The sequence below is a fragment of the Streptomyces sp. NPDC043812 genome (assembly GCF_056436245.1).
On the sequence record NZ_JBWKCY010000010.1, the window covers coordinates 1 to 57,671 of the forward strand.

Consider the following 57,671-nt stretch of genomic DNA (forward strand, 5'->3'; position numbering starts at 1 on the left):
TCTCCGCAGGCCCGATGCACCGTCTTGCTCCCACACCCGCCGCCAACGCCGCACACTCTCGGCACACACCCCCACCGCCCTCGCGATCCCCGCATTCGAGACGCCGCCCTCGAACAACTCGACTGCCCGAACACGACGCGCCTCCGCCAACTGAGGCCGCGACAAAGGAGAAAGGGAGGACCCGGCAACCGAAGGGGAAGGTTGATATGCCACCCCGACAGCCTCCCACCCACACGGCCACCACACCCACCAAACTTACGAAAAGATCAGTAGGGCGTGTTTCGAAAGTAGCGCCGTCCGCCCGAAGGGCGGGGCCTGCGGCGTCTGGTGCGTGCAATCGCAAGGCGGTGGGGGCCCCACCCGGCCGCCGGGCTGGGGGAGATCATCCTCGTACTGGACGTACTTGGACGACTCCGACAACGCAGCGTCGGGGCATCTCCCGTGCCCGAAGGGCTGCGGGGGAGTGCGTGCCAGACGCCGCTGGCCAGGCGGGACTTTCGAAACACGCCCCAGCGGCGGCCCTCCCGCTTCGATCGCCCGTGCACCACGACCGGGGTCACCGCCCCAGGAACGTGCCGATCCGGTCCCGCAGCCCGCGGGCGTCCAGTCCGTGGGCTTCCAGGTGCTCGTCGATCCCGCCGTACCTGCGCAGCTCGCGCCGTGCCACGCCCAGTCCCAGGATCCGGTGCGGCACGTGCGCGAGGGCATCGGTGGCCGCCGTCGTCGACGTACCCACCAGATACGGCTCGACGACCACCACATCTGCCGCCCGCTGCGCCCCGGCCGCCGCCCGCAGGGCCGGGGCGTCGAAGGGGCGCACGGTCGTGGCGTACAGAACGGTGACATCGAGGCCCTCGGTGGCCGCCAGCACGTTGTCGAGCATCGGGCCGACCGCGATCACCACTGCGTCGGCACCCTCTCGCACCCTCAGGAACCCTGCGCCGGTCACCGGCCGCGGTGCGGTGTTGGACTGCAGGGACAGACGTACGTACACCCGGTCGTCCCCTGTCGCGGCCGCGCGCAGCAGGGCCTCCGCCTCGTCCGGGTGGCCCGGCACATGGACCGTCCACCCGTCGAGAGTGTCCAGGAGCGCGACATCGCCCGGCGACATATGGGTGAAGCCCCCGGCGGGCCAGTCGTACGAGGCCCCGGCGCTGACCAGTACGCCTCCCACGCCTTGATGTCCGAAGTCCAGCTTCACCTGCTCGAACGGACGCTCGACCAGGAAGCTCGCGAAGGTGTGCATGATCGGCCGCATGCCCGTGAGCGCGATGCCGCCGCCGGCGCCGATCAGCAGCTGCTCCCGGATGCCGAGGTTGATCACCCGGTCAGGGTGGCGCCGCTGGGCGGTGTCGAAGCCGTCCCTGCTGATCTCGGCGAGGACGAGGGCGAGCCGCGGGTCCTCGTCCAGGAGTCGCGTGGTGGTGGAGATGAAGCGGTCGCGCATCGTGTCCATGGTGTCCGGTTCTCCTCGTGAAAGACGTGGGGCTGCGAGCCGGTCTGCCTGCTCAAGGCGGCTCAGGGGGCAGGGGATCAGGCGTTCTTGGGTGCGACCCGGGCGACAACCGCCCTCGGCCGGCCGGGATGGCGCGCGGTGAACGCCGCGTACAGGGCTTCGTGGTCGTGTCCGTCAACGGTCTCGGCCGACCAGCCCGCCGCCTCGAACCTGGACGCGATGCCGCCGGGCCAGCCGTAGGTCGCGGACGAGTTGTCGATCACCAGCGTGTGCAACTGGTCGAGCCCCACCGGGCCCGCGTACGCGATCGCCTCGTGGTTGCTGCCCTCGTCGAGTTCGGCGTCCCCGATGAGCACCCACACCCGGGGATCGGCGAGCCCCTGCGCCCTCAGCCCCAGCACCGTGCCGACGGCCAGCGGGAGCCCGTGCCCCAGCGAGCCGCTGCCGATCTCGGCGCCCGGCACGAGCAGCCTGTCGGGGTGGTGCCCGAGCGGGGAGTCGTACGAGCCGAAGCCGGGCAGCCACTCGGCCGGCACGAAGCCCTTTGCCGCGAGCACGGCGTAGTACGCCATCGGCCCGTGGCCCTTGGAGAGCAGGAAGCGGTCCCGGCCGGGGGCGTCGGCCGTCTGGGGGGACACCCGCAGCACCCGGTCGTACAGGACCCAGAGCGCGTCGAGGGTGGAGGTCGCGGCGGGTCCGTGCTTCTCGTCGCCGGTCATCAGGCCCATCAGCCGGCCCAGGTCGTGGTAGCCGGCCGGTGAGGTGATCTCTGTGGTCGTCATGCGATCCACCGTGCAACCTCAACTTTGGTCGAGGTCAAGCGCTCCGTGTCGGAGGAATACGGGTTCGTGACCACCGGTCCGAGTGCGGTATTGTTCTCATGCGCGTTCGGCCAGGGGAAACCCCAGGTCACACGGGCATCGGGACGTGGCGCAGCTTGGTAGCGCACTTGACTGGGGGTCAAGGGGTCGCAGGTTCAAATCCTGTCGTCCCGACTCTGCTTCGAGCAGGTCGGAGGCCGTTCTCTCACATGTGGGAGGGCGGCCTTTCTCGTTGCCCGCAACTCAGCCGCCGGCGGATGTCAGCGAAATCTCGGCCCAGACCTGCTTGCCGCCACTGAGCGGCACCGAACCCCACGCCGCGGTGGTCGCCTCGACGATCAGCAGGCCACGGCCTCCCGTGGCCTCCCAGTCCACGTTGGAGGGCTTGACCGGGCTGCGCGGCGACGCGTCGTTCACCGCGATCCGCAGCCGGTCCGCCGACAGCGTCAGATTCAGCCGCACCTCGCCGCGCGTGTGCGCGATGGCATTGGTGACCAGCTCGGACACCACCAGCAGCGCCACGTCCACCTCCTCCCTCGCGTCCCAGGCGCGCAGCGTCCGTGCGGTGAAGCGCCGGGCGTGCATCACCGCGTCCGGCAGCCGCCACACGGTCCAGTGGGTCCGCCGGGGCCTCACGCGTGTGCCGTCGTAGCGCATGAGGAGCACCGCCACGTCGTCGTCACGGCCGTTCGCGCTGCCCAGCAGCTCGTCGGCGACCCGCCCCGTGTCGGCGGGGTCGGCGGCGGCGAGAACGTCACAGACCCGGCGCATCCCGTCCTCGAGCGTGAGGCGCGCCGACTCGACCAGCCCGTCCGTCAGCAACGTCATGAGCGTGCCGGGGACCAAACCGGCCTCGGTCATGGGGAATTCGGCATCCGCGAGAACGCCGAGCGGCGGCCCGCCCTCGACCGCGAGCTCGTGCGTACTGCCGTCCGGATGGCGCAGCACGGGCGGCAGATGACCGGCCCGCACGAATCTGGCAATGCCCTCCTCCATGTCCAGGTCCGCATAGAGGCAGGTGGCGAACAGATCCGTCTCCATCCCCACGAGCAGCCGGTTCGCGCGGGCGAGCACCACGTCGGGCGGGTGCCCCTCCACCGCGTAGGCCCGCACCGCCGTGCGCATCTGTCCCATGATCGTGGCCGCGCCGGCGCTGTGGCCCTGCACATCACCGATCACCAGCGCGACATGCCCGTCCTCGAGGGGGATCACGTCGTACCAGTCGCCGCCCACCTCCAGCCCCGCCGTCGCAGGCAGATAGCGGGCCACGGCCACCCCTCCGGGCAACGCCGGAAGCTTCCGTGGCAGCAGACTGCGCTGGAGCATCGTCGCCAGTTCGTGCCCGGCGTCCAGGGCATGGGCACGCGTCAGCGCCTGGCCCACCAGGCCGGCCACCGCGGTCAGCAGCGACCTCTCCTCCGGGCCGAACACATGCTCCTCGTCCCAGCCCACCAGGCACACGCCCGCCATCCGGCCGTTGGCCGGCAACGGCAGCACCGCCAGTCCGCCGGGCCCGATACCGGCCAGGCCGTCCTCCAGGTCGGCATGCGGGGGCCACAGACTCACGTGGCCGTCCCGCAGCGCGCTCTGCAGCGTCGGCAGCGCATGGCACGAGGCGTCGGGCCATTCCGACCGCCATTCGGACTGCCACACGTCCGGCCAGAGGTGGTGGTCCGGCGGGTCGAGGACCGTGACGAACAGCCGGTCCGCCTCCAGCTCCGCGACCGCGATCCGCCGCGCGTCGAGCGGACCCCGCAGCGCCGAGACCACCAGCCGGCTGACCTCCCGCACGGTGGAGGCGCTCGCCAGTTTCGCGGACAGCTCCTGCACCACGGCCACCTCGTCGGCGGTGGGGCGCAGGTAGGAGGCATCGGCGACCACGCCGAGCAGCCGCTCCGGCGTCCCGTCGGCACCGCTGCGCAGCCGGAAGCGCAGGCCCAGCCAGCGCAGCGCGCCGCCGGGCTGCCGGACACGGAAGGCAAGCTGACCTCCGGTCTCCGAGAGCCGCCCCGGCTCCACGATCTCCATCAGCGAAGGAATGTCGTCCGGCATCGCACACGCGAGCAGCGTCTCCACCCGGCCGTCGAAGTCCCCGGGCGCCACCCCCAGCAACGCCAGCATCTGCGCATCGGCACTCATCGAGCCGCTGCGCAGCTCCAGCGTGAAGGCGCCCCCCTGCCGCGGCACCAAGGAAGGGCCCTGGTGCGTGCTGCCCACCTCGTGCCGGCCGGTGGCACGCGCGGCGGCCGATTCGAGACCGGCCGCGACCTGATCGGCGTAGAGCTCCAGCAGGCTGCGGCAGTCGTCACCGAACCCGGGCCCGACCTCGCCGGCGACGAGGAGGCAGCCCAGCTCCGCGGCGCCCTTGCCCAGCGGCAGCGCGCCCAGGGAGTACGTGGCGGGCCAGGAACCGGAAACGTGGCGGAAGGCGTCGCCGCCCGCATCCGTGGCACCCCCGTACCCCTCGTATGCGGCGAGCTCCCCGGCATCCAGCCACACGGGCCGGCCCGTGCGGAACGCCGCGGTGGCGGGGGAGCGGCCCGACAGAGCGACCACGGCCGGCAGTCCGTACGCCCCGGCACGGTCTCCCGCGACCTCGGCCAGGCGCAGCTCGTCGCTGCCCTCCGAGAGCACGTAGACAGCCGCCAGCCCGGCACCGCAGAACGCAAAGTCTTGCCTTGTCAAAGTCTGTACCGCCTCCACGCGCGCACACGTGTCGTCTTTACCCCATGCTGCCGTTCACCAGAGGTTCGCAGCTAGTCAGGAGCAGAGACTGAATGATGCCCGTGGAAGCCGCCGACGGCAGCCGCCTTGCGAAACGCGTGCGAAGTGTGGGCCTATGGCGGGAATCGCGAATGGCGGAGTCCAGGTGTCGAACGGACGCGCTCAGGGAGCGGCGGGCACCCTCAGACGTTCTCTGCCGGGCGGTACCAGACGCATGGTCCGCTCCAACCAGGCGGTCAGGGCCACGGCGGGCGCCCGCAGCACCGCGTTGCCATCAGGTGTGGTGAGCGCGAGGCAGACCGTGCTGCGGCTCCCGTACACCTGGGTGGGCCAGATACGCACATCGCCGTCCCCGCTCGGCCGGAAGACGCCGTCGATGAGCAGATCCCGCCCGAACGTCCAGTTGATCGGGGCGGGCGTGTCGATGTGGAACGAGATGTGCACTGCGTACGGGTCACTGACGCGATAGGTCAGACGCGTCGGTACGGACACCGGGGTGCGTGCGGCCGGCTGCGCGGCGAGAACGAGTTCGAACTCCAGCTCACGCTCCACGACCGATCGCTCATCCGGAACATCATCCCGGAACTGGGCGCTGCGTGCAGGCACTTTTGCGGGGCTCCTCACCCATGAGTGCGGTCTTCTGACGAGGAATCAACGGACGGGGGCGTGCCGTGGATAGCGTCCGTCGGCGGCAGGGTCGCTTAGACCGCTTAAACCGCAACGGAGGCCGTGTGCGCCCCAAGAACGAGCGACTGGCGCGGGCCGTGCGCGAGTCCGGATACAGCTACGCCGAACTCGCCCGGCAGATACGGGCCGTCGCAGCAGAGAACGGAAGCACCGCCCGCACCAACTCCTCAGCCGTCGCACACTGGATCGCCGGCACCAGACCCGCCCCCACCACCGCGGCCCTCATCGCCGAGGCGCTGTCCCGGCGACTGCCCCTGCCCGTCTCACCCGCCCAGCTCGGTCTGCTCGGCGGAGAGGCTGCGGACGGCGACCCCCTGCCGGCGCGCGGCGGGCACCGGGACCCGTTGGAGGCCCTCGATCTGCTGGCCACCGGCGACATCGAACGCAGTACCTGGTCCCGTACCGCGCCCTACAGCGTCGCCGCCGCGGCCCTTGCGCTGGTGCCGGATCCACGGACCGCCCGGCGGGAGACCCCGAGGGCGGGTACCGCGACCGCGGGCGGCGCCGAGGTGGCCGCCGTGCGCGAGATGACACAGCTGTTCACCGCCGTCGACGAACGGTACGGCGGACAGCACGGACGCACGGCCCTCGTGCAGTACCTCAGAAGCGACGTCGCGGCGCTGTGCCGGGCCCGCTTCCGAACCGACGACCTCAGGCGCCAGATGCTGTCCGCAGCAGCCTGCGTCGCCTACCTGGCCGGCTGGAAGGCGTACGACGCGGGCGAACAGGGCCTCGCCCAGCGCTACTACCTCCAGGCGTACTCCCTGACACGCGAGGCGGAGAACGATCTGCACGGCGCCTTCGTCCTGAGAGTCCTCGCCCACCACGGCATGGAGGTCGGCCGTCCCGAACACTCCCTCGCCCTCGTCGACGAGGCGCTGAAACGCGTCCGAGGGCGCACGGACCCGGCAACGGAATCCCTGTACGTGGTCACCCGCGCCCGTGCGCTCGCCATGGCGGGCCGCGGCCGGGAAGCCGTGGCCGAGGCCGCGCGCGCGGCCCGGCTGGTGGAGGGGGCCGACGAACGGGAGATGCCGTTCTGGGCGGCGCTGTGGGGATCGGCAGACGCCTGCGTGGGCAACCACACGGCCAAGGCTGCCGAGCACATGGGCTCCTACGACATGGCCGAGCGCCACTTCAGCCACGCCGTGTGGAATCGCTCGGGCGGCACCCACCAGCGCATCACGGCTCTCAGCGTCGCCCACACCGGGGCCATGCAGTGCCGTCAAGGGCTCGTGGAACAGGCTTGCGACACATGGGCCCATGCCCTGGAGCTGATGCACGGCGTGCGCTCCGCACGGGTGACGCGCGCCGTCGCCGGGATGCACCACGACCTGGCGCCCTACCGGAACCGCAAGGTGCACGCAGCGCTCGAACTCGAGGAACGCGTGCGCCAGTGGTCCGCGAAGGAGTCGACATGAGCACCCGACAGCTGACCGCGCGCCCCCGGCGCGTCCCCGCCGCCGTCAACCGCGTCACCACGGCGGCGCTCATCGGCACCGTGATCGAGTTCTACGACTTCGCGCTCTACGCCACCGCCGCCGCGATCGTCCTCGGGCCGGTCTTCTTCCCCGACTTCGCCCCCGCCACGGCAACCCTGGCCGCCTTCGGGACGTTCGCCACCGGCTTCGTGGCCCGCCCGCTCGGCTCGGTGCTCTTCGGCCACATCGGCGACCGGTACGGGCGGCGCGCCGTGCTGCAGTCGACCGTGCTCGTCACCGGGCTCGCCACGCTCGGCGTCGGTCTGCTGCCCGGCTACCGGGAGATGGGCGTCGCGGCTCCCGTCTGCCTCGTCGTGCTCCGCTTCGTCCAAGGGCTCGGCATCGGCGGAGAGTGGACCGGGGCCGTGCTTCTCGCGGGCGAGCACGCGCCCGCCCGCCATCGCGGACTGTGGACCTCGTTCCCGCAGACCGGGCCGGCGATCGGATTCCTCCTCGCCAACGGCTGCGTCCTTGTCCTGTCCGCCGCACTGACGGCCGATCAGTTCCTGTCCTGGGGCTGGCGCGTACCGTTCTGGTGCGCCGGTCTCCTCACCGTCGCCGGGTATCTGCTGCGGTCCCGGATCGCGGAGACCCCGGTCTTCCGGGGGCTGGCACGGGACGACGCGCTGGCACGGTCACCGTTCACTCTCGTGGTGCGCCACCACACGGGGCGTGTGCTGCTGGTGGCCGGCGCGGTCATGTGCACCTACGCCGTGCACTACACGGCAACCGCCTGGGCGATGTCCCATGCCATCCGGCGCCCGGGCATCACCCCGAACGCGGCCCTGCTGAGCATCATGGCCGCGATGACGGTCATGGCGGCCGCGACCCCGGTCGCCGCCGCGCTGGGCGACCGCTACGGGCGACGCAGGCTCAGCCTCGTGGGCTGCGTCGCCATGGGGGTGCTGACGGTGCCGTATCTGGTGGTGTGGCACACCGGCGGGGCGGTGACCCTAGGGGCGGCGACCACAGCGATCCTGCTCGCGCTCATCACGATGCTCGGCGTGCAGGGCATGTACATCCCGGAGCTGTTCGAACCCCGGTTGCGCGCCTCGGGGACCGCGATCTCGTACAACATCGGCGCCGTGCTCGGTGGTGCGCTCACGCCCCTCATCAACAGCCGGCTCGCACAGATCACGGGTGCCGGCGTGCCCTGGGTCGTCGGCGCCTATGTGGTCGGCGTCTGTGTGGTCAGCCTCATCTGCCTGCTGCGGCTGCCGGAGACCCGCGCAGCCGGCCTCAAGGGGTGGCCGGAGCCAGATCGAGATCGCTCCAGATGATCTTTCCGGCCGCTGTGTAACGGGTCCCCCACCGGCCGGCGAGCTGCGAAATGATGAACAGTCCCCGCCCGCCCTCGTCGACGGTCCGCGCGTGGCGCAGATGCGGTGCGGCGGGCCCGGTGTCGTGGACCTCGCACGTCAGGGTGTGCGACTTGATCAACCTGAGCCGCAGGGGCGGGGCCCCGTAGCGGACGGCGTTGGTCACCAGCTCGCTGACGACGAGTTCCGCGGACCGGACGGTGTCCTCGCCCACACCCCACTCGGTGAGCCGCTCACGCACCATTGCCCGGGCAGCCGACGGCGCCGTCGGATCGTGATCCAGCGCGTAGGTCGCGTGCAGGTCGGACGGGACCGTGGTGGTACGGGCGAGCAGGAGCGCGGCGCCGTCCGGCGGGTCCCCGGCGGGCAGCCGGTAGACCACGGCGTCGCACAGATCCCGCAGCGGACGGTCGGGCGGGGAGAGGACGTCGGCCACGGGGGCGCCGCCGCCCGCGCCGTCCAGAACCAGCTCTCCCGCCGCCATGGCGAGCAGGCTGCCCTCGGCCAGCTCGACCTCGCAGGTGGCGAACGGCGCACTGTCGGGAGCGGCCAGATGAGGTCCCTCCGGCACATCAGGGGTCTCCGTGCGGCCGTCCGGGCGCACCACGAGCGGCGCCGGGTGACCCGCGCTGGCGAGCGTCAGCACCCGCGAGAACGGGTCGTAGACCCCGTACAGGCACGTCGCGGTCAGCGACTGCGGCGGAGCGCCGGCGGTGGCGAAGGCGGCACGCTCCGACGCGAGAAGGATGGCCGTGTCGTTCAAGTGGGCCAGCAGCTCGTCCGGTTGCAGATCCAGCGCGGCGAGCGTCTGCGTCGCCGTACGCAACTGCCCCATCGTCGTCGCCGTGTGGATCCCGCGCCCGTGGACGTTGCCCACGACGAGGGCCGTGCGCGCCCCGGGCAGGGCGATCGTGTCGAACCAGCAGCCGCTGTTGCGTCCCGGCAGATGGAGCTGCGCCGTCTCCACGGCGACCCGGTCGGCCGCGCTGTGCGGCAGCAGCCGCCGCTGGATGGTCGACGCGATCGTGTGATTGCGCTCGTAGCGGCGGGCGTTGTCGATGCCGAGCGCGGTGTGCGCGGCGAGCGTCATGGCGATGCGTACATCGCTTTCGCCGAACGCCTCGGAACCGGCGCACCGGTAGAGGCTGACGGCGCCGAGGACCGTCCCGCGCACCGCGAGCGGGGCGACGATCAGCGAGTGCGCCCGTTGCTGTGCGATCGCTCGGGCCCGGTCCGGGTCGGCCTTCAGCCAAGTGGTGTCCGGGCCGATCGTGACGCGCCGCGGCCGGAGGTCGGACAGCGTCTGGGCGAAGGGCGTGGGAAAGGGCACCTTGTGGACATCGCCGATCGGGTGTGCGGGTTCGGCACTGCCACGGAACGCGGTGCGCCGCAGCGGAGTCTCGAGGTTCACGGGCGGCAGCGGCGCGTCCCCGCCGCGCAGAACGTCGTCCACGAGCTCGACGACGGCGACGTCGGCGAATGCCGGCACCACGGCGTCGGCCAGGTCCTGACAGGTGGTGACCAGGTCGAGTGACTGTCCGAGACGGTCGCGCACCGAGTCCAGGGCGGCCGACCTCCGGCGTTCGCGTTCGTCGTCGTGCACGTCCGTCACCAGCGCGAGCACTCCGAGGAATTCGCCCCGCTGACCGTCCAGCCGCTGGAAGGAGACGGTCAGGCCACGGTCGGGACCTGACTCGCGTACCCGGCGGCCCCGTACGCGCCATCTGCGGGCGGGTGTGCCGCTGCGCACCACGGTGTCCAGCAGCCGGTCGGCCTCCTCGGGCCGGTCGAGCCGGTAGACCTCGGTGAACCTCCGGCCCAGTAGCGATTCGCCGGGCTCCGCAGGGGATGCCGTGCTCGCGCGGACGGTCCGCAGGTCGTGGCCGAGGACGTAGACGGCCATGGCGGACTGGGCGAAGAGGGCGTCCACGAGAGCCGAACCCATGGAGTCGTTGACGGGACCGTCCACGGGCCCGTGAGCGGCTCCCTCGGCTTCCGCCACTGCATCACCGCCTCCGGGCGCACCCTGACGCTGTGGCTGGCGCGTCAGTGGTTCCTGGCATCAGTGGTTACAGGATCGGATGCCATGGACACTGCCGCGACCTCGAGTCAGCCGACCAGGCCCGCCGGGACGGTCGACGGTTCCGGGATCGACGCTTCCTGGATGCGGGGCGGGGGCCCTGCGACCGGTTCGCCGTCCACGCGCATGCGCGGCGACATCGTCAGCAGCACCACTCCGCGCGCCGCGAGAGCCGCCGAAGCGCCGGCGATCAACCAGCCCGAGGGACCGGCACGGAACGTCTCACCCAGCAGAGCCACACCGATCGCGGCCGCCGCCGCGGGATTCGCCAGATTGACGACGGCCAGCGGTGCGGCCAGGCCGGCCCGGTACGCCGACTGCGACAGCAGCAGCCCGCCGACGGCGAACGAGGAGATGATCACCGCGAGCAGTACCGTCTGCCACCAGCTCGCCGGACCGCCGGGCAGCTCACGCGCCAGTGCCGCCGTGAACGTCTGGGTGAGCGCGGAGGCGACACCCGAAGCGATCCCGGACGCAGTCGCATGGCCGAGGCCGCCGCCGCGTGCCCCGGATCCGCGCACCATCACGCCGATCAGCGTTGCGGTCACCGCGGCGACCACCAGTGCCTCACGCAGGCTCAGCGCATCGCCGGGCGTCGCCGGGCCAGTGACCATGATCAGCCCGGTGAGGCCCACCACCGTCCACAGCGCGCCCCGCCACTCCCCGGGCGTCACCCGCCGGCCCGCCCGCCGTGCGGCCAGCGGCAGAGCGGCGACCAGGGTCAGCGCGCCGAGCGGCTGCACCAGGGTGAGCGGCCCGTAGTGGAGCGCCCCCACATGGGCGAGCGCACCCGCAGCATTGAGACCCACCGCCCACCACCACAGCGGCTGCGCGAGCACCGTCGCCAGCCCGCCGCTCCCCGAGGCGGCGGTCTCGGCGAGCCGGGACTGGATGACAGCGGCCAGCGCGTAGCCGACCGCGGAGACGAGTGAGATAAGGACCGCGACGACGGTGCCGCTCATCGCAGCGCTCCGGCAGGCAGCGGCGCCGTGTTCGGCGCGGGGGAACCGTTGCCCGTGACGAGGGGGCCGGAAGCCGGGGCACGTACGAGGAGCAGCACGAAGCCGAGCAGGGCACCGGCCACCAGGGCGTCCAGCCAGTAGTGGTTGGCGGTGCCGACTATGACCAGCAGCGTCAGCAGTGGGTGGAGCAGCCACAGCACGCGCCGGCGGCTGCGGGTGGCGGTCATGAGTCCGATGGCGACCATCAGAGCCCAGCCGAAGTGCAGCGACGGCATGGCGGCGAACTGATTCGCGAGCGAGTCCGTGGCGGGGTTCGCGCCGTACACGGACGGGCCGTAGACCTGCGCGGTGTCGACGAGCCCGGCCGCGGTCAGCATGCGCGGCGGGGCGAGCGGCATCAGCAGGTGCATCCCGAGCGCGGCGCCGGTGAGAGCGGCGAGGACGCGGCGGGACCAGAGGTAGTGCTCGGGACGCCGCCAGTAGAGCCAGGCGAGAAACGCGACGGTCGCCGGGAAGTGGACGGCCGCATAGTAGGTGTTGGCGACATGGACGAGGGTCTCGTGGTGGAGCAGCAGGTCCTGCACCACGCCCTCGTCGGGGAGCCGCAGTGCACGCTCGGCGTCCCAGACACCCTCGGCATTGTGGAACGCCCGCGTCCCGTGGCCGTCGGCGAGCAGGCGGCCGAGCTTGTAGACGAGGAAGAGCGCGGTCACCAGGGCGAGTTCGCGCAGCAGTGGCGGCCTGTGGGTAGCGGTCACCTCCGGTATGGCGGGACGTTTCCCGGCAGCCATGACGCGGCCCCTTTTTCACCAGTACAGCGGTAGCAAACGGGGGAAGCGTAGATCCGAATTCATCGAGACGCAAACGTCTCGATACGTTTGCGTCTCGATTGTGCACCCCCTACTCTCGTATGTGCGGAGCGCCACCCCACAGCCGGGACGAACACCGCCCCGCGAGCTGTGCCGACCGAGCCGCCCGAACGGGAGGAACCGATGTCCACGCAGGCCGCCACGGCCGCCGCACGCCGCAGCAAGATCACGCCCGAGCGGGAGCAGGAGCTGTACGCGGCCGTGCTCGACCTTCTGCGTGAGGGCGGCTACGACGCCGTGACGATGGAGGGTGTCGCCGCCCGCACGAAATGCGGCAAGGCCACCCTCTACCGGCAGTGGAAGACCAAGCCGCAGCTGGTCACCTCCGCGCTGGACAAGAGCCGCTGCACCTTCTTCGACGGGATCGACACCGGTTCGCTCGCGGGAGACCTGCGGGAGGCCGCGCGCGTCGTCGCCGAGCGCCGTGGCCCCGACGCCGAACTCATGGAGGCCGTCGGCCAGGCGTATCTCCAGCACCCGGATCTGCGCCAGGCGCTGCGCGAGACGGTGATCGACCCCGAGGTGGCCGCGCTCGACACGATCCTGCGGCGCGGCGTCGACCGCGGCGAGCTCGCTGCGGACAATCCGGCCATCGGTTTCGTGGCGCCGTGTTTCATGGGTGTGCTGCGTGTCGAGCAGCTCTTCGAGGACAGGTTCGCGCGGGGCGACGCCCTGCCGGGGTTCGTCGAGGCGGTGCTGTTCCCGGCGCTGGGGCTCGGTGGCGAACGCGGTGATGCCCGTCCGGGGCACGGCGGTGCGGGGTGCGGAAGCGAGGACGGGCTGTGACCCTGGGGGCATGCAGCGAGGCGGTGACGGTGTGAAGGCCCGCAGGGTCTACGAGACGCCCGGCCCGGACGACGGCGTACGCGTGCTCGTCGACCGGCTCTGGCCGCGCGGCCTGGCCAAGGCGGAGGCAGGGGTCGACGAGTGGCCGAAGGCGCTCACCCCTTCGACCGAACTGCGCCGCTGGTACCACGGCCCCGACGGGGAGTACGAGGAGTTCTGCCGACGCTACGAGAGCGAACTCGCCGAGCCCCCGGCGGCCGAGGCGCTGCAGAGGCTGCGGGACCTCGCGGCGACGGGGCCGCTGACCCTGCTCACCGCGGCGAAGGACCCGGCCGTCAGCCACACCTCGGTCCTGCTGCGGCTCCTGAACGACGCATAGCCGCACACGGCCGCGCAGCACATGGTTGCGCAGCACATGGTCGTGGCGCACAGGGATGCCGCCGCCGAGCCGATGCCCCGCACCGGGGGCGCTACGCCCCGCCCCAGTGATCCGATGTTTCGCCTCCCAGGTGGTACGCAACGCTCCGCATTCCGCATATCCTCCGCCCATGCGTGTCGCACTCTTCGTCACCTGTGTGAATGACGCGATGTTCCCGGCGACGGGCATCGCGACGGTGAGACTCCTCGAACGGCTCGGGGTGGCGGTGGACTTCCCGGCCGCGCAGACCTGTTGCGGGCAGCCGCAGTTCAACACCGGATACCGGCGCGAGACCCAGCCCCTGGTGCGGCGCACCATCGCGGCCTTCGAGGGGTACCCGTACGTGGTGACCCCGTCCGGTTCCTGCGCCGCCATGGTCAGGGAGCACTATCCCGAACTCGGTGGCGGGGCCGGGGTGGACCTCGCCTCGCGCACCCTCGAACTCACCGAATTCCTGGTCGACGTCCTCGGGGTGACGGATGTCGGCGCCTACTTCCCGCACACCGTCACCTACCACCCCTCCTGTCACGGACTGCGCATGCTGCGCCTCGGGGACCGGCCGCGCAGGCTGCTGGAAGCGGTGAAGGGGCTGGAGCTGCGGGAGCTGCCCGGCGCGGAGGAATGCTGCGGCTTCGGCGGCACGTTCGCGGTCAAGAACGCCGATGTGTCCGCCGCCATGGGGCAGGACAAGGTGAGCAGCGCCGTTTCCACCGGGGCCGAGGTGCTCTGCGGCGCCGACAACTCGTGCCTGATGCACCTCGACGGCATCCTGCGGCGCCAGGACGAGCCGCTGCGCTCCCTGCACATCGCCGACATCCTCGCCGCCACCGAGGAACACCCTTACCGAGCGGAGGAGCCCCGCACATGAGCGGCACCTATCTGGGGATGCCCTCCTTCCCCGTCGCGGCCAAGGACGCCGTGCACAACCCCACGCTGCGCGCCAACCTCCGGCACGCCACCCACACCATCCGCGACAAGCGGGCCAAGGCCGTCGCCGAGCTCGACGACTGGGCACAGCTGCGCGAGGCGGGCAAGCGGATCAAGGACCACACGCTGCGCCATCTCGACGAGTACCTGCTGCAGTTGGAGGCCACGGTCACCGACGCGGGCGGCGTCGTGCACTGGGCGTCCGACGCCGCGGAGGCCAACCGGATCGTCACCGGCCTGGTGAAGGCCACCGGCGAACGCGAAGTCGTCAAGGTCAAGTCCATGGCCACCCAGGAGATCGGCCTCAACGAAGCCCTGGAGGCCGAGGGGATCGCCGCCTACGAGACCGATCTCGCCGAACTGATCGTGCAGTTGGGCGAGGACCGGCCCTCGCACATCCTGGTCCCCGCCATCCACCGCAACAGGGGCGAGATCCGCGACATCTTCGCCCGCACCATGGGCAGTTGGGGCAGGCCCGCACCCGCCGGACTCTCCGATCGGCCCGCGGATCTCGCCGAGGCCGCCCGGCTGCATCTGCGGGAGAAGTTCCTGCGCGCCAAGGTCGCCGTGTCCGGCGCCAACTTCATGGTCGCGGAGACCGGCACACTGGTCGTCCTCGAATCCGAGGGCAACGGCCGCATGTGCCTGACCCTGCCCGAGACACTCATCTCCGTCGTCGGCATCGAGAAGACCGTGCCGACCTGGCGCGACCTCGAAGTCTTCCTCCAGACGCTGCCGCGCTCCTCGACCGCGGAGCGCATGAACCCCTACACCTCCATGTGGACCGGCACCACCGACGGCGACGGCCCGCGCGCCTTCCATCTCGTCCTCCTCGACAACGGGCGCACCGCCACCCTTGCCGACGAGGTCGGCCGGCAGGCCCTGCGCTGCATCCGCTGCTCCGCCTGCCTGAACGTCTGCCCGGTGTACGAGCGGGCCGGCGGCCACGCCTACGGGTCCGTCTATCCCGGCCCCATCGGCGCGATCCTCAGCCCCCAGCTGCGCGGCACACAGAGCGAGATCGACGCCTCCCTGCCGTACGCCTCGTCGCTGTGCGGGGCCTGTTATGAGGTGTGCCCGGTCGCCATCGACATCCCCGAGGTCCTGGTCCATCTCCGTGAGGAGGTCGCGGACCGGGGAGGAAAGGGCCACCGGCTGGAGAAAGCAGCGATGAAGGCAGCCGGCTGGGTGCTGAACCATCCCTCGGCGCTCGCCGTCGGTGAACGCCTCGCGTCCCGGACCCGGAGGCTCCACCCCCGCCGCCCGCCCGGCACCGGAGCATGGACCGCGTCGCGCGAACTGCCGGAACTGCCCGCTGAATCCTTCCGTGACTGGTGGAGGAAGAACCGCACATGAGCACCTCCTCCCGCGACCGCATCCTCGCCGGGATCCGCGCCGCAGTAGCCGGGGCCCCCGAGGCGCCCGGGGTCCTGCGCGACTACCGGGACAGCCACACCGCCCACGACCTTGCCCCGATCCTCGACCTGCTGTGCGAGAACCTCACCGACTACCGGGCTCTGGTGCACCGCTCGACCCAGGCGCGGCTGCCGGAGCTTCTCGCGGAGCTGCTGACCGAGTACGGAGCGCGGTCGGTCGTCGTCCCCGACGGACTGCCCGAGGGCTGGCTCGCCGCCACCGACGCCGAGAGGCGCAGGGACGACGGCCCGCTCACCCCGGCCGAACTCGACGCCACGGACGCCGTGGTGACCGGCTGCGCCCTCGCCGTCGCCGAGACGGGCACCCTCGTGCTGGACGGCGGCCCCGCCCAGGGCCGCCGCGCCCTCACCCTCGTTCCCGACCTGCACATCTGCGTCGTACGCGCCCCGGAACAGGTCGTCGCCTCCGTCCCGCAGGCGATGCCGCGCCTCGCCCCGACCCGACCACTGACCTGGATCTCCGGCCCGTCCGCCACGAGCGACATCGAGCTCGACCGCGTGGAAGGCGTCCACGGGCCCCGCACCCTCGTCGTCGTCCTCCTGGACGACCCAGCGCTGGACGACCCGCTACCGGACGACCAGCCGCGGTGACTCGGCGACCGGGTCCACCGGGCCTGTCAGCCGGCCGGCCAGCTCCGTCGCCCATCGCGACAGCCCCTGGACGTCGATCCCGTACGGCTGCGGGAACGGCGCGATCCGGTCCGCGCCGCGCAGCAGCAGCCGTGCGCCGCCCGCGGTGTTGCCGCGGGCGGCGTGGGTGAGACCCACCGCGAGCTGGGCGAGGCCGCGCCACAGTTCGCGCTCCTGCTCCGGGCCCGACTTCCAGGCGTCCTCGAAGACCTCATGGGCGTGGAAGGGCATTCCCGCGTCCAGCAGGCGCTGGGCCTCCGTCAGGGTCTGGGGCGGGGTGCGCAGCACACCTTCCGGCTGGCGTTCCACACCCCGTGCGCCGTACGGGAGGGGACGGCCGAGCCCGTCACGGGGCCGCGCATTGCGCGCCCTGCCCTCGGTATCGCGGTCTCTGGCCGTCCTGTCGCCCGATGCCTCGTCCATACCGCCATTGTCCTCCGCACCGCGAGCCGCTCACGCGCCGGGCCGAGCCGCGGGCGTATGCGGCTGCAGGGCTCGGGCGACGCCCTGCTGTAGTGCTGAGGGTCAGTGGGCCATTTCGCCCCATGACCTCAGGCCGGTGACCTCTCGGAACTCCGTGTCGTTGAGCTCCGGCTTGGGCACCCACCCGGGCGGCTTCTGGGCGATCATGGACCACGTGTCCCTGGTCGACGGAATGAGCTTGCTGACGGCCAGATACGCCCGCCGGAACCGGGGCGGCACCTTGCTGAGCATGTGGTGGGTGCCGCGCACCATACGCACTTCCAGCCCCAGCGCCTTGGCCAGCTCCAGGCAGTCGCCCTCCGTGTACTCGCGCACGTGGCCGCGCCAGTTGCCGGGGTACCAGTAGTAGAGCTCGAACGGCGGATGGCTGGTCTTGCCGCGCAGCACGTCCAGGCGCTTGCGCAGGTTGACGTGGTTGGGCACGGTGATGAACAAATAGCCCTCGTCGCGGACCCGCTCGAGCAGGCTGATCAACAGATCGCGCGGTGAGTCGTGCAGGTGTTCCAGCACGTCATGCAGCATCACCATGTCGAATGTTTCGGTGCTGGGGAGACCACCGTCGTCGAGCGGGATGTAGTCGATCCCCATCTTCTCGGCGAAGTCGAGGATGCGCTGGCGGGCGCCGCCGCGCTTGTGCCATTCGTCCTGGAGGTCGTCGATGGCCGTGCACTTATAGCCGAGCGCGGCGAGCACCGCGGTCTTGTCCGCCGGGCCCGCGCCGAAGTCCAGGATCCGCGCTCCCGGCTTGAGGAACTCCTGGACGGTCTGGGCGACGGTGATGTGACCGGACAACGTCGGCTTGACATAGCCACGGAACGGAAAAGCATCCGTGACCTGTGCCACCGCGTGTTTCATCTCGGCGTCGAACTTGATGTACCGCTGCATCTAATTGGTACCTCATTCGGTGCTGTCGGAAGGGGCTGGCGATTTGATAGTAACGGCCCACCTATGGCGCGGCGCTCATCCAGATGGGGTGTTTTGATTCGGACCTGGACGGTCTCGACATCGACTGTTCCGATGTCGGTTCGTAGTTCCCGAGGCATAGATCCAGGCGACGTGAATCGGGTGCAAGCGCATTTCTGTGCCACCCCGGGAATTTGCAACGACATTGACCGGCCTCCTGATCCCCCTAACTGACCCGGCGCCAGGAAATGTGAGCCGGCGCGCCCGTCTCTACGAGCCGGGATGGAGATCGCGGTGCACCGAGGCACCAGGCAGCGAGCCAGAGGTGTGCGTCGGTGAAGTACGCAGGCGGCGGCGATCGCGTAGCAGCACGGGAGGTCTGCGGACCCGGATGGCCGGTGAGTTTCTCCGTTCGGCCCAGGCGGGTGGGGTCGCCGCCCCTGCGGTGCTTCCACGCACGGACGGCCGTTTCCCCCGGCCGGCCGCCGCCTCGTTGCATTCGACGGTCCGGCAGGTGACGGTGGCTCTGTCAGGCGACTCGGCATCCGGGAGATGCCGGGCAGCGTCATGCTCCTGCGGACCTGCGACCGATCGGTGGTCCGATCCGGGCCCGCGGACCCGCCCGGCGGCCCCGCGGAGTGATGTATTGTTCTCTTGCACGTTAGGTCCGGGGGAAACCCCAGGTCACACGGGCATCGGGACGTGGCGCAGCTTGGTAGCGCACTTGACTGGGGGTCAAGGGGTCGCAGGTTCAAATCCTGTCGTCCCGACTCGCGAGAGTCGTACGGGAAGAGGCCGTGTCGGAGACATCCGACACGGCCTCTTCGCCGTTCCCGGGCTGAGCGGCGCGGGGAACGCCGCGCCGCCGAGCAGAGCCCCCTCCGGCAGGTATATGCGCAGATTCTGTGATAGTTGTACCCCATAGGCGTACTTGTCCGAAGAGGGTGAAATGTCAGAACTTCCTGATGTGTTCAGGCTCCTTTCGACTGCCCAGAAGTCCCCGAAGGGAGTCTCGGTCTACACCCGGTTCGTCAACCGTCCGGCAGGTCGCATGCTTGCGGCGATGGTCTACCGGAGCGGGATCACACCGAATCAGGTGACCGTGCTCGGCACCCTCTTCACTTTTCCGGCGCTGGCGGCCGTGGCGCTGGTGCCGCCAGGACCGGTGATGGCCGTCTGTGTGTTCGCTGCTCTGGTGCTGGGTTTCGCCCTGGACGCAGCGGACGGACAGCTGGCACGGATTCAGCGGACGGAGAGCGCCTCGGGAGAGTGGCTGGACCATGTGCTCGACAGCGTCAAGACCGTGGGCGTCCACATGGTCGTGCTGGTCTCGTTCTACCGCTTCTTCGACCTGCCCAGTGAGGCGTTCCTGCTCGTGCCGATGGCCTTCCAGCTCGCTGCCGGCGTCATCTTCTTCGGAGCGATCCTGACGGAGAAGCTGAAGAGGCAGACAGGGAGTAAGGCCTCGCCGGCGCCCCCGTCGGCGCTGCGATCCGTGCTCCTTCTCCCCGTCGACTACGGCATGGTCTGCGTCAGCTTCCTATTCCTGGGGAGTCAAGATCTCTTTCTCACCGTGTATTGCATGCTGCTCGTGGCCCATGTCCTCTTCATGGCCGCCTTCCTTGTGAAGTGGTTCCGTGAGCTCTCCTGATGGCGGCCCGGCCGGAGCCTGGGAGGCGAGCAGGTCGAGCGCAGTGCGCAGAAGAGTGCTGGAGGTGTGGGCGGTGTAGGGGAAGTAGACGACTTCCACACCCCGTTTGACGAATTCGCCCTCAAGGCCCTTCCACACATCCGTGCCGAGCCAGTCGTCACCTTTGAAGATGACGTCGAAACCGATTTCCCTCCAGACCTCGAGCTTGTCGTCCATGGTCGCCACGTACGTGTCGTCGACGAAGCGCAGGCTGCGGACGATCTCCAGCCGCTCGGCGAGCGGTACGACGGGCGGCCTGCCCTTCAGATGCACCACCAGTTCGTCGGAGCAGACGCCCGCAACGAGGTGGTCGCAGTGTTCCTTGGCCCGGCGCAGGATGTTGAGGTGGCCGACGTGGAAGAGGTCGAAGACTCCGGGTGCGTAACCGCGACGCTCTCGCCTCATCACACTCCTGCCGACTGCGCGTTGGGAGCCGCGGTCACCGAGAGCGCCGGGGACTTGGGCGAGGCGTTCGTGCCGTCGGTCACGGAGATCGTGTACTTGTGGCTGGATCCGGGCTTCACCGAATCGGTGAACGTCATGAGCGGGCGGTTCCACGAGGTGGAGCCCTGCTTCGGCGAAGCCACGAGGACGCCGTCGCGGTAGATCCGGTACGTCAGCACCGCGTTGTCCCTGTCCCATGCGGCGAGCCACGAGAGCCGGACCTTGCCGGGGCCGGAGTTGACGGCCGTGAGCCGGGGAGCACCCTCCGGGGCTCCGATGTCGGGTCCGGCGCCGAAGCGGGTCAGGCCCTGCTGCGGCTTTCCGTTGACCGCGGTGAATTCGCCGGCGGACCAGAGAATGTTGTTGGCCATCACCAGAGCCCGGGGGCCGGTCGATTCACCGAGCCCTCCGTCCGTGTCGGGGAACCAGTGCAGGATGTGCTTGTTGGTGACCGACTGGGCCAGGAAGTGCTGACGGTTGTTGTGCTCCGGGAAGCCACCCGGTGTTTCGGAGCAGTTGTGCGCGTGGGACGCGCTGTACAGAATGCCCTGCTTCACGACAACGGCCTGGGTGGCGCCCAGGCAGGTGTCCTTCCACACCATGGCGTCATCGGACAGACGGCCGGCGATGCGGCCGTCGAAGACACCAGCGCCGTAGCCTTCGGCTCCCAGGTAGAAGTGGGTGCCGTCGAGCGCCAGTGACTTCACCGACGATCCCAGCGGGAGCCAGTGGCGGTACGTCGCCGTGGTCGCGCCGTTCGAGGGGTTCAGCGCGACCAGCCCGCGCGACCGCACGCCGTTGGCCCATCCGAAGGAGCCGCCGACCATGAGCTTGTTCTGATTGGTTGCCGCAGCGATGGCCCTGACGGGTCCGTCGAGCTGCGCCGTGAACGGCAGCAGTTTGCCTGTCGGCGAGAACGCCGCGATCTTGCTCTTGGCTTGGCCGTTGACCACGTTGAAGGCGCCACCGAGGTAGACCTCCTTGTCCGTGGTCTCGATGGCGTGAACGGGCGCCGACATGGCGGGCCGGAAGTCCTGGCGCACCGAGCAGTTGGCCGTGTTGAGCGCAACCGCACTGGTCACGCCCGTCGTACCGACGCGACCGAAGGAGCCGCCGACGTAGAGCACTTTGCCGTCGCGTGATGCCTTCATCGCCCGTACGGTGTCTGCGCCGCCGGTGAAGGCGTGGGCGCACGGCAGGAGTTTGCCCGTGACCGCGTCGAACGCGGCGAAGTTCTTGCGCGCGACCTGCTTCTCGCCGGGCTTCGCGCCCGGCGGGCGGACGTAGTTGAAAGTGCCGCCGACGTACACGACACCCTTTGCGTACGCGAGCGACCAGACGATGCCGTCCGTCTGCCAGGTCGCCAAGGGGTCGGCGGTCACGGCAGGCTTGCCGGATTCCGCGCCGGAAGCGGTCACGAGTGAAGCGGCGGTGAGGAAGACCACGGCGGACGCAGTGGTGACAATCCTCGTGGGGCGATTTCTCAGGCGCATGGAAACATCCCAGACTTCGATGTACGGGTGGTGAGAGGGGGGTGGGGATTCAGATGAGCCGCGGCACTGCGACGGCTTTTACGCGTCGTCTCTACGAAGGACGCCGGCGAGCTCATGCACCCCGAGTGCGGTGCGAAAGCGGCTCAAACTTATACTGAATACGCAAATCCCCAAGGTCATTCCTACGGCGAGTCCCATTGGTGAATCGCCGACCAGGAATCGTGCGGGAAGAACCAGAGCCGCCGTGAGGCAGAGACCGGCACCTGTCGCGGCGAGGTAACCGCGATCGACAGTTGTGAAGCCGGGATTTCGCCGCACCAGAGCGGCCGACGTGAGGTTCTCGACAACGATCGCCGCCCCCCAGGACAGGGCGGCCCCCAACACGCCCCAACGGGGCACGGCGAGGAATCCGACTGTCAGCTGCACCGTGAACGCCAGGCCGCTGACGGCGAGTTGCCACGAACTCTTGCCCGCCATGAGCAGCACGGTCTGGGCGTTGCCCACGGCGATGTTGATCGCTGTGGCGACACAGAGAACAAGCAGGGCATCCGCCCCCCCGACGAACTCCGGTCCGAAAAGGGAGAGGAGCGTGCCGGGGAAGCACGCGACAAGCACGAGCAGCGGCGAGGAGAACAACAGAATCCAGCGGGTCGAAATGCGGTGCAGGTGGCATGCCTGCTGGAACTCGTCCATGGCGAGAAGACGGCTGATCTGGGGTGCCACGGCCCGCCGAATGGCCTGCTGGATCAGCATTCCCGCAGCGATGATGCGCGTAATGGCCGTGTAGATGCCCGCCTCTTCGCTTGTGCCGAGTCCCGACAGCAGGATGACGCCCACCCAGACCGCGCTGATGTCGAAGAAGGCGGAAAGCGCGCGTGGTGCGGAAAACGCCCAGAATCCCCGCCGGACAGCGGCCGCATCAGGCCCGGGAGGGAACTTCCCACCCGTTCGGCACCGGCGCAGCGTGAGCCAGGCGACGATGGCACCGGCCAGGGACGGGACCAACCAGGCAGTGGCCAGGCTCAGTACACCCGGGGCGAGGAGCGCGACAGGTACGGCGATCAGGACGCGCAGCACCGGTTTGCCGATCTGCTCGACCCCGACGAACGGGATCACGGTGCCGTACCCCTGGCTGGCGCCGAGCAGGATCAGGCTGACTGTGGCCGCGGGGAGGAAGACCGCGAAGAGCCGGACCAGGGTGACCGCGTCTTCCGTGGACAGGTTCGGCAGCAGTGAGGTGGCTGTCGAGGGAGAGAAGAACAGCAGCGCGGCCGCCACGGTGCTCGCCACGGTTCCCGGTACGAGGGACGTACGCAGGAGCGTTCCCACCTGCCGGCCGCCGCCCGTGGCCACGTCGCGGGACACGAACCGCGTCAGCCCTGTGTCGGCACCGAGCTTGCAGGTGTTGCTGAGGATGGTGAAGATGGCGACGCCCGTGAACACCGCTCCCGACCCGTGCGCCCCGAGGACGCGGGCGACCAGAGCGACCAGGATGTAGCCGAAGACAGCGTTGACCACCGATCCGAGGAAGCCCCACCACCCGCCACGCGCCGTGGCGGCGACCCCGCTCCGGGCGGACGTTCCGCCGGTGGCGGGAACGGCCGTTCCGGAGGCGCTCATCCTTGGGAGGTGGTGACCGTGGCGTCCTGCGTGGACGAAGCCTGCTGGGGCGGGGAGGGCTTCTCCTCAGGCGCGGCATCGGGCGCGGTTTGCGTGGCGGCGTACCCGGCCGGTACGCCGTAGGGGGCGGCCGGTGTGTACGAGTCCTGCTTCTTCGACGGGCGGACCATGGCACCGTCCAGGGCGCTGCGGAGCCTGTTCCGCCGGCTGCCGCTGTCGAGCACGGCGCCGATGATGTGTCCGCCCGAGCAACTGATCAGCTCACGCACCCGCTTGAGGTCGTCGCGCCTGAGTTGATCGAGCCCGCCCACCACGAGGACGCCGTCCACCCGCTGGGCGACCGCGAGACCGTCGGCGTGTGCGAGCAGAGGCCGAGTGACGACGAGCGCCGACATTCCGAAGTCGGGGGACGGCAGGACACGCGTCACCGAGGGCGGCGCCGGGACATGGTCCGAGGTGGTGCCACGCGTGTCGGGGAAGAGGGTGAAGCGGCCTGCGGTGCCCGCGTCGACGACGACCTGGTTGTCGGAGAGGCGGGCCAGTTCGGTGTCGACATCGCACCCGTCCGTCACCAGCGGCAGGCGCTCCGCGAGGCCGGGCACGCTCGCGGTGGCGTCCACGAGCAGCACGTCGTCACCGGCCTCGGCGAAGGCGGCCGCGAGGTTCACCGCGGCCGCTTCGGCGGCCTTCGCGGTGTGGTCCGGCTTCGGCGCCACGATCAGCAGCGAGCGGCCACCCGCACGCAGTTGGTCGTGCCGGAGGCGGAAGGCGATGGTCCGATATGTCTCGGCGCGGGCGCCGCCGGCCCGGCCGACATTCAGCAGTTCGCCGCCCGCACCCGTCCCGGCCACGATGCCCAGAACCGGGGCACCCAACGCGCCCTGGACGTCGCGGATCGAGCGTGCCCGCGGTTCCAGCGCCGATCGCAGCCAGGCGAGGATGATGCCCAGCAGTAGACCACCCACCACACCGAGGCCCAGGAGCGTCCCCTTCCCCGGCCCCGAGGGCAGCAGCGGGGGTTCCGCCCTGCGTACGGCATCGCCACCGGTGGTGTCGCGGGACTTGATGTCCGAGATCCGCTTCTGCAGGACGCTGATCTGCTCCCGCATGCCCGCGGTCTGGGCGGCGTTCGCCTTTCCGGAGGTCTTCTTGACCAGCTGGGTGACCTCCTGCTCCAGTCCCGCCGTCATGCGCTTCACCGTGGTGTCGGTCCTGTCCTTGCGATCGGACAGGTAGGCGTCGACGAACGCGTTGGTCACCTGGGCCGCCCGCTTCGCGGTGGTGGCCGTGTACTCGAACCGGAGGACCTGGGTGTCCGGCGGATTGCTGACGCGCAGGTCCTCCAGCAGCGCGTCCGCCGTGAACGGCTCGCGAAGCTTCTTCGCCGCACGGGCCGCGACGGTGGCGCTGAGCGCGATCTGCCGCTCCGTGCCCATGCTCACCTGGTTCTCGACGGACACGCCGAACGTGCTGAACGGGTCCGTGGTCGCGCGGACGAGGACCTCGCCCGTGGAGGTGTAGCTGCCTGCGCGGAACGTTGCCAGCAGCACTCCGGCGAGCAGCCCCAGGACGATGCCCAGCGCGATGGTCGCGCGGTACCTCAGCAGTTGGCGCAGCTGGTCGCGGAGCTGGTCCGGTTCGGCGTACCGGTCATCGAACCCGGTGGAGTTGGTCATGGATGGCCTCCTTTTCCTGGGTTGGGAGAGGGCCGGCGGTCGCGGGCGGGAGCGACGGTGAAGGGAACCGGGATGCCCGGGCGGCGGCGCGGGTGGTGATGAAAAGCGGAATGGTCAGCAGGAGCATCAGGGGTCCTGCAATGGCCATGAGGCCACCTCGCAGGAGGATGATCTGATAGAAGGCGATACCCGGGACTATCAAGGTCGCCAGCGTGGCCTGCTTGTTCCGGAGCCTTTCCCGGATGTCGTCCATACGGCGCCCGGCCACACCGACCAGGTAGAAGGCGACGATCACCGAGGGAACTCCGGCCCACAGGTAGGTCTCGATCCACAGCGGCGCCGAAAGATTCTGGAAGTCGTAGCCCGCGTACTCGGCGATGCGGACACCGGTGTCCTCCGGTTTGTCGGGCCACACGGTGCGCGGCACCATGAACAGGGGCGGACCGAGAGCGGCCGACGGCGAGAAACCGGTGTCGTGCGCGTAGTCGATGCCGGTCTGCAACTGCTGATACGCGTCGTAGTCCATGTTCGACGTGAACTGTTCCGCCAGGCCCACCGCGCGAAGGGTCTCGCGTTCTTCGTAACGGAAGTAGTCGCTGTACGGGAACACGAGCAGTACGACGGCCGTGAGCGCGCCCGCGGTGATACGGAAGGCCCGTGGCCGGCTGAACCAGCTCGACGCGAACACCAGGGCCAGAATGACGGTTCCGGCCCAGAAGCGGGGCTTGCTGATCGGGTTGTTGACGACCACGTTGAGCGCGAGGAGGAGCGGGAGCAGCATCCAGCGGATGCCGCGCAACAACCGGTCGCCTGTGGGCAGGCGGATGAGGTGCACCAAGGCCAGCAGCGCCCAGAAGGCGGGAACGGCGAGGAGCCAGGCACGCAGCACCCGCTGCGCGTCCGAAGTGGCCGCCGCCTGTTTCACGGCCTCCCTGCTCTTGAAGAAGACCTCCCACCCGCCCTGTTGGGGGATCAGCCAGACGGCCAGTACCAGCGACAGGCCGCAAAGGAGCAGAACAGCCACGGGGGAGAGCCGGCGGGAGAGCAGCGGTTCGATGACGAGCGAACGGGACTTCGTGCGCCGGGCGGCAACTGCCGCCCCGGCGCTGTATGCCAGCAGCCCGAGTTCGGTCAGGGCGGTGGCCGTGAAAGCGGTCGCCTCATCGGTGCGGTAGAGCAGGGGGTAGTCGTCGGTGGCGAGCATGGCGAGCGGTGCCAGCCCGAACCACACGTAGGCGAACAGCCAGAAGCCGAATGCGACGAGCCGCACCGACCCGGAGGTGAGCACCCTGGAGAGCGCCCCGCCGGTGTGGGTGACGACGACACATTGCAGGGCGAGTGTCGGCCCGAAATGCGTGCCCGGGGTCTGAAGGATCAGCCACGGCAGCACGACGACGAGAACGAGGGCCCAGCTGCATACCGCAGCCGTACAACGTTCTTGACTGCTTTGCACCTGCGTCCCCTCAACGAAGCGATCAAATCGGCAAATTCCGCCTCGCTGAAGTTATAGCTCAGGAATGTGAAATATCGGTCGAATACGGGCGAGTGTTTCGCCGAAAGGTTGCGGCATTTGCATCGTATTATGCGGAAATGGCTAATATGCTTTCGGGCCGCCGCGTACTTGTCGTGTCGGCCAACTACGCGCCCGAGCGCGTCGGAATCGCTCCCTACTCGACCCGGACCGCGGAGCACGTGGCCGCCTGTGGTGCCGAGGTCGACGTCCTCGCGGGTATGCCGCACTATCCGAGCTGGCGCGTCCACGATGACTATCGTGGGCGCTGGCGCATGGTGGAGAACCGGGGAGGCGTTCGCGTCCACCGCCGCCGCAGCTTTCTGCCCTCCCGTCAGACCGCGCTGCTCAGGGCGGCATACGAACTGAGCTTCCTCGCGCACGGATCGGTCCGGACGCCGGCCGGACGGCCGGACCTCGTGCTGAGCCAGATGCCGGCGCTCGCCGGAGGCGCAATCGGCGGCCGGCTCGCACGACGCCACGGTGTGCCGCACGTGCTCGTGGTGCAGGACCTCATGGGGGCCGCGGCCGCGCAGAGCGGCATCAGGGGTGGGGGCCGCGTGGCATCCGTCGTGGCCGGGGTGGAGGCGAGGATCCTGCGCTCGGCCGCTCTCGTCGGAGTGGTGCACGAGTCGTTCGTGGACCGCGTGATCACGGCGGGCGTGCCGGCCGAACGCGTCAGGGTCGTGCCCAACTGGTCTCATGTGGCGCCCCCCACGGCAGACCGCCGGGCGGTACGGGCACGACTCGGTTGGGGGGAGGAGGAGTTCGTCGTGCTGCACTCGGGAAACATGGGGTTGAAGCAGGGGCTGGAGGTGCTGGTCGAAACCGCACGCATCGCCGCCCGGGCCACCCCGCACATGCGGATCGTGCTCATGGGGGACGGCAGTCAGCGCTCACACCTGGAGGGGTTGGCAGCCGGCCTCACGAACGTGAACCTGCTGGCGCCGGCGGCCGACGAGGACTTCCCCGACGTGCTGGCCGCCGCGGACCTCCTCGCGGTCACCCAACGGGCGTCGGTGCTGGACATGAGCCTGCCCTCCAAGCTGACGTCCTACTTCGCGAGCGGCCGCCCCGTCGTGGCCTCGGTGGCCCCAGAGGGCGGCACGGCTGCGGAAGTACGTCGCTCGGGGGCGGGAGTCGTGGTTCCCGCGGAGGACCCCGAGGCGCTTCACAGCGCCGTCGGGGAGTTGCTCCGGGATCCCGAACGGCAGGCCGCGCTCGGTGCGCGCGGCCCTGCCTACGTTCAGGAACGGCTCAGCCCGCAGGCCGGGTTGGGGCGGATCACCGCGATGCTGTCCGAGGCGCTGATCCTCCGGGACCCGGCCCGACGGTGATCACCGCCGTGCCGGGAACGCGGGTCAGCGCAGCGCCAGGCTGGGGGCACCGGGCGAAGCCGTCGGGTCCGCAGGCCCCACGGGCTGGGTGAGGGCGCCCAACTCGGCGTCGACCATGAGCCGGGCAAGCTCCGGTACGTGCACCTTCGCACGCCACCCGAGGGCTTGCTCGGCCTTGGAGGCATCGCCGATGAGGTCGTCGACCTCGGTGGGGCGCAGGTAGCGCTCGTCGAAGCGGACGTGGTCGCGCCAGTCGAGGCCCACGTGCGCGAAGCAGTGCTCGACGAAGTCGCTGACGCTGTGGCTGGTCCCTGTGGCGATCACGTAGTCGTCCGGATCGTCCTGCTGCAGCATCAGCCACATCGCGTGGACGTACTCGGCGGCGTAGCCCCAGTCCCGGCGGGCGTCGAGGTTGCCGAGGTGCACCACGTCCTGCAGTCCGGCCTTGATCCGGGCGGCGGCCACGGCCACCTTGCGGGTCACGAACGTGGGGCCGCGGCGCGGCGACTCGTGGTTGAACAGGATGCCGTTGACTGCGTAGAGGCCGTATGCCTCGCGGTAGTTGCGGGTGACCCAGTACGCGTAGACCTTCGCCGCCCCGTACGGCGAGCGCGGGTGGAACCGGGTGTGCTCGTCCTGGGGCGGCGGCTCCGCGCCGAACATCTCCGAACTGGACGCCTGGTAGAAGCGGCAGGGAACCCCTGTGGTTCTGATGGCCTCCAGCAGCCGCGTGGTGCCAAGACCCGTGGTGTCACCGGTGAATTCGGGCTCGTCGAAGGACACCCGCACATGTGACTGGGCTGCCAGGTGGTACACCTCGTCCGGCTGCACCTGTTCCAGCAGACCCGCGATCCGGGTCCCGTCGGTGAGGTCCCCGTAGTGCAGGAACATACGGGCCTCGGGGTCGTGCGGATCGCGGTAGAGGTGTTCGATGCGCTGGGTGTTGAAGGTGGAGGCGCGACGGACGACCCCGTGCACCTGGTAGCCCTTCTCCAGCAGCAGCTCAGCAAGGTACGAGCCGTCCTGGCCCGTGATACCGGTGATGAGCGCTGTTTTTGCAGTCACACGTACTCCTTTGCTGGTGGGTGTACGAAGCTGGGCGGCGTCCGCCGGTCATCACGGCACGGACAGCCACCGGACAGGCCGCGGGGAGCAGTTGCTCCGGACAGCCCGTGGTTCAGATGCCGCGATAGATCGCTTCGAGGCGATCGGTCACGGCGCGGAGGGAAAATGCCTCCTCGACGGCGTGGTGACCCGCTTTCACCATGGCGCTGCGCTTGCCCTCGTCGGTCAGCAGCTCGCACACCGCCTCGGCCATGGCTCGCGGGCTCCCGTCGGTGACGACCCCCGCCCCGCGGCGCGCCAGCTCCTTGCCGATGGCGCAGCCGTCGGTGCACACCACGGGCGTCCCCACGGAGAGCGCTTCGATCGCGGTCATCGAGAACGACTCGCTGATGCTGGGGAGCACGTAAACGGCCGCCCTCGCCTGGGCACGCACCGCCTCGGCGTGGCCGAGCGCACCGCCGTAGCGGACGATCCCCTCGAGTCCTCTGCTCTCGATGAGCCGGAGCACCGATGCGAGCGACCCCTCGTCGGCCCCGTGCAGGGTGAAGCGAGTGTCGGGCATCTTCGCGTGGATCAGGGCTGCCATCTCGACGAACGCCTCCGGGCGCTTGTGCGGGTGCAGCCGGCCGAGGTAGAGCACCTCACGTCCGCTTCGGGGGGTGTCCGCCGCTTCGCTGTCCGCGGGCCGCACCCCGTTGGGCAGGGTCAGCAGCGGCGGACCGTCGGGGCCGATGACCTCGGCCACGGCCCGCCGCTCCTGCTCGGTGAGGACCAGGCAGCCGCGTGCCCGGCGCAGGAGAGGCACGTACAAGCGGTCGAACAACGCGACGACGGCACGGCGTCGCGGCTCCACCATGCCGTGCGTCTGCGTGAAGAACCTCTTGCGCCGCAGCGCCGCCACGGCCAGCGCGCTGAGGGAGACGAGGTCACGCCCCGCGTGGATGTGCACGACATCGGCCCTCCCCATGGAGCGCCACATGTCCCTGACCAGGAGCGGATGCATGAGCCCCGTGAAGCGCCCCGGGAGGATCGAGCGCGCCGGGCGGGTATGCAGCGCCACCGAGCCGTAGCGCGCCGGAGCCCGGGATCTGCCCCGCCACAGGGACACCAGCGCGACGTCGTGGCCGCGCGCGGCGCACTCCTCCAGTTGCCCGGTGGCCACGCTCGTCGGGCCGCCGTACGCTCCGTCGTCGCTGAGGAGCGTCACCACATGGACAAGTTTCATGCCGTTGCTCCGACCGTGACGACTGCGCCCGGACGGACGTTGCGGTGGGCGACCGCCGATGCGCCCACCACCGCACCGCGTCCGACGGTGACGCCGCGCAGGACGACGGCCCTTGCCGCGACCCACGCTCCTGGCTCCAGAAGGATGGGCCCGTTGTCGAACTCGAAGGTGCGGCTGTGGCGCTGGTGGCTTCCGGTGCACAGCAGCGCGCCCTGGGAGACGCACACGTCGCTGCCGATCGTGATCTGCTCCAGGTTGAGCAGCCACGCGTCCTCGCCGATCCACACGTCGTCGCCGACTTCCAGCCGCCACGGCCAGTGCACGCGTACCCGCTGGCGGATCAGTACGCGATGTCCGATCCGCGCACCGAACGCCCGCAGCAGAGCCGGCCGCCAGCGGGCCGGGAACCACCATTTGACGAAGACGAGATTGAGGACGGCGAACCAGGCCGCCTGGACGATCAGAGGGCGCCCCTTGTCGTAGCCGGCTCCCGTGAAACCCCGCAGGGACCGCTCCAAGGCGTTCCTGTGGCCGTTGGCCCCGGTGCGGTCTTCGGTGCAGGGTGCCGCCGTGGTCTGTGCCACGGCATTGGTTCTTCCTGAGATTGGCGAAGTGTCCACGTATGGGAGTGTCCGCGAACTTTCGACGTGTAGCGGTACATATAGGTGTGTTGCTGGCAGACTCGGCCACATGGAAGATCTACTTGCCGCTCCCGCCCGTGCGTACGTGGCCGGCCACCGCGGGCTCGTCGGTTCCGCGGTGGTGCGCCGCCTGGCCTCCGACGGGTACGAGGTGCTCGCCCGGACAAGGTCCGAACTGGACCTTCGCGACATGGACGCCACAGCGTCGTTTCTGCGCGACACCCGGCCGGACGCCGTCGTCCTGGCCGCCGCCAAGGTGGGCGGCATCATGGCCAACAACACCCGTCCCGTGCAGTTCATCGAGGACAACCTGCGGATCCAGCTGAGCGTGATCGCCGCGGCACACGCCGCGGGCGTTCGGCGCCTGCTGTTCCTGGGGTCGTCGTGCATCTACCCCAGGCTCGCTCCGCAGCCGATCCCGGAAGAGGCCCTGCTCACCGGGCCGCTGGAGCCGACCAACGAGCCGTACGCGCTGGCAAAGATCGCGGGCATCGTGCAGGTCCAGTCCTACCGGCGGCAGTACGGCGCCTCGTACATCTGCGCCATGCCGACCAATCTCTACGGGCCGGGTGACAACTTCGACCTCGAGTCCTCGCACGTCCTGCCGGCTCTCGTCCGACGCTTCCACGAGGCGAAGCGGGACGGGCTCGACGAGGTCGTGCTGTGGGGGAGCGGCACTCCTCGTCGGGAGTTCCTGCACGTCGACGACCTCGCCGACGCCTGCCTGACCCTGCTGCGAGGCTACGACGGCGATGCGCCGGTCAACGTGGGCTGCGGCGACGACCTGACGATCGGTGAACTGGCCGGGATCATCGGGGAGGTGGTCGGCTACGAGGGGCGGATCGCCTTCGACACCTCGAAGCCCGACGGCACGCCGCGCAAGCTGCTGGATGTCTCCCGCATCGCCGCCCTCGGCTGGAAGCCGAGGATCGTATTGCGGGACGGCATCGCGTCCACCTATGCGTCGTGGCTGAGTGCCGGCGAGTCCGAAGCCGTGCCCAGGGCGACGGTCGGTTGAGTCTCAGTAGGCCCCGCGCCCGTCCAGCACGGCGCGGACCGTGAGGGCCAGGACCTTCATGTCCCAGGTCCACGACCAGTTGTCCACGTACCGCAGGTCGAGTGAGACGGTCTCGTGCCACGAGAGGTCCGACCGTCCACTCACCTGCCACAGCCCCGTGAGGCCGGGCTTGACGCTCAGCCGGCGCATCTCCACGCAGTCGTAGCGGGCGACCTCTTCGGGGAGCGGCGGGCGGGGCCCCACCAGTGACATGTGGCCGAGCAGCACATTGACCAGCTGAGGAAGCTCGTCCAACGAGTACCGGCGCAGAACGTGGCCGACAGGCGTGACCCGCGGATCCTTGCGCAGCTTGAACATGTGGCCGTCGTGCTCGTTCGCCGTTGCCAGCTCGCTCTTCAGCCGGTCCGCGTCCACGACCATGGTGCGGAACTTCCACATGGCAAAGGGGACGCTGTTCCGGCCGACGCGTGTCTGACGGAAGATGACCGGCCCGCGCGAGCCGATGCGCACGGCGATCGCCAGGGCGGCGAACAGCGGCGCCAGTACGACGAGCAGGAGGAGCGCGCCCATCCGGTCCGTGGCGGCCTTCAGAACCGTCGGCGGGCCGTGGCGCGTCGGCGGCGAGACGTCCAGCAGTGTGAGCCCGGCCGCCGATGTGAGGCGGACCCTGCGCCGGGCCACCTCGACGACGCCCGGCAGGACCATCAGCTGCCGGCCCCGGTCGTGCACCGCCCAGGCCAGCCGCCGCAGTCGGTCCCTGGACATGCGGCTGCCCGTTGCCACGAAGACCAGGTCGGCGTCGAGAGCATGGGCTGCTTCTCCCACGGGCGCCGCGTCATCGTCGAGTCCCGTCGGCTCCTCGGTCCGCAGCCGGGTGCACACCGGTACGCCGGACTGAAGGTCGTCCTCGCCCACCACGCAGGCGCCGACGACCACGTATCCGTGGTCGGTGCGCTCGGCGAGCTGTCCGACCACGGCGTCCACCGCCGCGGCCTCGCCGATGACGAGGACACGGCGGAGCGTCCGGGCCTGGCGGCGCATGGTCATCAGGTGATGGTGGATCGCCTTGCGGCAGACCACGGTGACGACGAGCGACACGAACAGCGCGGCGAGCGCTGCCGCGGGTGCGTCGCCGAGACCGGATACGGATCGCAGCGCGGCCACAATGCCGAGCAGTACGAGCCAGTCCCGGACGACCGGCCCCACCGGGGCGCCGTCGTCCCATGTCCAGGGCGCGTACCGCTTGGAGCAAGCGCCCACGAGCACCCAGAGGACGGCGATCAGCATCGCCTGGTGCACGGGGTAGGCCACTCGGCTCGCGAGCAGCGCCGCCGCCGTCGGCAGCGCCACTCCGGCCGAGTCGACGCAGACCGCGACCGGTACGTACCACCCGGCCCACGGGCCTCCGCGCGATGCTGTCCGGTGCGGCGGGGCAGAGGCTGACTGCTGCGGCGCCGCGCTGGTGAACTGCTGCATGGTTCTCCTTGTGGCCTCCGTCGGAGGTGCAGGGCGCGGCTGCGTCGACGAAGGACGTGAGCAGCTCACGCGCCTCATGTGGCGTTTATATCAATGATGTAGGTGTATGACCTGCTTTACGTACTTATCGGGTGGCGCGGCTCGGCCGCCCCCGAGAGGTGAGCGGGTGGCAGCGGTGCTCATGGAAGCGTGCATGCCAATCCGTCGTCGGGCGCGGGCTGACGCGTCATCCCCGTGACGCCCGTGTGGGTCCCCGTGAATTTCCGTAGTGCTGCGACGGCGCTGCACCTACCCGGTGCTCAACAAGGCCCAGATGGCGTACGGAGGGGCGCGGCGGGAGCGATGCCGGGTCTGATCATGCAAATGCTTGGGGCGCCCCGCGGCCGACGGAAGTCAGAACTCGTACAGCCGAAAGAGGCGCGAGTCCGCGACGGCAGAGACTCTCTGGTCCACCCACAACAAGGAGGAGTACTTGTCATGCGAGCAACCACGCGAGCAAGCCGGGCGACGGCGCCGTCGCGAGCAAGACGGGGGTCGCAGCTCGTCGGCCTCGGCCTGACGACGGCTCTGGCCATCGCCTTCGCCACCTCCGCTTCGGCGGACCCGAACCCTCGGCTCGAAGCCGAAGTGGCGCCCGTGGAATACACGGGTGACCCGAAGTGTGCCCACGTCCAGCCGGGGCTCGGCGTCGAGGGCACCGACTTCTTCGAGGTCGGCACGGACGGCCGGCCCGTGGACCAACAGGTGCTCCCCTTCACGTTCAACTCGCAGAACGGCTCGGTCCTCCTGAACGTCACGGACAACGCGGAAGGCGAGCCGGAGCTGCTCGAGTTCCAGTTCACCGGGCCGTTCGCCGCTGCCGCGGCCATCGTCAAGGGCGCCGATGCCGGCGCCAAGGTCTACGACTACCGGAACTCCATGGCCGGTCGTGTCGCGGTCGACGAAACGCTGCACACCACCTCCAACCCCGGCGGCAAGTTCGCCGGCATCAGCCGCGTCGCGTTCTGCATCGTCGAAGACGACTACAACGGCCACGGAACCCCGCCGGATCACCATGGCAAGGACCACGGCGGCTGGGGCAAGGACCACGGCACCCATGGCAAGGACCACGGCATCTGGGGCAAGGAGATCTGGGGCGACGGCCTCGGCATCTGGGGCAAGGAGCACGGCGCCCCCGCCAAGGAGCATGCTGGCTGGGGCAAGGACCACGGTTCCTCCACCGAGGACGGCCGTTTCCCGACGGACACAGCGGCCGCCACGGAGGAGACCGGCAGGCCCAGTGGCAACGGCGTGACTACGACCCCGGAGAATCACGTACCGTTCCTTTGGACCGGTTTCCCGTGGAAGTGACGATGTGACAGGCGAAGGGCCGATCCGAGGGGATCGGCCCTTTCCCATGTGCGCGCCGCGCGTCGCCCGGGACGGCGGTCAGCTGTTGAGTGCCGTCGCCAGCTGCGCCCGTGAACGGACGTCCAGCTTCTGGTAGATCCGGGTCAGCCTGGCCTCCACCGTCTTCACGCTCAGATACAGCTTCGCCGCGGCCTCCTGATTGCTGGCCCCCTGCCCGACCAGGTGGGCCAGCCGCAGCTCCGCCTCCGTCAGTGCCGACAGCGCGCCGGCCCGCTCGGCAGGCGCCGCCGGCGCCGGCACACCCGGGCTCTCAGTCGCCAGCACCAGCCACGGCGCGGCCCCCGCCCGCTCGAAGACCGAGGCCGCGGCTGCCAGCGCGTGCGCGGCGGCCGACCGCCGCCGACGGCGCCGCTCCACCCGGGCGAGCGTGATCAGCGCCCGTCCCTGCTCCAACGGCAGGCCCGCGGCCTCGAACCGCGCGGCGACCTCGGTCAGCAGCCCGGCCGCCTCGTCCGGCCTGCCGCTCAACGCCAGCTGCACCGCGTGCGCCCGGTCGCAGCCGAGCAGCACCGTCCTGCGGCCGAGCCGTTCGGCGACCGGACGCACTCCGTCGAGCAGCGCCGTCGCCTCCTCGAAGGCGTCGTTCGCCACCAGGGCCTCGGCCAGCTCCTCGTGCCAGCGCAGCATCGAAGGATCGACGGCCGACTGCGCCCGCTCGCTCGTCTGCACCCGGCGCAGCGTCTCCAGCGCGCTGCCCACGTCCCCCGCGAGCAACTGGACCCGGCCGAGCGCGTACAGGCTGCGGGAGAGAAAGACATGGTCGCCCTCCTCCTCCGAGGCGCGGACGCTGCGCAGGGCATAGCTCGCGGCGCGCTCGAAGCTGCCGCCCGCCGTCTCCGCGAGAGCCAGGGCGTACCACGCGGGCCCCGGCGACAGACCGGCCTCCAGCGTCAGCGCGAGCGAGCGTCCCGCGTGTGCGAGCGCTGCCGCACACCGGCCCTGGCGCGCCTCGACCTCCGCGAACGTACGGAACAGCTCGATCGCGTCCTCGACCGGACCGCGCCGCTCCACGAGCGGCAGCAGCGCACCGAGCTGTTCCCGTGCCTCCACGAGCCGGTCGTCGAAGAGGGCATGACGGATCGTCAGGATCTGGGCGGCGTTGCGGACGCCCGGCGGCCGCTCCACCACCTCCAGGGCGCGGGCCTCGGTGAGCACCCGTTCCGCATGGGGCGATCCGAGGAACCGGTCCATGCGCGCCTGCACCGTGAGCGCCCTGGCGGCCGTGATCCGGTCCGCCACCGAAGCGGCGAGCGCCGCCGAATCCACGGCCGCGGCGCGTGAACGCACCGGATCACCGTCGGCCAGTACGTACTTGACCGCCAGCCTCAGCTGGACCGCCGCCCGGAGCGCCGTGTCGTCCTCGGAGTCCTCCATGGCGTGCACATAGATCTCGTCGAGTCCGGTGAGGCCCTGTCCTGCCGTGTCCAGGACCGCGAGCCGCGCACGCACCCGGTCCGCAGGTGACGCGTCCCGCGCCAGCAGGTCGGTCGCCGCGCGCATCGCCAGATCGGCGCGGGCCGCACGGGCCGCCTCCTCGGCCGCGTCCACCAGGCGCGCGATGCGCTGCGCGCCGTGCAGGCCGGGCGTGGACTCGGCCGCGAGCAGGGCGAGTTCGGCGGCGAGCGTGCTGTTCCCGCGCCGCCGTGCCGTCTCGGCCGCCGCCGAAACCTCGGTCGCCAGGTCCTCGTCGGGGATGTCGGTGGCCAGCGCCCGGTGCCGTACCGCCTCGACCGGATCGTCGACGACCGCGGCGAGCGCGGCGTGACCGCTGCTGCGTTCGGTCCAGCAGGCGTCGTGCACCAGCGTGGACGGCAGCACCCCGGCCGCGAAGGCGACCGTGCCGTCCTCCGTGAGGCGGATCAGCGACGCACGCTCGGCGGCCGCGAGGTCGGCCTCGGCGGTCGGGCGCCCGGCGCGACGGATCAGGGAGGCCGTCGGACGCAGCGCCAGCGCGGCGAGCAGCAGTGTGCGGCGTACCTCCGGCGGCACCGCGCCGAGCAGGGCGCGGGCCAGATCGCGCGCGCGGCCGGACAGCGACAGTGCCTCGGCGTGGTGCACGGGTGTCCGGGCGTCCGCGAGGGAACGGCCGACGGCGAGTGCCAGCCGGGGGTTTCCGCCGCTGGCCTTGTGGATCCGGCCCGCCATCCGGGACGGCAGCCGGTGGTGGATGAGCAGTTCGGCGATCTCGTCGGCGTGCAGCGGCGGCACGTTCACCACGTCCGCCTCTGACGGCTCCCACAGCGGCTGCGCGGTCACCGGGGTGTCCCGGGGCGGTTCGCCGGGGTCCGTACGCGTCCCGTACGCCGCCGGGGTGTCGACCGCGACGGCCCGCAGTGCGGGCGGCGCGAGGTGCAACGCGAACCGCAGGAGATCGGCGCTCGCCGGGTCGATGCACTGCACGCCGTCGAGCACGAGGAGCGCGGGTCCCTGCGCGGCCAGCGTGCGCAGGATGTGGGCGAGTGCGAGGCGCAGGGCCACCGGGTCCCATCCCGCGTCGGGCATGGGTGCTTCACGGCACAGCACGGCGACCGCCGCACGTTGCGGACCGGGCAGCTTTCGCAGGACGTCCGTTTCACCGGGGCCGTGGCCGGCCTCTCCGGCCGCCGCGACGGAGGCGATGAGTGCGGCGGCCGCCGCGCCCGGGATGTCGCGGTCGGCCGGCAGCGCGGCCAGCCACAGCACGTTCTCGCCACGGGCCTCGGCGCGCGCGGCGACGGACAGGGCCACCTCCGTCTTGCCTATCCCCGGCGGGCCGGTGAGCAGCGCACGACCGGCGGGGACCCCCAGGACCCGGTCGAGCCGGGCCAGCAGATCCGCGCGGCCGACCGGTTCGGCACGGTTTCTCTCCGATGTCACGAGCCCACCACCACCTTCCGGCGTGCGCGGGCCCCCTGCCCGTTCGAGCAGAGAATACGAACCCTGCCGCCCCGGTCCAGGCCCGGAGTCCGGCATGCGGACAGGTCTGGACTTGACGGCGAGGGGGCGCGCCCCCGGCCGATGCCGTGGAACGCGCCCCTGAGCAGCGGTGATGCCGTTGCCGCGGTGGATCAGAAGGTGAGACCCCAGGAGTCGATGTAGCCGGTGTCACCGGAGGCCACATCGCGGACCTGGAGCTTCCAGGTGCCGTTCGCGATCTCGCTGGAGGCGTCGACGGTGTACGTCGCCAGCACGTTGTCGGCGTTGTCCGACCCCGAGGACGCCTTCAGGTTGCGCACGGTGCCGTCCGGGGCGACCAGATCGATCACCAGGTCACCGCGCCAGGTGTGCTTGATGTCCACGTCGACCTTGAGGGCGGCGGGGGCGTTGCCGGTGCGGCCGGTGACGGCGATCGAGGACGACACGGTGGTGTTGTCGGAGATCGTGACGTCCGCCGCGCTGCTGAACACGGTGCCGCCGGGCGTGGTGCCCGTGACGGCGTCGACCGTCTTGGCCGCGTCGGCGATGCCGGCGCCGCAGCCGCCCGAGCAGGTGCCGGGCAGCGGCCGCGCGTTGGCCTTCACCGCGGACTCGATGTCGGCCGGGGTCAGCGCCGGCTTGGCGGACTCCAGCAAGGCGGCCAGACCCGCGATGTGCGGGGCTGCCATCGACGTGCCCTGGTAGGGCTTGTAGTTCTCGGCCGCCTGGACGGTGGTGCCCGCGTTCAGCGTCGAGAGGATGCCGTTCTCCGGGGTGGTCACCGTGCCGGGCGTGTCCGTGGCGCGGCGGGTCTCGCCGCCGGGCGCCGCGACATCGACGATGCTGCCGTAGTTCGAGTAGAACGAACGGTTGCCCTCGCGGCTGGTGGACGCCACGTTGATGATGTTGGCACAGTTGGCCGGCGTGAAACCGGAGGCGTTGGTGTTGCTGTTGCCGGCCGCGACGACGACCGTCGTGCCGCGGGAGACGGCGCCGTTGATCGCGTTCTGGTACACGCTCGGGCAGGTGCTGCTCGCGCCGCCGAGGCTCAGGTTGATGACCTTCGCAGGGGTCGCGTTGGCCGGGACGCCCGGCACGGAGCCGCCGGAGGCCCAGGTGATCGCGTCGGCGATGTCCGCGGACGAGCCGCCGCACTTGCCGAGCACACGTACGGGCTGGATCTTCGCGTTGTACGCGATGCCCGCGACGCCCTTGCCGTTGCCGGTCGTCGCCGCGATGGTGCCCGCGACATGGGTGCCGTGCCAGGAGGAGTTGCTCGCCGGTGAACCGGTGCCGCACTCTCCGGCGGCGGCGTTCCAGTCGCCCTCGTCCTTGGCGTTGCTGTCACGGCCGTTGCCGTCGCGGGCGTCGGCGGAGCTGGAGATGAAGTCGTAGCCCGACACGACATTGCCGGCGACGTCCGAGTGGGTCGCGTAGCCGGTGTCGATGACGGCGACCGTCACACCGCTGCCGGTGCTCTTGTCCCAGGCGCCGGGGACGTTCATGCCGCCGGTGGCCTCGAACAGGTCCCACTGCTTGGCGTATTCGGTGTCGTTCGGCGTGACCGCCATCGCGTAGGCGCGGATGTCGGGCTCCACCGACGCGACCGACGGGTCGGCGCGGAACGCGTCCATGACCTCGGCCACGTCCTTCTTCGACGCCTCACCGCCCAGGTCGACCAGGGCGGAACCGCCGGCGAGCCGGCGCTCGAACGACAGACGCTCGCCGGTCTCGGTGCCCTTGGTGGTGGCATCGGTGGTGGCGGCGGTGTTCGAAGTGGCCTCGGCGGCCTTGGACTTGTAGGTGACGATGACCTTCTCGACCGGCGCCGACGGCAGGGCGGTCATCGCCTGTGACGCCGGTGCGGGCTTGGGTGCGGGATTCGCGGGCGCTGCGGCAAACGCCACGGAAGTCGTCGCGGCAACGCCGGCGAGCGTGGCGCTCGCTGCCGCGACGGCTATGAGTCTCCGCCTGGAACCGTTCAAGGTGTTCCTCTCGAATGACGGTTTCGAAAGCGCGAGCGGGCGGCGCGGGAACCGCGGTGCAGCGTGGGGGTTGCATTCCGCGGTTCCCCGGGCCGGGTGAGCCCGCGCGCCGCCGCCGGCACGACGGCCCCTGGGGAGAGGCCGACACCAACAGCCCCCGCGCTTCATGCACCTGACAGGCGAGTCCGAGTGGTTCGCGAGTCAGGGGGGCGGGTTCTGCCGGTGGGGCAGACAGTAGGAAAAGCGGAGGTGAACGCGATACGGGGAAAACCCTTGTTCCCCTCGCGCCCCCTGAGGGGCGGCACGAGGGCCGCGGCGCGGCCGGGCGGCAGCGAGGCTGTCGATGGCCTGCCCGTGCAGGGGGCCGGGTGCGCCGACGGGGAGGTGCCCGCGCGCCTGACGAGGGTCTGCGGTTACGGGGTTCCGGGCGGTCGGGTGCCGGGCGCCGACGAGCGCCCGTGCCGTGCCGCGCGGCGGAACGGGGTCGCCCTCGTGGGAGCGATGCGGGGCGGTGTGATGCCGTGCCCGCCCAGGGCCGGCCGGTGGGCGAGGGCTGCCAGGGCGCCGCGCCGTACGCCGGTCCGTCCGCGCCGGGGTGGGACATGGCCGCGGCTCTCGCCGGACAGCTGCTCGTGCCGAGGCTCACCGACCGGTGTGCCGTCTGGCTCGAACGCCGAGAACGACCGGCACGGGCGCCGCGAGGGCGGCCGGGAGGTCGCCTGGCCGGGTGTGCGTGCCGGTCCCCGCAGAGGGATCCGTCCGCCCGCCCGGGCGGGGGCGTGTCAGGTGCGTGCGTGTTGGGGCCGCACACAGCGGGCGGCGTCCCGCCCCCGCGGGGCGGGACGCCGCGCCGTCAGACCTGGCCGAGGTCCGCGCTCAGCCACCGCTGGGGGCGCATGTGGATGACCAGCTGATCGCCATGCTCCTTCCAGGCGAAGTCGACATACCCCTCGACCTTCTCCGCCGGGAGGTACCGGGCCGAGATCTCCTCCAGCTGCTCCCGCGTCGCCGGCACGCTCGCGACCACGGGACCTTCCACGGAGACGTAACGGATCGTCGGTTCGAGGCGGTCGACCATCAGGCTGAACCGGCCCGCCTCCGCGATCAGGCGGCCCTTGCGGGAGTCCCGGCCGGTCATGATCCAGATGTCCCCACCCGGTGCGTACTGGTACCAGATCGGCACGGTGAGCGGCGCGCGCCCACCGTTGCCGTCCTGGTCGCCCGCGTCGACCGCGAGTGCGGCGACGTGCGGCTCGGCCAGGAACTGTTCACGCTCGTGACGGGAGAGTGCCACGGCACAATCACTCCTTCGGTGCGGACGGCATCGGCTCCGGCGGTCACCGGTCCGACTCAGCTCAACCACACGGCCCCGCCACACATTCCGGGCCCGACTCCCCACGGCCCACGGCGAGTCAGACGATGTTCTCCGCCAGCTCCGACTGCTCCCGTGCGTTGCCGTACGCGGCGGGCGTGCTGTACGAGCGGCGCGCCACGAACCACCACACCGTCGCCAGTACCAGCACGGCCGCCAGGGCGATCGAGGCGTAGTTCATCGAGTCGACCGTCACGGGGTGGGACTGGGGCAGGCAGAACAGCACCGTCACGCCGGCCACCCACACCACGGCCACCCATCCGATCGGCCTGCTCCAACGGCCCAGGTTCCACGGTCCCGGCTCGAAACGCTTGCCCGCCCGCAGCCGCAGATAGACCGGGATCGCGTACGCCGGGGTGATACCGATGACGTTGATCGCGGTGACCGCTCCGTACGCGGTCGCCGAATAGAGCGACGGCAGCGCGAGCAGGCAGGCGAAGCCCACCGACAGCCACACCGCGGGGACCGGAGTCTGCGTGCGGCTGCTGACCTTGCGCCACAACGCCGAACCCGGCAGGGCGTTGTCCCGGCTGAACGCGAACACCATGCGGCTCGCGGCCGCCACTTCCGCGTTGCCGCAGAACAGTTGCGCCACGATGACGACCAGCAGCAGGGCGGACGCCGCGCCGTTGCCGAGCGCGTCGATCAGGATCTGCGCGGGCGGCACACCGGTGGCGGTCTCCTGGGTGCCGGCGTAGTCCTGGATCGCGAACGTCAGCCCCGCAAGCAGGGCGAAGCCGGCGAGCCACGAGACCCAGATGGAGCGCACGATGCCCTTGGCGGCCGCGACCGACGCGTTCGAGGTCTCCTCGGACAGATGGGCCGAGGCGTCGTACCCGCAGAACGTGTACTGGGCGAGCAGCAGACCGATCGCGGCCACGTAGACCGGGTTGTCCCAGCCCGTTCCGTTGACGAACTCGCCGAAGACGAACTCCGGCGACCGGTGGTCCGACGGCACGATCGCCAGCGCGCCCACGATGAGCGCGACACCGCCCAGATGCCACCACACGCTGACCGAATTGAGCACACTCACCAGCCGCACACCGAACAGGTTCAGCGTGGCGTGCAGCAGCAGAATGCACATGAAGATGACCATCGTGGAGCCCGGGGTGGGCTCGAACCCCCACTGGAGATTCAGGAAGGCGCCGGTGAACAGGGCGCAGCCGTAGTCGATGCCGGCGATGGCACCCAGCAGGCCGAGCAGATTCAGCCAGCCCGTGTACCAGCCCCACTTGCGCCCGCCGAGGCGGTCGGCCATGTAGTACAACGCGCCCGACGTCGGGTAGGCGCTGGTGACCTCGGCCAGCGCCATGCCCACGCACAGTACGAACAGGCCGACACCCACCCAGCCCCACAGCATCACCGAGGGGCCGCCGGTGTTGAGACCGAAGCCGTAGAGGGTCATGCATCCGGACAGGATCGAGATCACCGAGAAGCTGATCGCGAAGTTGCCGAAACCGCCCATCCGGCGGGCGAGGACCGGCTGGTAGCCGAGTTCCCGCAGCCGCTCCTCCTCGTCCCTGGACGGGGCCCGGTCGGAACCCGACGACTTCGGCGCGGATATGGACATGGGAGTACCTCCGGGGGCAGGCAGGGGACGGGAACGAGCAGGCAGGGGACGGGGGCGAGCGGTCGGGCGCCGGGGGAGCGGGGGTGTGTCTCAGGAACCCTTTCCGCCTGACCGGCCGGCCGCGAGACAGCGCGCACGGGCGCGCACGAACACCTCCTCGGCAAGCGCCGCCTCCGCGGGATCGTGGGTGCGGTAGGCCCACGGCTGAGGCGTGTAGTAGGGGCCGAGTGCCTCGAAGACCCGGCCGGCGTCGGCGAAGAGCAGGGCACCCCACAGCGCATGGGCGAGATGGCTGAGATCCAGCAGCGAGCGGTGCGCCGGCCGGGCGGCGTCGAACCAGTCGCTCAGGGCCAGCTGTGCGTCCCGAACCGCTTCGTCGGTGACCCAGTGCAGGTCCAGCGCCTTCTCGTGGCCGTTATCGCGGCGATGGCGCTCCACCCGCACATAGAGCGGAAGCACTTTCAGTGCGGATCCGGAAGTGGCCGACGTCGCTGCCCACTGTGCGAAGTTGACAGCCTCGGACAGCCGGCCGCCGCCCGGGCCCCGCGCGTAGACGAACTGCAGCATCCGGTGGTACGCCTCGCGATTGTGCGGGTCGCGTTCGTCGGCCCGGGCCAGCAGACCCCAGGGGCCGGGGAACAGCATCGGGCCCGGCGGCGCTGCCCGGTGCTCGTCCAGCCGCTGTTCGCCGTCGAGCCGGGCCAGCGCCAGCAGGCAGATCCAGGGGACCGGATCGTCCGGGGCCACGTGGGCGGCTGCGCGGCACGCCTCCCAGGCCTCGTGCCACAACTCCTGCGTGCGGCGATGCCCTTCGCGATGGGCGCGCAGCGCCCGCTCCACCACCACCCGGCAGTGCATCACCACGGCGGCCGTGCTCGCGGGCTCCTCCGACCGCCACGCCTGCACGGTGTCCGAACCGGCCGCGACCGCGGCCAGCACCTGGGTGCGCTGCGTCCACGCGTGCCAGTCGGTGGTCGCCGCCAGCAGGTTCCGCATGGCCAGCCACCGGCCGGTGCGCAACTCCTGCAGAGCGGCCCGCAGCTCCCTGTCGTGCCCGGCCGGGTGGTACACGGGACGGCCCTCCACCTGTGCCATCAGCGGGTCGCCGTCGGCGGACGAGGCGCGGAAGACGGGGCTAACACGGCCGCGGAGCCCTCGCTTGATTCGGGCTGCGGCGGAGATCGGGCGGGACGATGCTGGTCATGGGGCCTCTTGGGACGTGGGGGTGAGGCGTGCGGGAACACCGGCCGGGGGTCGGGCCGGCCGGGTACAGGACATCCGGTGAGTGTCCGGGGCGTCGGTGTCGGGGTGCCCGGTGGTCGGCCGGACAACGGCACAGCGTCACGGTCCGAGGGCCTGCAGCAGGTCCCCGTTCCGCTTGTCGCGACGCGCCGATCTTACTCAACAATGCGCAAGCGGCAAGAAGTTGATGATGTGTCAGTGGAGCCGGAGTGCCTCCGGCCTTGACGCGCGAGGGCCGTGCGGGCGACCCTTTCCATCAGCGATCAAGGATGACTCCAGCGAGGAACGGAGTGGCCGTGACAGGCCCTGTGCTTGCCGTCGACCAGGGCACGTCCGGGACGAAGGCACTGGTCATCTGTCCCGAGCGTGGCGTCATCGGCAGCGGCACCGCACCCCTCGCACCCCGCCACGGCCCGGGCGGCCGTGTCGAGGTGGATCCGCACGCGCTGCTCTCCTCCGTCGTCGACGCCGGACGGCAGGCGCTCGCCCGGGCGGGCGAACCGGTCTCGGCGGTCGGCCTCGCCAACCAGGGCGAGACCGTCCTCGCCTGGGACCCCGCCGACGGCGAACCGCTCACCGACGCCATCGTCTGGCAGGACCGGCGCGCCGCGTCCGTCTGCGAGGAACTCGCCCCGCACGCCGATGAGTTGCTCCGGCTCACCGGACTCCCGCTGGATCCGTACTTCGCCGGGCCGAAGATGGCGTGGATCCGTCGTCACCTCACCCGCGAAGGCGTTGTCACCACCAGTGACTCCTGGCTCGTCCACCGGCTCACCGGAGCGTTCGTCACCGACGCGGCCACCGCGGGGCGGACCCAACTCCTCGATCTCGACCGCGTCGCATGGTCCCCGCGCGCCCTGGACCTCTACGGCCTCGGCGACGAGCCGATGCCCGAGGTCGTCGACGCGGACGGCCCGGTGGGCGTCACCACCGCGTTCGGGCCCGGAGTCGCGCTCACCGGGCTGCTCGTGGACCAGCAGGCAGCGCTGCTTGCCCAGAGCGTCACCGCACCGGGCATCGCCAAATGCACCTACGGCACGGGGGCGTTCCTCCTCGCCCAGACCGGACCGCAGGCCCGGCGCGCCACCACCGGCCTCGTCAGCTGTGTCGCCTGGCGCCTCGGCGGGCACACCAGCTACTGCCTCGACGGTCAGGTGTACACCGCCGCGTCCGCCGTGCGCTGGCTGACCGACCTCGGTGTCATCTCCGGCGCCGCCGACCTCGACCCCGTCGGCTCCGCCGTCCCCGACAGCGGCGGTGTCACCTTCGTCCCGGCGCTCGCGGGCCTCGCCGCCCCCTGGTGGCGCGGCGATCTGCGGGGGTCGCTCACCGGACTCGGGCTCGACACCGGGCCCGGGCACCTCGTCAGAGCCCTGTGCGAGGGGATCGCGGCACAGGTCGCCGGGCTCACCGACGCCGTGGCCGCCGACCTCGGGACACCGCTGACCTGTCTGCGCGTCGACGGCGGCCTCAGCCGGTCCGCGCTGCTCATGCAGACCCAGGCCGACCTTCTCCAACTCCCCGTCGAGGTATCGGCGTTGCCCGATGCGACCGCGCTCGGTGTCGGCGCGGTCGCCCGGCTCGGCCTGGACCCGACGCTGACACCGGAGCAAGTGGTTCCCGCCTGGCGGCCGGGCGCGGTCTACGAGCCGCGGATCAACGCCGACCAGGCGGCCGAACGCCTCGCCCGCTTCCGCGCCGAGGTCGCGGCCCTGCTGGCACGCTCCGCGACCGCACCGGCACCGGCAGCATGACGGTCACCACCGCGGGCGACCTGCCCGGCCACGTCCACGATGTCGTGGTCGTGGGCGCGGGTGTCGTCGGCACGGCCATCGCCCGTGAACTGGCCGCCCACCCGCTGCGCATCGCCGTCGTCGACGCGGGCGACGACGTCGGCACCGGCTCGTCCAAGGCCAACACCGCCATCCTCCACACCGGATTCGACGCCGTCCCCGGCACCCTCGAAGCACGGCTCGTACGCGACGGACGGCGGCGCCTCGCCGCGTACGCAGCCGAGAGCGGCATCCCTGTCGAACCCGTCGGCGCCCTCCTGGTCGCCTGGGACGACGAGCAGCACGACGCGCTGCCCGCGCTCGCGGAGAAAGCCGCACGCAACGGCTGCCACGACACCCGGCTGCTGGACGCCGCCGAGACGTACCGTCGAGAACCCCGGCTCGGTCCCGGCGCACTGGGCGCCCTGGAAGTGCCCGGCGAATCGGTCATCTGCCCCTGGACCACCACACTCGCCTACGCCACCCAGGCCGTGCGCGCCGGAGTCGGCCTGCACCTGAACTGCCGCGTGGAATCCGTCGGCAGAGGCAGCTGCCACGAACTGTCCACCGACCGCGGGGTGTTGCGCACCCGCTACCTCGTCAACGCCGCCGGACTGCACGCCGACACACTCGACCGGCTGCTCGGCCACGACGACTTCACCGTCACCCCACGCCGCGGCCAGCTGATCGTCTACGACAAGCTCGCCCGCCCCCTCGTCCGCCACATCCTGCTGCCCGTGCCCACCGCCCTCGGCAAGGGCGTACTCGTCGCACCGACCGTCCACGGCAATGTGCTCCTCGGCCCGACCGCCGAGGACCTCGACGACAAGCAGGCCACCGGGTCGACGGCTCAGGGGCTCGAGCTTCTGCGGGCAAAGGGCCGGCGGATCGTGCCCGCCCTGATCGACGAGGAGGTCACCGCCGTCTACGCGGGACTGCGCGCGGCCACTGGGCACGAGGACTACCGCATCCGCTCCCACCCCCGGCAGCGGTACGTCACCGTTGGCGGTATCCGCTCCACCGGCCTGACCGCGTCGATGGCCATCGCCGCCCACGTGTCGGACCTGCTGGGCGACGCGGGCCTGGGCCTCGGACCCGCGCACGCCCTGGAGCCGGTGCACATGCCCAACATCGGTGAGGCGTCCGCGCGCCCCTGGCAACGGGCCGATCTGATCGCCGAGGACCCCGCGTACGGGAACGTCGTCTGCCACTGCGAGCGCGTCACCGAGGGCGAGATCCGCGACGCGCTGCACAGCACGGTGCCGCCCGCGTCGCTCGACGGACTGCGACGCCGCACACGTGCCCGCGGTGGCCGCTGTCAGGGGTTCTACTGCGCGAGCACGGTCCACGCTCTCTTCGAGAAGCACCGCCTGTTCGAGAAGCACCGCGGATCCGCCGCGGAGCCCACCCGATGAGCCGCCGCGCACGCACCGTCGACGTACTCGTCGTCGGTGCGGGGCCCGCCGGACTCGCCGCGGCCACCGTCCTCGCCGCACACGGCGCGGGCCACGTCGAGATCGTGGAACGCGAACAGCAGCCCGGCGGCATCCCGCGCCACAGCTGCCACCGGGGCTTCGGCCCCCGGCACCGGCCGCTCGACGGTCCCGTGTTCGCCCGCCGCCTCGTGGACGCCGCCCTCGCCGCCGGAGCCGTACTGCGCACCGGCGTCATCGCCACCGGTCCGGCCGGGCCGGGCACACTGGACATCACCTACGCCGGCGGGCTGGAGCGCATCGGCGCCCGGGCTGTCGTCCTGGCCACGGGCGCACGCGAACGCCCCCGCAGCGCCAGGCTGATTCCCGGCACCAGGCCCGACGGCGTCCTCACCACCGGCGAACTCCAGCAGGCCGTCCACCTCCACCGCAGAACGGTCGGACGCCTGGCCGTCGTCGTCGGCGCCGACCCCGTCGCCCTCACCGCGGTGCGCACCCTGCAGGCGAGCGGCGCCCGGGTCGCGGCCCTGGTCACCGACCGGAACCACGGCCCACTGCAGTCCCCGCGCCACCGCGTCCCGGTCGTCACCGGGAGCACGGTCGCCGAACTGACCGGCCACGGCCGGCTGACCGGCGTACGGCTGCACGGCCCGGACGGCGCCCACCGGTTCGTCGCATGCGACACCCTCGTCCTCACCGGGGACTGGATCCCCGACCACGAACTCGCCCGGCACGCGGGCATCACGATCGACCCCGCCACCCGCGGACCCGCCGTCGACACCGCCCTGCGCACCGCGGTGCCCGGCGTCTTCGCCGCCGGAAACCTGCTGCGCGGTGTCGAACCCGCGACCCCGGCCGCCATGGAGGGCCGGGCCGCCGCGCGCGGCGTACTGCGGTATCTCGACGGTGCCGACTGGCCGGCGGCCGCCGTACCGCTGCGCGCCGAGCCGCCGCTGCTGCGCATCACCCCCAACCTGCTCACGGCCGACGGCCCGCTCCCGCCGCACGAGCACTTCACCCTGCGCACCGCAGTACGGCTCGTCCGCCCGGTCCTCGTCGTCGAACAGGACGGCACCGTCCTCGACCGGCAGCGGCTGCCGCGCACCGCCGTGCCCGACCGGCCGGTCCACCTGCGGGCCCACCGGCTTGCCGGGGCGGACCCGGGCGGCGGCCCCCTCCGGATCAGCGTCATGTCCGATATCCGCCAGCCCTGAACCCCGGACGCTCCCATACTGGCGGTATGACGATCGACGACAGCCGGGTCGAGGACAGCCGATACCAGGCCGTGAGCAGCCGGGACGCCCGCTTCGACGGTGTGTTCTTCTTCGCCGTCGCCACCACCGGCATCTACTGCCGCCCCAGCTGCCCCGCGATCACCCCCAAGCGCCGCAACGTGTCCTTCTACCGCACCGCGGCAGCCGCCCAGGGCGCCGGGTACCGTGCCTGCCGCCGCTGCCGCCCCGACGCCGTACCGGGCTCCGCCGAATGGAACGTCCGCGCGGACGTCGTCGGCCGCGCCGTACGGCTCATCGGTGACGGGGTCGTCGACCGCGAAGGCGTCGTGGGACTGGCCACCCGTCTCGGCTACAGCACCCGCCAGGTCCAGCGCCAGCTCAACGCCGAACTCGGCGCCGGGCCGATCGCGCTCGCCCGGGCGCAGCGCGGGCACACCGCCCGCGTACTGCTGCAGACGACGACCCTGCAGGCGGCGGAGATCGCGTTCGCCGCCGGATTCGCGAGCGTGCGGCAGTTCAACGACACGATCCGTGAGATCTACGCCGCCACCCCCGGTGAACTGCGCGCCGCGCGCCCCGGCCGCACCCTCGCGCGGGGCGGCGGTGCCGGTGTCCCGCTGCGGTTGGCCTACCGGGGCCCGTACGCGACGGACGACATGTTCGACCACCTTGCGGCCGAGGCCGTGCCCGGAATCGAGGAGCTCACCGGTGCGCCGGGTGCCCGCACCTACCGGCGCACCCTGCGGCTGCCCGGCGGTCCCGGCATCGCCGAGGTGTCCGAACAGCCCGGACCCGGCGGCTGGTTGGAGTGCCGACTCCACCTGGAGGACCTGCGCGACCTGACGACCGCGACGCAGCGGATACGGCGCCTCTTCGACCTGGACGCCGACCCCGTGGCCGTCGCCGAACGCCTCGGTGCCGACCCCGTCCTGGCCCCGCTCGTCGCGGACCGCCCCGGCCTCCGTGTGCCCGGCGCGGCAGACCCGCACGAGGCCGCGATCCGCGTGGTGGCGTACGACGCCGCCGCACTCGTGAGGGACCACGGCGAACCGCTGCCCGTCCGGAGCGGCGGCCTGACCCACCTCTTCCCGACCGCGAACCGCCTCGCCGCGGCAGACCTGCCGGCCCTGCGCCCTCTCGCCACCGCCCTCGCCGTCGGCGACCTGCGACTGGACGCCGGCGCAGACCGTGACGCCACCGAACGCAGCCTGCACGCCCTGCCCGGCATCGACGCCCCGACAGCGGCCCGCATCCGCACGCACGCACTGGGCGACCCGGACGTGCTCATGCCCGATGCGGTGCCGCATCTGTCGGATCCGGAGCGATGGCGGCCGTGGAGGTCGTACGCGATGCGGTATCTGCGGGGTGCGGCGGCCCGCCGTCAGTAGACGGGATCCCGCGACAGCGCGTCGGGGAACGGTCAGAGAATATCAACAGGCGTGCACACACCCGGGGTTGTCCACAGCCGGCGGGATCCCGCGCCGGTCAGGCGATGCACGCCGAAACGATCGCGGACACCGCGACGTTGCACGATGCCGTCACCCACACCGCCGGGTGCGGTTCCCGCTCGACCAGGGTGGCGCCGAGCCTGCCCGGCGTGACCAGGTCGAGAACGAGGAACGCGACCGCCATCATCACCAGGCCCAGCAGCCCGAACGCGGCGGTGGAGACGAGGCCCTTGCCGAAGTCCTCGTACGTCGTCCAGATCGACGTGAACACGATGCCGCCGATGCCCAGCAGCGCCGAACTCAGCAGCACGGCCGCATTGCGATTGCGCTCCTCCCAGATCTGCCGGCCAAGCTTGCCCGGCGTCAGCAGGTCGACCAGAACGATGCCGAGGATCAGGAGGACCACTCCGAGGGCGCCGTAGGCGCTCGCGCGGCCGAGTCCGTTGACTATGTCGGTCATTGCGGGGGAGTCTCCGAGTCTGAGTGATCGTTCCTGTCAAGGGCGCGCAAAATCTACCGCACGGTTTCGGCCGCCCCACCGGTGCCCCACCGTACGCACCGCCCCGGATCCGGCAGCCTCACCCGTACGGTCCAGCAACACAGCGGACCGGGGCCTCCTTCGGTCGAGAGTGGAGGACGTCGCCCTCCACCTCCGCACCGGGAGCAGTCATGACCACCCTTCTCCGCCGAGACATCGGCCTGCTCGCCCTGCGCGTCGGCACCGGCGCCGTACTGGCCGCCCACGGCTCGCAGAAGCTCTTCGGCTGGTTCGGGGGCGGCGGCATCGACGGCACCATGAAGGGCATGGAGGCGATGGGTTTCCATCCGCCGAGGGCGAGCGCGATCGCCTCCGGCGCCACGGAGACGGGGGCCGGAGTGCTCCTCGTGCTGGGGCTCGCGACGCCCGCCGCCGGCGCCGCGGCTGCCGGGACCATGGCGGGAGCCGTGTCCGTGCACGCGCCTGCCGGCTTCTTCAGCCAGTCCGGAGGCTTCGAGTACCCGGCGTTCCTCGGCTTCGTCGCGGCCGCCGTGGGACTCACCGGCGCCGGCCGGTACTCCCTCGACCACGCCACCTCGCACCGCTTCGACCAGCCGTGGACGCTCGCCGCGGCTTTCGCCGCCAGCGCGCTGGCCGCGGCCGCTGTCATCGGCAAACGCGCCATGGACCAGGCCGGACCGGACGCGGACGACTCCGCGGAGATGTTCGGCGAGCGCGAGGAGGAATAGTGGGTGACGTTACCCGGTCGAGTGTTGCGCAAACACATTCCGAATCCTGTACGGAGAATTGACGGAGCGTGCATAGGTAACCGTCTGGCATATGCCCCACGCGTTGCATCCTACCCCAGGCGCGCCAACGACCGTCGCCCGCAACCGAATTGGGTAAAGGCGGAATGGTGAATTCAGCATTTCGCGGGCCCGCTCCGGGGAAACAAGTCGTCGATGATCCGCCCCGAGGTTCGCTACGGAGGTAGTGTCGGACATCCGCAGTCGGTTCAGAGCCGAAACGAATGCGGAACGGGGGAGGAGGGACTTACAGGTGTCCTCGTCCTGTCGGATTTCCCAGTCTGTAAGCGAACCGAGGGATCATAGATGACCGTGATCAAAGTCCTCCTGGTCGACAGCGAACAGATCGTTCTCGAGGGTTTACGCAAGCTCCTCGACAGCTTCGACGAGTTCACCGTGGTGTCCACGGCCCTGGACGGCGCTTCGGCGATCCGGGCACTGCGTGCGCACCGCCCGCACATCGTTGTCACGGGTCTGAGCATCGCGGGGGCGGGCGGCATCCACGCAGCCCGGCTGATCCGCAAGGACTCCGAACATGTCCGGATCGTCATCCTCAGCTCCAACCAGCAGCCCGTCTTCATGCGGGAGGCCTTCGTGGCCGGCGCCAACGCCTACCTCTCGCGCCGCATCAGCGGCGAGGAACTGCGCCAGACCCTGCTCGCCGTGCACCGCGACGGTGCGGCGCTCTCCGGCGCGGCGGCCGGGCTGATCCTGCAGATCGCCTCGGGGCGTCCCCCCGAGGACGACTGTCCGCTGTCCCAACTGACCGGGCGCGAGCGGCAGATCCTCTCGCTCGTCGCCGACGACCACGACACCGGGCACATCGCCCGGCATCTGGGCATCAGCCCGAAGACCGTACGCAACTACCTCAGCCGCATCTACGCCAAGCTCGGTACTCCCAACCGGGTCCAGACCACCCTCTACGCCAAGCGCTTCATGGGGCGGCAGTGGCAGCCGGACGGCGTTCCGGTCGAGCCGTAGTCATGCTCCGGGCGTTCCTTGCGCCTGTCGGCGCAATTACGCTACGCTCCTCGTAGCGTATTTAAATGATCATTCATGGAGGAGCGCCCCATGACCGGCAGCCGCTGGTGGACCCTCGTACTGGTGTGCGTCGGCAGCTTCATGCTGTTGCTCGACGTCACGATCGTGAACATCGCCCTTCCCGACATCGAGGAGGCGCTGGACGCCTCGCTCAGTGATCTGCAGTGGGTGGTCGCCGCATACGCGGTCGCCCTGTCGGCGGCGCTGCTGACGGCGGGGTCGCTTGCCGACAGGTTCGGCCGGCGGGCGGTCTTCGCCGTCGGCATGGCGCTGTTCACGGTCGCCTCCCTGTTGTGCGGCATAGCGGGCGATCCGCTGTTCCTCAACGCTGCCCGCGTTCTTCAGGGGCTGGGTGCGGCGGCGCTGCTGGCCACCTCGCTGGCCCTGCTCGCCGCCGCCTATCCCGGCAACAAGGAACGGCATCTGGCGCTCGCCGTCTGGGGTGCCGTCAGCGGCGCGGCCCTCGCGGTCGGTCCGCTGGCCGGCGGCGTCCTGGTGGAGGCCATCGGCTGGCGCTGGATCTTCCTGGTCAACCTGCCGATCGGCGTGCTCGCCCTGATCGGGGCGCTCACCCGGATGGCGGAGTCCCGGGCGCAGGTGTCCGGCCGTGTCGACTGGCCCGGATTCCTCACGCTCAGCACCGCCCTGGGTGCGCTCTCGTTCGCGCTTCTGCGCGCCAACGAGGCGGGCTGGAGCAGCACTCAGGTCGTCACGGCGTTCATCGTCGCCGTGGTGGCCCTGGTGCTGTTCGTGTGGATCGAACGGACCCGCAGCAACCCGATGCTGCCCGGCGTCGTCTTCGGGCGCATTACCACCACCGGCGCCAGCCTCGGGGTGCTCGCGATGAGCTCCACCGCCTTCGCCCTGCTGCTGTATCTCACGCTCTATCTGCAGACGGTGCTCGGCCTGGAGCCCCTGGAGGCCGGACTGCGGCTGCTGCCCCTCACGCTGTCGATCTTCGTCGCCTCGGCGCTCGCGGCGCGGGCCGGATCGGTCGTGCCCGCCCGCTGGCTGGTCTCCGGCGGACTGGCCCTCATCGGCGCCGGGCTGCTCCTGATGGGCGGCCTGGAGACCTCCGACGACTGGACGGCGCTGCTGGCCGGTCAGTTGGTCACCGGCCTCGGTGTCGGCCTCGTCAACCCCAACGTCGTCGCGGCGGCGATGGGTGCGGTCGACTCCGAGCGGTCCGGCGTGGCCTCCGGTCTCAACAACACCTTCCGGTCCCTGGGCATCGCGCTCGGAGTGGCCGTCATGGGCGCCGTGTTCGCCGAGCGGGTGAAGGACTCCGTCTCGAGTGCCCTGGCCGGCACTCCGCTCGCCGACCGCGCCGACGGCCTCGCCCACGCCGTGTCCTCGGGACAGATGGGCAAGGCCGTGGGGCAACTGCCGCCCCAGGAACGGGGAATCTTCGCCCAGGCCGCCCAGGCGGGCTTCATCGACGGGCTGAACTCGATCCTCGTCTTCGCCGCGGTCGTCGCCTTCGCCGGCGCCGTGGCGGTCCTTCCGTTGATCAGAAGCCGTGACATGCAGATGAGCGGCGAGACGGCACAGATGGCCGCCGTCGCCGGTCACTGACCCTCGTCACGGCTGCGCGTAGTCCGGGAGCCGCGCGCCCGGCCACCGGGCGGCGGCTCCTCTACCTCCCACTCTCAGGAGTCATCGCGGTGCACACCGAATACACTCGCTGCGTCGTCGTGGGCGGAGGTCCTGCCGGCATGATGGCAGGCCTGCTGCTCGCCAGGCAGGGCGTCGAGGTCGTCGTACTGGAGAAACACGGCGACTTCTTGCGGGACTTCCGCGGGGACACGGTCCATCCGTCGACGCTCCGGCTGATCGAGGAACTCGGCTGGATCGACGAGTTCCTGACCCTGCCGCACAGCAAGGTGACCACCATCAGCGTGGAAACCCCCGCCGGGCGCACGGACTTCGCGGACTTCTCCAAGATCGGCGGCAAGCACCCGTACATCGCCTTCATGCCGCAGTGGGACGTCCTCGACTTCCTGGCCAGGAAGGGCAGCCAGTACCCCGGCTTCCGGCTGATCCAGAACGCGGAGGCGACCGAGCTGGTCCGCGAGGGCGACGAAGTCCTCGGCGTGCGGGCCACGACCCCGAACGGTCCGCTGGAACTGCGCGCGGACGTCGTGATCGCCGCGGACGGCCGGCACTCGGCCATGCGCGCATCGGCGGGCCTCCAGCCGTCCGTCAGCCAGGCGCCGATGGACGTGCTGTGGTTCCGGCTCAGCCGGAAGCCCGACGAACAGCTGACGTTCCTGCACACCGGCGCCGGCTTCGTGCTGATCACCATCGACCGCGGTACGTACTGGCAGATGGCCTACGTCATTCCCCAGGGCGCCTACGAGACGGTGCGCGACGAGGGAATAGAGCGGCTGCGCGACGACGTGAGCGCCGTCAACGCCGGTCTCGGCGCACGGATGTCCGAGGAGATCACCGGCTGGGACGACGTGAAGCTGCTCACCGTGCGCGTCGACCGGCTGCGCACCTGGCACCGTCCCGGTCTGCTGTGCATCGGGGACGCGGCGCACGCGATGTCCCCGGCCGGCGGCGTGGGCATCAACCTGGCCGTCCAGGACGCCGTCGCCGCCGCCCGAATCCTCGGACCTGTGCTGCGAGCGGGGCGCGCTCCCGACCGGCGCGATCTGCACAAGGTGCAGCGCCGTCGTGAACTGCCCGTACGGGCAGTCCAGTTGGCCCAGGTCCACATGCTCGCCGACCTGTACCCCAAGAACCGGCAGGCCACCGTCGAGCGGCCGTTCGCGGCACGGGTGGTGCGGCGCTTCTCGTTCCTGAACAAATGGACCGCCTGGTTCATCGGCGTCGGCCTGCGCCCCGAGCACATCGGGCCGGCCACGGCCGGGGCCGGCGCGGGAGCGGGACGCCGCACCGGGACCTGACGCCGCCCCGCCGTCGCATCACGCCGCGACAGCGGGCCACAGCGTGTCGAGAACCGTGTCCGCCCAGTCGGCGGGCACGGTTCCCTGCATCGCCGAGCGGGCGATGAAAGATCCGGCCAGCATGCTCACCACCGTGGGGCAGTCGATTTCCGGCCGGAGATCGCCGTCGGCGATCCCCTCCTGGAGAGCCGCCAGCAGTACATCGATCCGGGGCTGCAGCACGCTCTCACGGAACGCACGGGAGAATTCCGGATCGTCCTCGTCGCCGCGCAGGAGAGCGGCCAGTGCGCGCAGCCCCACGACTTCTTCGAGGCCCTGACGGAATTGCCCGAGAAGGAAACGGAGACGCTGCCTGGTGGAAAGGTCCGTCGGAGGTTCCGGAATTCCCTCGACGAAGCCGAGCGAGGCGCGGAGAAGTTCGTAACGGTTGCGATAACGGCGGTAGATCGTCGTCTTCGCGCAACCGGAATGGAGCGCGACAGCCTCCATCGTGACACCCTGCGGACCGCGCTCCCGCAGCAGTTGCAGTGCAGAGCCCACGATTACCCGGGAAACGTCCTCACTGCGCGGCCGGCCGGGTGTCGGGCGGCCATTTCTTTCCTGTCTCATTATCGGTAAGTGTAGCGCCGGTTGGCCGCATTACCGGCCGGTTGCCTCGTTGCCGGCCGTCGCTTCATGTGTCCGTGCGGACATTCGCCCGCCCTCAGGGACGTATCGGCGCACCCGCGGTGAAAAGCCTCCCGAGCCCGCGCAGCATCGCCTCGGCGCCGTCCGTACTGCGGCCCATCGACGCGATCCACACCCGGTCCCCGCCGGGCAGGCAACGCGGGCCGAGACCGGTGAGTGCCCGGCCGGGACCGATCTCCACGAAGACCGTGGCACCGAGTGCGTCCAGTGTCCGGATCCCGGCGTCGAAACGCACCGGGCCGCGCATATGAGCGCTCCAGTGATCCGGATCGTCCAGTGCGTCGTGGCCGGAACTCTTCCCAGTCACTGTGGAGATCATCTCCACGCGCGGCGCGGACACCCGCACCCCGGCCGCCACGGCCCGCAGTTCGTCGAGGAACGGCTCCTGGAGCGGGGAGTGCAGCCCTTGCGGCACGGGAAGGGAGGACGTCCGCACTCCCAGAGCCGTCAGCCGCTCCACGACCACGGCCAGTTCGGCGGCCGAACCGGACAGCGAGACGTCGTCGGGGGAGAGGACGGCGGCCACCCCCACCTGCGGAGCCTGGCCGGCGAGCTCCGCGAGCACCCCGAGGACGACGTCCTCCCCGGCGCCCACCACACACATCGCACCGTCGTCGACCCGCGCGGCCAGCGTCGTCTCGGCGGCCACCAGCGTGACCGCGTCCTCGAGCGTGAGGGCGCCGGCCATGTGTGCCGCCAGGTACTCGCCGGAGCTGAAGCCCATCACGGCGTCCGGCTCCACGCCCCGTTCCCGCCACAGCGCGGCCAGACCGCAGCCGACCGCGAACGTGGCGAGCGCCGCGTGCGGAAGGCGGTGGATCTCGGGGCCCGTGTGGGCTCCCGCGTCGAGCAGCTCGGCAAGGGGCATCTTGACGTACGGGGCCGCGGCCTGTGCGCAGCGGTCGAAGGCGGCACGGTAGACAGGTTCGGTCCGGAACAGATCCATCCCCATGCCGGCGAACTGCGCGCCCTGACCGCTGCAGAGGAACGCGATCCTCGACGGCTCCTCCGCGGCCACCCCGGCGGACACCTCGCGGACATGTCCGCCGTCCAGATGCGCCGACAGACGGCCGGCCAGTTCGGCGGCGCTGTGCCCGGTCACCGCGAGCCGGTGCCGGGCCCCGGGCTCGACGGCCTCGAGCGCGTCGGCGCACAGCGCGCGGGGCGACCGGTCCTCGAGGCGGGTGAGCAGGGCCACCGTCCCGCGCGCGAGTTCGGCGAGGTCCGCCGGGGTCCGGGCAGCGAGCGGCAGCAGATGGGCGGTGGGTTGCACAGTCACGGGAAGCTCCTTCAGCCGTCGGTACGGGCGACCGCGCGGCACCATGCCGCTCCCGCGTCGGCCAGCGCGATGGGGAATGCCATGAACGTGAACGGCCCCTCGGGCACATGGCGCAGGCCGCCGAGGCCCTCTATCTGGATGAACTCCCGCTCCCTGCCGTGCATGTGCGCCGGCCACAGCGCCGACGAGTCGCCCGTGCCGAAGAACTTCTCCACCATCGCCCGGGCCGGCCCGTCGAAACTCCAGCAGTCGGTGCCCAGCACCTTCACGCCGAGGTCGAGCAGATGGTCGACCGCTTCCGGGGTGATCGCGGTGGACTCGGTGTAGTACGCGGGACTGCCGAGCCGGAGGTCGGAGTCCGTGCGGAAGAGCACCACGGTCCCCGGCCCCGGCTGCGCCCCGGAACGCTGCAGCGCCTCCTTGACGTCCCGTTCGGTGACCGTTCCCCCGCACTCGCGCACGTCCAGGACGAGCCCCGGGCCGCAGAACCACTCCAGCGGCAGGTCCATCACCTTCTTCGCGGGCTGCCCCTCGCACGTCGGCCCGTAGTGGAACGGTGCGTCCACATGGGTGCCCTGGTGCACGGACATCCGGTAGAACTCGTTGGAGAGGAAGCAGCCGCCGGGTACGTCCCGCTCGCGCAGCCGTCGGCGTCCGGACAGCCAGCGCAGATAGTTGACAACCCGGTCGCGCCGGGTGTCCCCGGGCAGCGCACGGATACGACGGGAGAGAATCCCGACGCCCTCCCGGTGCAGCCACTGCTCGAACTGCACGCCGGGAGCACGGCGGCGCACCGGAATGCTCAGATCGGTGTAGACAGGGCCGGAGCCCGAGCTGTTCGTCGTCACGGTCGAACCTCGTTCGCAGGTGTGTCGTTCGCGGGCGGGCCGGTGCGGGCACCGGATGCGTCGGCCCGGGTCCGCCCCGGG

47 protein-coding genes, 2 tRNA genes and 1 pseudogene (1 of these 50 running past the window's edge) are annotated in these 57,671 nt (G+C 70.9%); 21 read left to right on the plus strand and 29 right to left on the minus strand.

From position 1 onward, the window contains the following. The 3 genes from AC067Z_RS16400 to AC067Z_RS16410 all read right to left on the minus strand — a co-directional run. On the minus strand, positions 1-246 hold a 246-nt coding region (locus tag AC067Z_RS16400), incomplete at its 3' end, for a helix-turn-helix domain-containing protein (protein ID WP_478790196.1). 310 nt (positions 247-556) lie between these two features. Next, a complete protein-coding gene (locus AC067Z_RS16405) occupies positions 557-1,456 on the minus strand; it encodes a transketolase family protein (protein ID WP_478790197.1) in 900 nt (299 codons plus the stop codon). Positions 1,457-1,533: 77 nt separating this feature from the next. Next, positions 1,534-2,238, minus strand: a complete 705-nt coding sequence (locus tag AC067Z_RS16410) for a transketolase (RefSeq protein WP_478790198.1) — start codon at positions 2,236-2,238, stop codon at positions 1,534-1,536. 139 nt (positions 2,239-2,377) lie between these two features. On the opposite strand from AC067Z_RS16410, the gene AC067Z_RS16415 reads away from it, so the two are divergent. Continuing rightward, a tRNA-Pro gene (locus tag AC067Z_RS16415) sits at positions 2,378-2,451 on the plus strand. A 69-nt stretch (positions 2,452-2,520) separates the two neighbouring features. Here AC067Z_RS16415 and AC067Z_RS16420 read toward each other — a convergent pair. Further along, positions 2,521-4,962 (minus strand): SpoIIE family protein phosphatase, encoded by a 2,442-nt coding sequence (locus AC067Z_RS16420; RefSeq protein WP_478790199.1) that lies wholly within the window; start codon positions 4,960-4,962, stop codon positions 2,521-2,523. A 201-nt stretch (positions 4,963-5,163) separates the two neighbouring features. Next, on the minus strand, positions 5,164-5,607 hold the full coding sequence (locus tag AC067Z_RS16425) for an SsgA family sporulation/cell division regulator (protein WP_478790200.1): 444 nt from the start codon (positions 5,605-5,607) through the stop codon (positions 5,164-5,166). A 125-nt stretch (positions 5,608-5,732) separates the two neighbouring features. On the opposite strand from AC067Z_RS16425, the gene AC067Z_RS16430 reads away from it, so the two are divergent. Together AC067Z_RS16430 and AC067Z_RS16435 are read left to right on the plus strand one after the other, a co-directional pair. Beyond that, the gene (locus AC067Z_RS16430) at positions 5,733-7,109 is read left to right on the plus strand and encodes a hypothetical protein (RefSeq protein ID WP_478790201.1); all 1,377 of its coding nucleotides are present in this window, start codon (positions 5,733-5,735) and stop codon (positions 7,107-7,109) included. Continuing rightward, entirely contained in the window at positions 7,106-8,449 is a 1,344-nt protein-coding gene (locus AC067Z_RS16435) for an MFS transporter (RefSeq protein WP_478790202.1), read from the plus strand. The genes AC067Z_RS16430 and AC067Z_RS16435 overlap by 4 nt, the downstream gene beginning before the upstream one ends. Here the strand turns inward: AC067Z_RS16435 and AC067Z_RS16440 are convergent. The 3 genes from AC067Z_RS16440 to AC067Z_RS16450 all read right to left on the minus strand — a co-directional run bounded on the left by AC067Z_RS16440 (position 8,409) and on the right by AC067Z_RS16450 (position 12,321). Then, positions 8,409-10,457 carry a SpoIIE family protein phosphatase gene (locus AC067Z_RS16440; RefSeq protein ID WP_478790203.1) on the minus strand — a complete coding sequence of 683 codons (2,049 nt, stop codon included), beginning with the start codon at positions 10,455-10,457 and terminating at the stop codon, positions 8,409-8,411. The genes AC067Z_RS16435 and AC067Z_RS16440 overlap by 41 nt on opposite strands. 140 nt (positions 10,458-10,597) lie before the next feature. Beyond that, positions 10,598-11,530, minus strand: a complete 933-nt coding sequence (locus AC067Z_RS16445; RefSeq protein WP_478790204.1) for a DMT family transporter — start codon at positions 11,528-11,530, stop codon at positions 10,598-10,600. Then, positions 11,527-12,321, minus strand: a complete 795-nt coding sequence (locus AC067Z_RS16450; RefSeq protein WP_478790205.1) for a phosphatase PAP2 family protein — start codon at positions 12,319-12,321, stop codon at positions 11,527-11,529. The genes AC067Z_RS16445 and AC067Z_RS16450 overlap by 4 nt, the downstream gene beginning before the upstream one ends. A 201-nt stretch (positions 12,322-12,522) precedes the next feature. On the opposite strand from AC067Z_RS16450, the gene AC067Z_RS16455 reads away from it, so the two are divergent. From AC067Z_RS16455 to AC067Z_RS16475, 5 genes are all read left to right on the plus strand, one after another. Then, positions 12,523-13,185, plus strand: coding sequence for a TetR/AcrR family transcriptional regulator (locus AC067Z_RS16455; protein WP_478790206.1), 663 nt, complete (start codon positions 12,523-12,525; stop codon positions 13,183-13,185). 10 nt (positions 13,186-13,195) lie between these two features. Next, the gene (locus AC067Z_RS16460; RefSeq protein ID WP_478790207.1) at positions 13,196-13,564 is read left to right on the plus strand and encodes a DUF488 domain-containing protein; all 369 of its coding nucleotides are present in this window, start codon (positions 13,196-13,198) and stop codon (positions 13,562-13,564) included. 169 nt (positions 13,565-13,733) lie between these two features. Then, positions 13,734-14,471: a (Fe-S)-binding protein gene (locus AC067Z_RS16465; protein ID WP_478790208.1), complete on the plus strand. Its 738-nt coding sequence runs from the start codon at positions 13,734-13,736 to the stop codon at positions 14,469-14,471. After that, the gene (locus tag AC067Z_RS16470; protein ID WP_478790209.1) at positions 14,468-15,886 is read left to right on the plus strand and encodes a lactate utilization protein B; all 1,419 of its coding nucleotides are present in this window, start codon (positions 14,468-14,470) and stop codon (positions 15,884-15,886) included. The genes AC067Z_RS16465 and AC067Z_RS16470 overlap by 4 nt, the downstream gene beginning before the upstream one ends. Continuing rightward, positions 15,883-16,557, plus strand: coding sequence for a LutC/YkgG family protein (locus tag AC067Z_RS16475; protein ID WP_478790210.1), 675 nt, complete (start codon positions 15,883-15,885; stop codon positions 16,555-16,557). The genes AC067Z_RS16470 and AC067Z_RS16475 overlap by 4 nt, the downstream gene beginning before the upstream one ends. Here AC067Z_RS16475 and AC067Z_RS16480 read toward each other — a convergent pair. Together AC067Z_RS16480 and AC067Z_RS16485 are read right to left on the minus strand one after the other, a co-directional pair. Then, positions 16,534-17,019, minus strand: a complete 486-nt coding sequence (locus tag AC067Z_RS16480; protein ID WP_478790211.1) for a DUF309 domain-containing protein — start codon at positions 17,017-17,019, stop codon at positions 16,534-16,536. The genes AC067Z_RS16475 and AC067Z_RS16480 overlap by 24 nt on opposite strands. A 102-nt stretch (positions 17,020-17,121) precedes the next feature. Next, positions 17,122-17,964, minus strand: a complete 843-nt coding sequence (locus AC067Z_RS16485) for a class I SAM-dependent methyltransferase (RefSeq protein WP_478790212.1) — start codon at positions 17,962-17,964, stop codon at positions 17,122-17,124. Between the two features lie 714 nt (positions 17,965-18,678). Between AC067Z_RS16485 and AC067Z_RS16490 the strand changes: the two genes are divergently transcribed. After that, positions 18,679-18,752, plus strand: a tRNA-Pro gene (locus AC067Z_RS16490). Positions 18,753-18,931: 179 nt separating this feature from the next. Then, positions 18,932-19,633, plus strand: coding sequence for a CDP-alcohol phosphatidyltransferase family protein (locus tag AC067Z_RS16495; protein WP_478790213.1), 702 nt, complete (start codon positions 18,932-18,934; stop codon positions 19,631-19,633). Between the two features lie 9 nt (positions 19,634-19,642). Here AC067Z_RS16495 and AC067Z_RS16500 read toward each other — a convergent pair. From AC067Z_RS16500 to AC067Z_RS16520, 5 genes and pseudogenes are all read right to left on the minus strand, one after another. Beyond that, positions 19,643-20,077, minus strand: a pseudogene (locus AC067Z_RS16500) (FAD synthase family protein); the annotation flags it as partial. After that, a complete protein-coding gene (locus AC067Z_RS16505) occupies positions 20,077-21,609 on the minus strand; it encodes a fibronectin type III domain-containing protein (protein ID WP_478790214.1) in 1,533 nt (510 codons plus the stop codon). The pseudogene AC067Z_RS16500 and the gene AC067Z_RS16505, both read right to left, overlap by 1 nt. Positions 21,610-21,687: 78 nt before the next feature. Beyond that, entirely contained in the window at positions 21,688-23,229 is a 1,542-nt protein-coding gene (locus AC067Z_RS16510) for an oligosaccharide flippase family protein (RefSeq protein WP_478790215.1), read from the minus strand. Continuing rightward, positions 23,226-24,905, minus strand: a complete 1,680-nt coding sequence (locus tag AC067Z_RS16515; RefSeq protein WP_478790216.1) for a hypothetical protein — start codon at positions 24,903-24,905, stop codon at positions 23,226-23,228. The genes AC067Z_RS16510 and AC067Z_RS16515 overlap by 4 nt, the downstream gene beginning before the upstream one ends. Next, positions 24,880-26,358, minus strand: coding sequence for a hypothetical protein (locus AC067Z_RS16520; protein ID WP_478790217.1), 1,479 nt, complete (start codon positions 26,356-26,358; stop codon positions 24,880-24,882). The genes AC067Z_RS16515 and AC067Z_RS16520 overlap by 26 nt, the downstream gene beginning before the upstream one ends. 137 nt (positions 26,359-26,495) lie before the next feature. Between AC067Z_RS16520 and AC067Z_RS16525 the strand changes: the two genes are divergently transcribed. Next, positions 26,496-27,752, plus strand: a complete 1,257-nt coding sequence (locus tag AC067Z_RS16525; RefSeq protein ID WP_478790218.1) for a glycosyltransferase — start codon at positions 26,496-26,498, stop codon at positions 27,750-27,752. Between the two features lie 24 nt (positions 27,753-27,776). On the opposite strand, the gene gmd is transcribed toward AC067Z_RS16525, so the two are convergent. The 3 genes from gmd to AC067Z_RS16540 all read right to left on the minus strand — a co-directional run bounded on the left by gmd (position 27,777) and on the right by AC067Z_RS16540 (position 30,560). Beyond that, positions 27,777-28,817 (minus strand): GDP-mannose 4,6-dehydratase, encoded by a 1,041-nt coding sequence (gene gmd, locus AC067Z_RS16530; RefSeq protein WP_478790219.1) that lies wholly within the window; start codon positions 28,815-28,817, stop codon positions 27,777-27,779. A 112-nt stretch (positions 28,818-28,929) separates the two neighbouring features. After that, entirely contained in the window at positions 28,930-30,042 is a 1,113-nt protein-coding gene (locus AC067Z_RS16535) for a glycosyltransferase (RefSeq protein ID WP_478790220.1), read from the minus strand. Beyond that, a complete protein-coding gene (locus AC067Z_RS16540) occupies positions 30,039-30,560 on the minus strand; it encodes an LbetaH domain-containing protein (protein WP_478790422.1) in 522 nt (173 codons plus the stop codon). The genes AC067Z_RS16535 and AC067Z_RS16540 overlap by 4 nt, the downstream gene beginning before the upstream one ends. A gap of 172 nt (positions 30,561-30,732) precedes the next feature. Between AC067Z_RS16540 and AC067Z_RS16545 the strand changes: the two genes are divergently transcribed. Further along, positions 30,733-31,701, plus strand: coding sequence for a GDP-L-fucose synthase family protein (locus tag AC067Z_RS16545; protein ID WP_478790221.1), 969 nt, complete (start codon positions 30,733-30,735; stop codon positions 31,699-31,701). A 3-nt stretch (positions 31,702-31,704) separates the two neighbouring features. Here AC067Z_RS16545 and AC067Z_RS16550 read toward each other — a convergent pair whose 3' ends face one another. Further along, positions 31,705-33,177 (minus strand): sugar transferase, encoded by a 1,473-nt coding sequence (locus AC067Z_RS16550; protein ID WP_478790222.1) that lies wholly within the window; start codon positions 33,175-33,177, stop codon positions 31,705-31,707. Positions 33,178-33,654: 477 nt separating this feature from the next. Here AC067Z_RS16550 and AC067Z_RS16555 point away from each other — a divergent pair, with 477 nt between their 5' ends. Beyond that, the gene (locus AC067Z_RS16555; RefSeq protein ID WP_478790223.1) at positions 33,655-34,527 is read left to right on the plus strand and encodes a hypothetical protein; all 873 of its coding nucleotides are present in this window, start codon (positions 33,655-33,657) and stop codon (positions 34,525-34,527) included. Between the two features lie 78 nt (positions 34,528-34,605). Here the strand turns inward: AC067Z_RS16555 and AC067Z_RS16560 are convergent, their stop codons facing one another. From AC067Z_RS16560 to AC067Z_RS16580, 5 genes are all read right to left on the minus strand, one after another. After that, entirely contained in the window at positions 34,606-37,443 is a 2,838-nt protein-coding gene (locus AC067Z_RS16560) for a helix-turn-helix transcriptional regulator (protein ID WP_478790224.1), read from the minus strand. Positions 37,444-37,634: 191 nt separating this feature from the next. Beyond that, the gene (locus tag AC067Z_RS16565) at positions 37,635-39,329 is read right to left on the minus strand and encodes a S8 family peptidase (RefSeq protein WP_478790423.1); all 1,695 of its coding nucleotides are present in this window, start codon (positions 39,327-39,329) and stop codon (positions 37,635-37,637) included. Positions 39,330-40,320: 991 nt separating this feature from the next. Continuing rightward, positions 40,321-40,761, minus strand: coding sequence for a pyridoxamine 5'-phosphate oxidase family protein (locus tag AC067Z_RS16570; protein WP_478790225.1), 441 nt, complete (start codon positions 40,759-40,761; stop codon positions 40,321-40,323). 118 nt (positions 40,762-40,879) lie between these two features. Continuing rightward, positions 40,880-42,409, minus strand: a complete 1,530-nt coding sequence (locus tag AC067Z_RS16575; protein ID WP_478790226.1) for an amino acid permease — start codon at positions 42,407-42,409, stop codon at positions 40,880-40,882. A 90-nt stretch (positions 42,410-42,499) separates the two neighbouring features. After that, positions 42,500-43,504: a hypothetical protein gene (locus AC067Z_RS16580; protein ID WP_478790227.1), complete on the minus strand. Its 1,005-nt coding sequence runs from the start codon at positions 43,502-43,504 to the stop codon at positions 42,500-42,502. Between the two features lie 443 nt (positions 43,505-43,947). On the opposite strand from AC067Z_RS16580, the gene AC067Z_RS16585 reads away from it, so the two are divergent. The 4 genes from AC067Z_RS16585 to AC067Z_RS16600 are packed head-to-tail and all read left to right on the plus strand — an operon-like array spanning position 43,948 to position 49,479. Then, positions 43,948-45,405, plus strand: a complete 1,458-nt coding sequence (locus AC067Z_RS16585) for an FGGY family carbohydrate kinase (protein WP_478790228.1) — start codon at positions 43,948-43,950, stop codon at positions 45,403-45,405. Next, the gene (locus AC067Z_RS16590) at positions 45,402-46,838 is read left to right on the plus strand and encodes an FAD-dependent oxidoreductase (RefSeq protein WP_478790229.1); all 1,437 of its coding nucleotides are present in this window, start codon (positions 45,402-45,404) and stop codon (positions 46,836-46,838) included. Before AC067Z_RS16585 ends, AC067Z_RS16590 begins: the two co-directional genes overlap by 4 nt. Then, positions 46,835-48,070: an NAD(P)/FAD-dependent oxidoreductase gene (locus AC067Z_RS16595; protein WP_478790230.1), complete on the plus strand. Its 1,236-nt coding sequence runs from the start codon at positions 46,835-46,837 to the stop codon at positions 48,068-48,070. Before AC067Z_RS16590 ends, AC067Z_RS16595 begins: the two co-directional genes overlap by 4 nt. 26 nt (positions 48,071-48,096) lie before the next feature. Continuing rightward, the gene (locus AC067Z_RS16600) at positions 48,097-49,479 is read left to right on the plus strand and encodes a DNA-3-methyladenine glycosylase 2 family protein (protein ID WP_478790231.1); all 1,383 of its coding nucleotides are present in this window, start codon (positions 48,097-48,099) and stop codon (positions 49,477-49,479) included. Between the two features lie 97 nt (positions 49,480-49,576). Here AC067Z_RS16600 and AC067Z_RS16605 read toward each other — a convergent pair whose 3' ends face one another. Then, positions 49,577-49,999, minus strand: coding sequence for a DUF350 domain-containing protein (locus AC067Z_RS16605; RefSeq protein ID WP_478790232.1), 423 nt, complete (start codon positions 49,997-49,999; stop codon positions 49,577-49,579). A 209-nt stretch (positions 50,000-50,208) separates the two neighbouring features. Between AC067Z_RS16605 and AC067Z_RS16610 the strand changes: the two genes are divergently transcribed. The 4 genes from AC067Z_RS16610 to AC067Z_RS16625 all read left to right on the plus strand — a co-directional run bounded on the left by AC067Z_RS16610 (position 50,209) and on the right by AC067Z_RS16625 (position 54,776). Continuing rightward, positions 50,209-50,766 (plus strand): DoxX family protein, encoded by a 558-nt coding sequence (locus tag AC067Z_RS16610; protein WP_478790233.1) that lies wholly within the window; start codon positions 50,209-50,211, stop codon positions 50,764-50,766. A gap of 363 nt (positions 50,767-51,129) precedes the next feature. Continuing rightward, a complete protein-coding gene (locus AC067Z_RS16615) occupies positions 51,130-51,804 on the plus strand; it encodes a response regulator transcription factor (RefSeq protein ID WP_478790234.1) in 675 nt (224 codons plus the stop codon). A gap of 90 nt (positions 51,805-51,894) precedes the next feature. Further along, the gene (locus AC067Z_RS16620) at positions 51,895-53,439 is read left to right on the plus strand and encodes an MFS transporter (protein ID WP_478790235.1); all 1,545 of its coding nucleotides are present in this window, start codon (positions 51,895-51,897) and stop codon (positions 53,437-53,439) included. 89 nt (positions 53,440-53,528) lie between these two features. Continuing rightward, entirely contained in the window at positions 53,529-54,776 is a 1,248-nt protein-coding gene (locus tag AC067Z_RS16625) for an FAD-dependent oxidoreductase (protein WP_478790236.1), read from the plus strand. An 18-nt stretch (positions 54,777-54,794) separates the two neighbouring features. Here AC067Z_RS16625 and AC067Z_RS16630 read toward each other — a convergent pair whose 3' ends face one another. The 4 genes from AC067Z_RS16630 to AC067Z_RS16645 form a co-directional block, all read right to left on the minus strand. Beyond that, positions 54,795-55,316: a TetR/AcrR family transcriptional regulator gene (locus AC067Z_RS16630; RefSeq protein WP_478790237.1), complete on the minus strand. Its 522-nt coding sequence runs from the start codon at positions 55,314-55,316 to the stop codon at positions 54,795-54,797. A gap of 163 nt (positions 55,317-55,479) precedes the next feature. After that, positions 55,480-56,742: an acyltransferase domain-containing protein gene (locus tag AC067Z_RS16635; protein WP_478790238.1), complete on the minus strand. Its 1,263-nt coding sequence runs from the start codon at positions 56,740-56,742 to the stop codon at positions 55,480-55,482. A gap of 11 nt (positions 56,743-56,753) precedes the next feature. Beyond that, complete coding sequence (locus tag AC067Z_RS16640) at positions 56,754-57,590, minus strand: cyclase family protein (RefSeq protein WP_478790239.1); 837 nt, start codon at positions 57,588-57,590, stop codon at positions 56,754-56,756. Continuing rightward, positions 57,587-57,671, minus strand: the final stretch of a protein-coding gene (locus AC067Z_RS16645) for a methyltransferase family protein (protein WP_478790240.1). It continues 476 nt past the right edge of the window; 85 of the gene's 561 nt are visible here — the last part of the coding sequence; its start codon lies beyond the right edge, outside the window; it ends in the stop codon at positions 57,587-57,589. The genes AC067Z_RS16640 and AC067Z_RS16645 overlap by 4 nt, the downstream gene beginning before the upstream one ends.

What these genes read in the sequence shown, in the direction of transcription:
- AC067Z_RS16605 (WP_478790232.1), bottom strand. Translation starts at nt 49,999, where the DNA reads ATGACCGACATAGTCAACGGACTCGGCCGCGCGAGCGCCTACGGCGCC.
- AC067Z_RS16405 (WP_478790197.1), bottom strand. Translation starts at nt 1,456, where the DNA reads ATGGACACGATGCGCGACCGCTTCATCTCCACCACCACGCGACTCCTG.
- AC067Z_RS16595 (WP_478790230.1), top strand. Translation starts at nt 46,835, where the DNA reads ATGAGCCGCCGCGCACGCACCGTCGACGTACTCGTCGTCGGTGCGGGG.
- AC067Z_RS16615 (WP_478790234.1), top strand. Translation starts at nt 51,130, where the DNA reads ATGACCGTGATCAAAGTCCTCCTGGTCGACAGCGAACAGATCGTTCTC.
- AC067Z_RS16620 (WP_478790235.1), top strand. Translation starts at nt 51,895, where the DNA reads ATGACCGGCAGCCGCTGGTGGACCCTCGTACTGGTGTGCGTCGGCAGC.
- AC067Z_RS16525 (WP_478790218.1), top strand. Translation starts at nt 26,496, where the DNA reads ATGGCTAATATGCTTTCGGGCCGCCGCGTACTTGTCGTGTCGGCCAAC.
- AC067Z_RS16465 (WP_478790208.1), top strand. Translation starts at nt 13,734, where the DNA reads ATGCGTGTCGCACTCTTCGTCACCTGTGTGAATGACGCGATGTTCCCG.
- AC067Z_RS16460 (WP_478790207.1), top strand. Translation starts at nt 13,196, where the DNA reads ATGCAGCGAGGCGGTGACGGTGTGAAGGCCCGCAGGGTCTACGAGACG.
- AC067Z_RS16505 (WP_478790214.1), bottom strand. Translation starts at nt 21,609, where the DNA reads ATGCGCCTGAGAAATCGCCCCACGAGGATTGTCACCACTGCGTCCGCC.
- AC067Z_RS16555 (WP_478790223.1), top strand. Translation starts at nt 33,655, where the DNA reads ATGCGAGCAACCACGCGAGCAAGCCGGGCGACGGCGCCGTCGCGAGCA.
- AC067Z_RS16480 (WP_478790211.1), bottom strand. Translation starts at nt 17,019, where the DNA reads ATGGACGAGGCATCGGGCGACAGGACGGCCAGAGACCGCGATACCGAG.
- AC067Z_RS16565 (WP_478790423.1), bottom strand. Translation starts at nt 39,329, where the DNA reads ATGACCGCCCTGCCGTCGGCGCCGGTCGAGAAGGTCATCGTCACCTAC.
- AC067Z_RS16590 (WP_478790229.1), top strand. Translation starts at nt 45,402, where the DNA reads ATGACGGTCACCACCGCGGGCGACCTGCCCGGCCACGTCCACGATGTC.
- AC067Z_RS16435 (WP_478790202.1), top strand. Translation starts at nt 7,106, where the DNA reads ATGAGCACCCGACAGCTGACCGCGCGCCCCCGGCGCGTCCCCGCCGCC.
- AC067Z_RS16510 (WP_478790215.1), bottom strand. Translation starts at nt 23,229, where the DNA reads ATGAGCGCCTCCGGAACGGCCGTTCCCGCCACCGGCGGAACGTCCGCC.
- AC067Z_RS16535 (WP_478790220.1), bottom strand. Translation starts at nt 30,042, where the DNA reads ATGAAACTTGTCCATGTGGTGACGCTCCTCAGCGACGACGGAGCGTAC.
- AC067Z_RS16445 (WP_478790204.1), bottom strand. Translation starts at nt 11,530, where the DNA reads ATGAGCGGCACCGTCGTCGCGGTCCTTATCTCACTCGTCTCCGCGGTC.
- AC067Z_RS16610 (WP_478790233.1), top strand. Translation starts at nt 50,209, where the DNA reads ATGACCACCCTTCTCCGCCGAGACATCGGCCTGCTCGCCCTGCGCGTC.
- AC067Z_RS16575 (WP_478790226.1), bottom strand. Translation starts at nt 42,409, where the DNA reads ATGTCCATATCCGCGCCGAAGTCGTCGGGTTCCGACCGGGCCCCGTCC.
- AC067Z_RS16550 (WP_478790222.1), bottom strand. Translation starts at nt 33,177, where the DNA reads ATGCAGCAGTTCACCAGCGCGGCGCCGCAGCAGTCAGCCTCTGCCCCG.
- AC067Z_RS16470 (WP_478790209.1), top strand. Translation starts at nt 14,468, where the DNA reads ATGAGCGGCACCTATCTGGGGATGCCCTCCTTCCCCGTCGCGGCCAAG.
- AC067Z_RS16455 (WP_478790206.1), top strand. Translation starts at nt 12,523, where the DNA reads ATGTCCACGCAGGCCGCCACGGCCGCCGCACGCCGCAGCAAGATCACG.
- AC067Z_RS16495 (WP_478790213.1), top strand. Translation starts at nt 18,932, where the DNA reads ATGTCAGAACTTCCTGATGTGTTCAGGCTCCTTTCGACTGCCCAGAAG.
- AC067Z_RS16485 (WP_478790212.1), bottom strand. Translation starts at nt 17,964, where the DNA reads ATGCAGCGGTACATCAAGTTCGACGCCGAGATGAAACACGCGGTGGCA.
- AC067Z_RS16580 (WP_478790227.1), bottom strand. Translation starts at nt 43,504, where the DNA reads ATGGCACAGGTGGAGGGCCGTCCCGTGTACCACCCGGCCGGGCACGAC.
- AC067Z_RS16410 (WP_478790198.1), bottom strand. Translation starts at nt 2,238, where the DNA reads ATGACGACCACAGAGATCACCTCACCGGCCGGCTACCACGACCTGGGC.
- AC067Z_RS16475 (WP_478790210.1), top strand. Translation starts at nt 15,883, where the DNA reads ATGAGCACCTCCTCCCGCGACCGCATCCTCGCCGGGATCCGCGCCGCA.
- AC067Z_RS16450 (WP_478790205.1), bottom strand. Translation starts at nt 12,321, where the DNA reads ATGGCTGCCGGGAAACGTCCCGCCATACCGGAGGTGACCGCTACCCAC.
- AC067Z_RS16545 (WP_478790221.1), top strand. Translation starts at nt 30,733, where the DNA reads ATGGAAGATCTACTTGCCGCTCCCGCCCGTGCGTACGTGGCCGGCCAC.
- AC067Z_RS16600 (WP_478790231.1), top strand. Translation starts at nt 48,097, where the DNA reads ATGACGATCGACGACAGCCGGGTCGAGGACAGCCGATACCAGGCCGTG.
- AC067Z_RS16515 (WP_478790216.1), bottom strand. Translation starts at nt 24,905, where the DNA reads ATGACCAACTCCACCGGGTTCGATGACCGGTACGCCGAACCGGACCAG.